Genomic DNA, 57,671 nt, shown 5'->3' on the forward strand with positions numbered 1-57,671 from the left:
CAGAGACCATTACCTATTTCGATGGACTGGGAAGACCCAAGCAGATTGTCAGTGTAAAAGCGACTACCACGGGAAAAGACCTGGTTACCCCTATTACCTATGACGGGTTTGGAAGACAGGATAAGGATATCCTTCCTGTTCCTGCAACTACACTCAATTCAGCCATTCATACCGGGATTGTGAATGAAACTGCTGCTAATTCTTATTACGGTGTCACCAATGCCTACACAGAAAAGGAAATTGAAAAATCTCCCTTAGACAGGGTAAAGCAGTTGGCTCAGCCGGGTGATCCCTGGAAGATGAGCAGCGGACACACCCAGAAATTTAAATATGAGGTGAACCTCGGGACAGAGGTTAAGAAGTTTATTACGAGTACAACCACAGGTACAGTAGGGGCGGATAACAAAACTGTTTCTTCTGTGTCCCTAACGCCGGGCAGTATTTTTTATAATGCTGGCACTTTATACAAGAATACTGTAACGGATGAAGATGGAACTCCTGTCATAGAGTTTCAGAATGGACGCGGTGAGACTGTACTGGTGCGTAGAACAGACGGATCGCAGAACATCGACACCTATTATGTTTATAACGAATACGGGCAAAAGGCATTTGTAATACCTGCTTTGGCCTTGCAAAAGATTGAACAAAATAATAATGTGGTTACCACAGATATTTTGAACACCTATTGCTACCAGTACCGATATGATGGATTAGACAGACAGGTGGAAAAAAGGTTGCCGGGAAGAGACGATTGGGAATCTGTGGTGTATGATGCTGCTGACCGTCCGGTGCTTACTCAGGATGTTAACCTGAAAAATAAGGGACAATGGCTGTTGACCAAATATGACGCTTTTGGCCGTGTTGCCTATACAGGGCTTATTACTGGAGGGGACAGAGCCAGTATGCAAGGCCAGATCGCTAGTCTTGTTATCAGTGAAGAGCCAACTGCCAATGGATTTGCCAAAGATGGCATTGTATTGTATTATACCAATAATTTCCTTCCGGGTTTTACTAAACTGCTTACCGTCAATTACTATGATTCTTATCCAAGGGATGCAAAGGAGTTTCCACCTGCGAAAATCCTCGATCAGTTTGTAGTCAACGAAGACAAAACGCTTAATGGAGGTGTCAATACCCAGGGTCTACCTACAGCTTCTTATATAAAGAATATTGAAGATGATAACTGGACCAAAACTTATTTCTATTACAATACCAAAGGTGGAAAGGTAGCTGAGAAAAGCTGGAATCATTTAGGAGGATATACCAAAAAGGAATTTAAACTTGATTTCTCCGGTGCTGTGGATGAAAGTTATACCTATCACAAAAAAGGAAGTGCAGATGCGGAAGTGGTTATCAAAGAAAGATTTGTATACGACGACCAAAAAAGACTTCTGAAGCTCTATCATAAGGTGAACAGTCTAACAGAAGAACTTATGGTAGAAAACATCTACAATGACCTGGGACAGCTTACTAATAAAAAGACAGGTAATACCACGGGTACCCCTTTGCAGTCTATAGACCAGACCTACAATATCAGGGGATGGCTTACCAAAGTGAATGATCCTACGAATTTAAACGGGAAGCTTTTTGCCTATGAAATTAAATACCATAACCCTGTATATTCTACAGTTTCTACCGGGAAATACAATGGGAATATTGCAGAAATAGATTGGCAGGCTGCTGATGGAGGAACGCTTAGAAGATATAATTATCAGTACGATGGATTAGAACGATTAAAAAACGGGATCTATTCTGAACCCAATGCAACGGTTCCAAAGAATAATTATTACAATGAGGCTCTTACTTATGAGGTTAATGGTAATATCCAGAGCCTGAAAAGAAATATGCTGCTCCAGAATTTAGGAGCTCAGGTGATGGATGATCTTTCTTATGTCTACTCTGGAAACAGGCTTACTTCTGTCACAGAAACTTCTGGAAATTATAATGGTTATCCTGATTCTTCCGGTAACCCCATCTCCTATGATGCTAATGGAAACATGACAGATCATGTGGATAAAGGCATTTTGCAGATTGATTACAATTATCTGAATCTGCCTGATTATGTCAAGTTTGATAAAACCTATGTACCGCGAAACCTGAATCCAGGAGTGTTGGACTATAATGTAAATACGAAGTACTTATACAACGCAGCTGGAGCAAAATTGAGAAAAGTGTATACCTATGCATCAGGCAGAGGACAGATGGAAACCATTGACAAAACTGATTATCTGGATGGATTTCAATATACCAATGATGTTTTAAATTTTGTACCTACCTCAGAGGGGTATTATGATTTCGTTCAAAATAAGTATATTTACAATTATACAGATCATCAGGGAAACATCAGATTGGCGTATTATAAAGATGCTTCCGGAAACCTGAAAGTAGACAGGACTACAAATTACTATCCGTTCGGATTGGAGTTTGGAGATTATTTAGGGACTTCTCTTTCCATATCTCCAAACTATAAGTATTCATCCCAAGGACAGGAGAAACAACAGGAAACAGGATGGAGTTCTTACCGATGGAGAAATTATGATGCTGCCATGGGTAGGTTCTTCAATGTTGATCCATTAAGTGAAAAATATGCTTACCAATCACATTATAATTTCTCTGAAAACAGAGTTGTTGATGGAAGAGAATTAGAGGGATTAGAGTGGCAAAGTACTAAAAGAGAACAGGACCTACCTGGAGACCCGATAGAGTTTGCAGAATTCATAGGTGGAGGAATTAATAGCATAAGAGCAGCCTTCTCAAACAATGTTGTAAGAACAGCTAATGTAATTACCAATGATGCCATACGAAATAAATATGTAGTTGATGAAGATGGTGGTTTAACTCTTTTGACTGGTGTTCCTAAAGAATCCTTTAAAGAAAAAGTTGTAAACGGTTCTTTTGATTTAGCCACTTTAGGAATGGCAGCTTTTGGTGGACCTGAAGGAGCATTAACAGCACAAGGAGGTAAGGCTCCGGCTTTAAAAGCAATACAAGAAGCTAAAGCTGCTGCAAAGCAATTAACAGGAAAAGCTAAGGCCGCTGCTGAAGGAAGAGTGATTGCTAAACGAGGATCATTTAGGAAAAAAACTTTGAAAGATGCTTGGGATAACGCAAAAGATGGCACATTACCAAATACAAAAATGTGTCCGACATGTAAAAAGAATGTTAAGGGAAATCCACACAAAGGAGAAAAAAGAAGTGGTCCTGATGGTTGGGATGCAAGCCATTATCCTTCGTGGGTAAATAGAAATCATGATGGAATGACAAGAAAGGAACAATTAGATAATTATAATACAGGAGTAGAAGTAGAATGTTTCGGCTGTAACCGATCCGCAAAAGATAACGATTCAAGATTTCACAGATGAAAATAGTAAAGCACCTAGAAAAATATATTGGTGAAATATCCAATGCCATAAATATTACAGATAAGAGATATGAAGTTACAATATCAGTATATGAGAATATTCCCTTTGAAGAATTAAGAACATATTCAACTTTAGGGCTTAATCGCTACTTTGTTGGTTATTATTTTGAATTTATTCTCGTATGTGAAAATAAGTTTAGTAAAGATGAAATAGCTTCTTTCTTAACGAGTTTTTCTGAATACGTAATAGAACAAAATATAAATGTTCAGAGAGGTGATGTTATATCATTTGATTTTACGATGACTTCGGAGACTAAAATGAATTCATTATATTTTACTTTACCTTTTTATTTTGATGAACATTTACAACAGCTTGATTTGGAGGACAGATCAGTCATTTTTCCACTGATAATTCCAGTCTATAATGAAGAAGCTCAGTTGATAAAAGAAAAGGGATGGAATAGTTTTGAAGAATTTCTGGAAGAAAATGAAATTGATAATCTTTGGGATTTGAATAGGGAAGTTTATGTATGGTAAGATTTGTAAAAGATTATGTAAGACTATCTCAATGACCCGATGTGGCAACTTATAAAATTTAGGGTATTGTATTATAATACCCTAAATTTTTATGCTGGCCATACCGATCAGGTAGGAAACATCAGACTAGCGTATTATAAAGATGCTTCCGGGAACCTGAAAGTAGACAGGACTACCCATTTTTATCCTTTCGGATTGGAGTTTGGAGGAGATTTAAGTACTGCTAATTCAATATCACCAAACTATAAATACTCTTCCCAGGGACAGGAAAAACAAACGGAAACAGGATGGAGTTCTTACCGCTGGAGGAATTATGATGCAGGGATGGCGAGGTTCTTTAATGTTGATCCATTAAGTGAAAAGTATGACTATCAGTCACATTATAATTTCTCAGAAAACAGAGTAGTTGATGCAAGAGAGCTCGAAGGCTTGGAAGCTAAAAAGGTAAATGAGGTTAGCCTTCCTGGTGATCCCGTAGAATTTGCCGAATTTATTGGTGGAGGGATTAATAGTATAAGAGCAGCTTTTTCTAATAGTGTTGTAAGAACAGCTAATGTAATAACTAATGATGCTGTACGAAATAAATATGTTGTTGATGAGGACGGTAGCTTAACTCTGTTAACTGGCGTTCCGAAAGAATCCTTTAAAGAAAAAGTAGTAAATGGTTCTTTTGACTTGGCTACTTTAGGGATGGCAGCTCTTGGTGGGCCTGAAGGTGTGCTTACAATGCAAGGAGGAAAGGCTCCAGCCATAAAAGCTGTTGAAGAAGTTAAAAATTTACAAAAAGCAGGAAGAACCGGTAAACAGGCAAGACTAATAGAGCTAGCAGAAGAACCTAAGCTAGGGAAAGCTGATAAGGGTTGGTTAAAGTCTGATATAAATAAAGTTGCACAAGGAAAGAGAACTACAATCAGAAACCCTCCCGGAAAGGATTTGGCCCATGAAAGAGGACGAGAGGCTGCGAAAGGCTATTCTTATAAATATTCTCATTTACAAGATAGGAGTTTACATAGGAAACAGCACAAATATGAATAATGGAGGAAGAAAGAATAAAGAAAGACCTGTAGAAGGTGAAAAATAAAATTAATATTATGCATAGCAAAGAAATCGAAAACATTTTAAAATTAGAGCCTTTTAAAAGATATGAATATTTTATAAAGAAGGCCGCAGACTTTGAACAGCTTTGGACAATTATTGATCAGGATGGAGATTATGTTATTTCAGAAATTGATGAATTTAGTCTTATCTCGTTTTGGCCATCTGAAGAGTTTGTTACATTGTATTTGGAAGAAGGTTGGCAAGATTGTAAACCTTTAAAATTGACTATAGATGATTTGAAAGAAAATGTATTCGATATTATTAATTCTGAAAATTATTTAATAAATGTGTTCCCTATAAATGGAAGATCAGGATTTGTAGTAAGTCTCGAAGAATTTAATCGAGATTTGCAGGAAGAGCTAGATAAAATAGAATAATCCCAGTTTTTTTACCCACATTAGAATAGAAACAGCCCTTGCTGAAATGCAGGGGTTTATTGATATGGATCATAAATGCATATGATAAAATACAAAGGAATTGAAATACATATTGTAGATAGTCTTTACTTGGAAACAAAAGGATTAGATTCTTATATAAGTAAAGAAATCAGAGTTGCTATTGTTAATAATCAACCTGAAAATTATATTGACGTTATTAAATACATTATAGATTATATTGTAGATAGTAAACCGACCATATCTGAAAACCAAAATATTGGTTATTATTCATGGCTTTTACAATTTAGATTGGATGAAGATAACTGCTATGATATATATGAAGCAAACTCTGATGGTAGTAGTTTTAATAAAGGTTGTGATACGGCAATTTCAGTTGTCAGGCAGCAAGGGGAAATATGCTGGCAACAAAATCTTATTCCTCTCTTTCCAAACTTCAGTCAGTCCGTAGTTATATCAGATGGTGTTTATGAAGGGAAAGACATCGAAGGAATTAGATATGACTCACCTCAAGATGAGAGTGGATGGTACCTTATCACGGATGACTATAATGACGATATTAAGTCATTAAAAATGGTGCATTTTTATCATGTTGCTTTTGCTCGTCCTGATATTTTAAAGTATTTAGCCATACCATTTGGATACAGATTTATCATGAAAGAAGGAAATATTGGAATATATAAGGATGAGGAGGAGTAACTCCCAATTAGAATGATATCATTAAAAGAGAGTAAAGGATATGCAGATATATGGTTTGATGAAAGCCTATTAATAGAAGATTAAGAATAGAAGAGCATAATATGTGTTAATGAAATTATAGCATGGGTTTATTATCCGTGCTATTTTATTAAATAAATATATTTACCACTGTGCAGATCAGGTAGGAAACATCATATTAGCGTTTTACAAAGATGTTCCGGTAGCCTGAAAATAGACAGAACTAACCATTTTTATCCTTTGGGATTAGAGTTTGGTGGAGAGTTGAGTACTGCTGTTTCAATAACACCTAACTATAAATGCTCTACCCAAGGGACAGGAAAAACAAACGGAAACAGGATGGAGTTCTTACAGATAGAGGAACTATGATGCTGCGATCGGAAGGTTCTTTAATGTTGACCCTTTAAGTGAAAAGTACTCTTACCAGTCTCATTATAATTTTGCTGAAAATAGAGTTGTTGATGCTAGAGAATTGGAAGGCTTAGAAGCAGTATTAATAAATGATACCACAATCGAATGGAGAATAAAGATTGATAATAAGTTAGGAACTGATTATAATAAAACACTTTTGCAAGATGCTTCGGCTATTTTAAGCCAAAATGGAATGACGGTGAATATTATTGAAGATGCTGAGGCGAAATTTACGATTGAACTGGCTAAGCCTGTAGCAAAGTTTACTGCAGATGGAATGATTTCTATAACCAATGGATACAATATACCTGATGGAAATATTTATGATGGTCAAGTTACATCAAAAGACAGTCCAAGAACATTAGCACACGAACTTAGACACAAAGCAAGTTTGCCACATATATTCGCTGAAACAAGTAAGGTTGAAAATACTAAAGAGAACCAAAAAAATTGATGAATTCTGATGATAATAATAAGGTTGAATTACGAGATACATCAGGAACAAATCTAACTCCATCTCAAACAAAAGATATAAAGGATCACATTAGAATTACTAATGAAAATAGAGAAAGAAAAGAAAAAGAGCAACAAAGATTAAATCAAACCCCTAATTAGAATGAAAATTAATAAAAAAATATTTTTCGTTACAAGTTTTTTAATATTGAATCTTGTTTCGTGTCAGACTAAAAAAATAATTACTTATGCTAAATATGAAAATTTAGATACAGAAAAAAAGAAAGAAGTTGATAAAAGTCTCAAAGATATATTAGAGTATTTAGCAAAAAAAGAGAATGAGATTGTCTTATTATTTCAGTATAATTGTTTTTATAATAAAAAATTAGAAATTAATAAAAAATATAGTTTGGATTTTCCTAAGGATTCAAATAATGATCATTATGGTCAAAAATTTAAATTGGTTAAAAAAGAAGAAGGAGCTATCAAAATAAAAGTATCTGATGGCAAAGAATTTTTAATCAATCAAAAAAAAGGGTTTGATTATATAGGTGTTTGTTACTATGAAAAAGAAGATAAACTATATGTAGAATACTTTGATTATCCTCGAATTTTAGCTATTGAGTAATTATAATTTTTCTGAAAACAGGGTTGTAATTATTATAACAAGAATGATGGATTTATGGGAACTTCAATTGGAGGTGAAGATATTGAAGCAAAAGATCCGTCAAAATCGAGAACAAGCACCATTGATAGATCGAAAACAATTACCACGTCACCAATAAATAATTTAAAATGAAATATTATACTTTTATATTGCTAGTTTCTCTTTCTTGTTGTGAGCAAAGAATATCTAACAAAAGTGAAAATAACATTACTGATAAAGAGATTGCAATTTCTGTAGCTGAAAAAAAATGGGAAGAGGTTTATGGAAAATCTACAATAAATAAACAAAAACCGTTCGTTGCAGAAAGGAAAAATGATAGTATTTGGACTGTGCATGGAAACTTTCCTAAACCACCAGTAATAGGAGGTGTTGCTTATGCAGAAGTAAATGTAAAAACTAAAGAAGTGATTAAATATACACACGGAGAGTAAATAGATTGTATTTTATAATTTGCTGGTTGTTTTCATATACAGACTGAGAGTAGCCAGCTCAAACAACAAGCAATCTAAATGGTTGCTTGTTTTATGCCTCAAAAGAAAATAATATTTACAACTATACAGAAGAATCAGATTAAAATACTAAATATCAATAATTGTGCTGACTTTGTTATAAATACTGTAATAGCAGGAGGTGTCAAATTACCAAAAACTACAAGTTCATATGGTGGATTCAAAGGACATAATCCGGGTGGTTTAGGAGAAGATATAAGAGAACAAAATAATAATATTCGCAAGGGAAAAACCCCTGAAGGTAATTCAAAAACACCAAAAAATAAAAATAATGAGAGCGATAACAATAGAGTTAAAAGTATTGGTTTGTAGTTTAGTAGTTATTTTTTTCTGCTTTTGCTGTTCGAAACCAAAGCAACAGTATAGTAACCCGGTTTTTGCAACTTTTTTTAATGAATTAAGTAATGAGAGTGCAGAAAAATTTTATGACTCTTACTATAAAGATAAACCAAAAGAGTATAAGGAGGGATATATTCAAGTATTAAAGGAATTTAATAAATATAATTGTGAATTTACTATTACAGATTATAACTCTTATAAAAGTAAAAAGCCTAATTTAGATGGTATAACTGAAGGTGTTTATATTCTAGAAAACAAAAATCTAAAAGTTCCATTTTTTATTAAAATTGAAAATAATAAAGTAAAATATTTACTTTCAATAAGCAAAGGAAAAGAGGATATTATTGGTTGGCTTTAAAAGTATGTTTGAAACTATTAGTAGATAGAAACAATTACCATGCCCCTGCTAGCGCATGCATAGATAAAATTAAAAACCACTGCAAAAGCAGTGGTTTTATTCTTTTCCTATGAGCTTTATACCCAAGCTTCTTATCTGTCATGCAATTTTTCATCCATTTAATATCCGGCAAAATATTCCTGTGATACCTGTTAAAATGTCGGGAACTAGTTTATAAACTGTCTCCAGCCACTTCAGAAATGCCTTCAACTACTATAGCAGGCCTCTTGATACACATCATTAATTTGTTATAACCATTTTGTAAACTATCTTCATACACTTTAAAATGGCCTTCAAACACTATTATAAGTATCTCGAGACACTTGATCAAGTGCCGGGATTCATTCTGTAAACTGTCTCGAGCCCCTTCGGAACAGCCTCGAACTACTTCCTTAACGGTCTCCAGACCGTTCTATGAGTACCTTTACCCACTTATCAAAGTGGCTGGAGACCGTTAAGGAACACCCTCTAGCCCCTTATATAACTGGGTGTACCCCCTTACTCAAGGGGGTAGAGGGGGTTAGTGAAGGGGGGAGAAGGATATTAAAGTACTGATAATCTCATTTTCCACTACGGGTTTTAGTAATTAAAACAAATCGTATCAGAATATTTTAATTTCCTAACTTTGTAGTTCTCAATAACAAACAAAACTATGTCAATCACCAACGAAGATCAGATGATCGGAATGCAAAAAGTAAGTGAAGCCGTTGCCTATACTTTGAAAAAAATGACGGAGTATGCTGAACCCGGCATGACTACAAAAGATCTTGATGAATACGGAGCTAAAATACTGGAAGATTTCGGGGCAAAGTCAGCGCCTTATCTGACCTATGGATTTCCAGGCTGGACATGCATTAGCGTGGATAATGAATTCTGCCACGGTATTCCTACCAATCAGAGGATTTTGAAAGAAGGCGATCTGATCAATATTGATGTTTCTGCCGAACTGGACGGGTATTGGGCTGATAACGGAGGCTCTTTTGTGATCGGTAAAGATATTAACGGACATCAAAAGTTGGTGGAAGCATCTAAAGATATTTTGAGAAAAGCCCTTGATAATATAAAAGGCGGAGTAAAAATCGCAGACATAGGGCATTTAATGGAAACAGAAGCAAAGAAAAGAGGCCTTAAAGTCATTAAGAACCTTGGTGGTCACGGAGTAGGCAGAAGTTTACATGAACAGCCTGATGAACTGTTGAACTACAAAAACCGTTATGACACCAGACGGTTTAAGAAAAACTCTGTGGTGGCTATTGAAACATTTATTTCCACCGATTCCAATCTTGCAGTAGAATTAAAAGACGGATGGACCATGGTGGGCAATAAAGGCGGTTATATGGCTCAGCACGAACATACGATTGTTATCACCGATGGAAAACCAATCATTTTAACCGAAATGAACGAAATCCTGAATTAAGTACAGATTATTCTTGTGTGATTTGTAAATTACAAAGACACCAATTTCGATAAAAGTATTTTTTTAGGCGCAGGATTTTATCATAATTTCCTTGCTGAAAATCTTTGATTTTCTTGCGCCTTAAAATATATACATTAGTAAAAAACTTAGCGCCCTTGCGTTAAAAACAAACTAATAGTGTCATTAAAATCCCAAAGCTTCATCCAATCAACGTGTTGATTTCTTCCTTACTCCCTTAAATTCAGAATCAATAATTGAAAACTTTGCGTTTACCATAAAACCTAGTATTAAGAAGCATAAAAATCTTTCAGAACACTTTCATAATCTGCTATAAAACCACTCTCCATAGTCCCTTCAATACGATACGTCTCCACATCTGTTATTCCCGTATAACTTTTGAAAACATCTTTGAGATAATCAGAAATATAATCAGGAGTTTCCTCAATACTTCTTCCGCCGGAAGCAATTGAGAGATATATTTTTTTACCTTTAAACTGTCCCACACGATTCCAATGTTCGTCAAAAACATAAGTAATCCCCACCCGGATCAGCTGATCCAGCCATGCCTTCAAAGGAGTGGAGATTCCCAGATTAAAAACAGGAGTTCCAATGATAATAATATCTGCCTCACGCACTTCCTCCACAATGGTATTGGCATAGGAGAGAAGCTGTTGACTTTGTTCATCATATAATCTTGGATGTTTATAAAACTCATGGATAGACATCTCATCAGCATGAGGCGGAGTTTCTTTAACCAGATCCCGGACTGTTATCTTATTGATATTGCCCTGTTGTAAAAGCTTTTCTAAAATGAAAGCACTAAGCTTGTTACTATAAGAAAGTTCTCCTCTCGCACTGGAAATAATGTGCAAAATATTCTTCATACTTTTATTTTTGTTATCATGACGATCAGATTTTCATAATGGGGACAGGTTATTTACTTTTTTTATCAGGTTAAAATTTTAAAAGCAGTATTCAGGAGATTTTGCGATTGAAAAAGCTGGTTTTAAATTGTTAAACAATAAATACTTTGCTATATTTATAGAATCAAACCATCTCGCAAAACTTATCTGCTATGAAAAAAGTTCTTTTAATCCTTCTGGGAATCATTGTCATTTTGGCCGCTGTTGTATTGATTAAAACTTATACCTATCCGTTTAAGAAAAATAATTTAGGCGTAGGTGAGGGGTGGAAGCCTGTAAAAAATGATTCTGCAGTGATGAGACTGTCGGGAGGAATAAAAGTTCCAACCGTTTCTACAGGAAGTTTAGGGGAATTCAATTATGCCCCGTTTGATCAGTTCAAAACTTATTTAAAAACATCTTATCCATTAGTCTATCAGAATACGGAAAATCTTGAAGTAAACCAGTATGGGTTGGTGTTCAGGCTTAAAGGAAGCAATCCGGCCTTGGAACCTATTTTATTCCTTTCCCATATGGATGTTGTGCCGCCGGGGGATGCCGATATAAAGAATAATGAAGAAAACATATTCCGTCCGGATGATAAACCAGCCGAACCTGTTGCAAAAGTTGCAGAAGACTGGGATTTTGCCCCTTTTTCCGGAGCTGTAGCCAATGGAAGAATCTATGGCAGAGGAGCGATTGACATGAAAGGAATGCTCTTTTCCTTAATGGAATCCATGAATTCTATGATTAAAAATAAGCAGATTCCACAACGTGATATTTATCTTGCTTTTGGTTTTGATGAAGAAGTGGGCGGTCAAAAAGGAGCGATCCAGATTGCAGATTATTTTAAGAAAAAAGGATTGAAATTCGATGCTGTTTACGATGAAGGCGGATTGATCATGAGAAAAGGAAACGTTGCAGGAATTGACACTGATGTTGCAGTCGTGGGATGTGCTGAAAAAGGATTTCTTTCCGCAAAAATAAAAGTAAAGGGACTGGGCGGGCACTCTTCTATGCCTCCAATGGAAAGTGCTATCGGGAAAGCTGCAGTTATTATGCAGCGTCTGGAAGATGACCAGATGAAACCCGTGATCACCCCATTAATCAAAGAATTTTTTAATAATATAGGAGGAGAAATGCCTTTTACAACAAGAATGGCACTGGCCAATCAATGGCTTTTAAAACCTGTTTTGATTTCACAACTTACCAAAAACAATACAACCAACGCATTGGTAAGAACTACTACAGCTCTCACAATGATGAAAGGAAGTGATGGTACCAATGTGCTTTCTCCCGAAGTGGAATTTGTGGTTAATTTCAGATTACTTCCCGGAAATTCAGTGAAGGATGTGCGGGATCATATTGCTAAATCAACTGAAGGTTTTGATGTTGAGGTAGAAGAAATTGACAATACAAGAGAGGCCTCCGCGATTTCTCCAACCAATACGAAAGCTTTTAAAATGATAGAAACCGGAGTCAAAGAAATTCATCCCGGAGCTATAGTCACTCCATACCTTACTATGGCAGGAACAGATGCCGGAAAATATGAGATCGTGAGTAAAAATGTCTACCGATTCATGCCGATCAAGATCAACAGTGCAGAACAGCAAAGTATCCACAGCACCAATGAATATCTAAGCATTGAAAACTACCTGAAAATGATCCATTACTTTGAGTATGTGATGAAAAATTATGATAAGTAGATGTAAAAAGTGAATGGTCAATTCGCTTTGCTTGTGGATTTTTAAGTTTCGGGATCTGGGTTGTGAATGCTCAAATTGCTATTTTTTAAATCTATAGGAAGCCTATTAAATTTAAACGCAGTGTTCGCAAAGTTTTTATAATATTATATAATTTTTCGATCGCAGAGGCGTTTCACTCAGTAGTAGGTTGTAATCTCAGCTTAATAAAATGCCTTTGCTATCCCAATAAGCTTTATCTATTAATAAACCTTGCGAATCTTAGCATTAAAATCATATTCACTATTGACTTTGCGAAATAAAAATTGACCTTTGACTAAAAATTTTTTACAAAAAATATATTACGTCAAGTTTTGTCGCATTACGGATATAGCTTTGTCATATCAAAATTACAGAGCTATGGAATTGCCATTTTACTTAAACTTTAACGACTTTGAACGTAATTATTACGATAACCTTGAAAAATGGTTTGAAGAATATCATAATACCAGCGAAACAGATTATCTGAATGCTCTTGCGGAGCTTTATGGTCCGTATGTCTATTACAATTTTGGAGATGACATGTTAAAGCCGGATGCTTCCATTGAAGTGAAAGACTGTTTTTTTCCTTATCATGAAAAAATCGGGATATCGTTCTGCATTGATTGTGAAAATGGAGCCTTACCAGCCAATGGAATGAATCAGGTTTTTGAATTTAAAAATATTTCCATGATGGAATATGCTCAGCATATTCTGGATAAGATTAACAAGTTTTGTTCAAAAAATGCTCAGACTCTTGATGGTACCAAAAATATTCAGGACTATATTAATAACTATACCATTATTACATCAATGGAAGGAGTAGGGTATTGTATCAGCTACAACCGCCATCAGAAAGCAATTCCTTTTTTAAAAGCTTACCTTCCTTACTATGGTCAGACAGTTAATATGGCAGTATATAGAGACTTCCTTTTCTCTGTTGTGCAGATTGCAGAGTTCATAGATCAGAAACTGAAAACAGTACATGCTTTTAAACAAACTATTTATGCACGTTCAAAAGCTGAAGCCAAATTCAATGTACAATTGAGCCGCCAGTTCCTGACGTTGTGCAACTAAAATTTTACACCAAACATTCATACTTAATTATATTGCAGAGAAACTTATGTTTCAACAAAAATCCCGGTCAGTGATGACTGGGATTTTGTATGTGATGTTATAAAATTATTCTTTTACTATCTCTTTCTGTAAGGAATATTCCAGATCAGGTCTGCCGCCAGATAATGAACTCCTCCATGATGAATACTTCGGCTGTCTCTGATCAGATCATCCATATATCCTACATCTACTGTAAAAGGCGAATTAGGAATTGTAAACATATAGTAAGCTGCAATCCGCATTTCACGATATCCGAATGAACTCCATTGCGGATCAGGTTCATTGAGGTGGCTGATGGAAAACAGGGCTTCTGCACTCAATGCCAGCTTTTGATTGTTTTTAGGAGATAAATTATAGGTTAATTGGCTCTTGATACGGGTTCTGAACTGAAAATCTTCTTCTACTTGATGAAAACCTGCATCAAAAAATTTCCTAAATTCCTGCCGCACCGTATTTTTTAATTTCCATTTTTTTCCAAGGTCAAAAGTATAGGCATATCTTCCGTAAATTCTGAATTCCTGCTCTGTATTTTCTTTATCATAAGGAACTGTGCTTTCGTACTGAGGCTGCCGGCGGTAGCTGATTGCATAGCTGTACTGCTGATGAGGTGCAAAAGAATGATACACTTCATGATTTAAAACAATAATAGCCTGTTTTGAAAATAAATTATGATCATCCGGACTGCTTTTTCTCCCGATGGCAATATAGCTCAATGCCTGCTTCTTTCCCAGAGAATCCAGCTGTCTTTTGACTCCGAATGCACCCCAAAATGCATTATTGGCATCTCCCAATCCAGGAGGGCTAATTTGTGCTTTTAAGGTTGAACCTATACAGCTCAATAAAAATAATCCTGCAAAAAATCTCTTTATGCTCAACATCATGGATAACTGCTTTATTGTTAAATTTAAATGACTGCGAAACCATGAGAAGGCTAAAAATACCATTGATACGCAGAGAGAATACTTCGAGATCCCAAAATTAGAGGCTTTGTTCATAGAATGTTTATTCAAAAACTTTTAATACTGTTTAAAAACAAGACAAAATAAAGAGATGATTTAGGATAGATTTAGGAATAAATTCTTTTTTAAGGCCGTAGGGTAAATTTTAATTGTGGATAAAATGTTAATAACTTGTGGAAAAGTGAATTTATGTATAATTCTAAAATATAATTTTCTGATATCGGTACAACAGTAAATTGCCACAATATGTAAAATACTGTGGCAATCTGGTTTTATGGACTGGTTTATTTATATTTTAATTTTGCCCTGTCTTACACATGGCATCCCACGTTGTCCAAAAGTGGGCATTAATAGCGCCGATAGGTGGGTTGGTGCTGTCGGCAACAATACCTACCATCGAAGCACAGTTAGAATTACAGCCTATTTCATTATGGCTTCCGTTTTGAGGAGGGATCTGACGCCATGTGCCGGTAGATCCGCTCAGTAATTCTACCTTAATCTCAAAAATCCCGGAAAGATTGGGAGTCTGAATCTGCTTGGTAGGATTTTCACTGGAAATCATATCACTCCAGTTTCCCTGTGAAAATGTTACGCGCCAGGTAGATATCATTCTGGCGGTATCGTTTTGAGGTGAAAGGTACACCCAGAACTGTGCCCCGTTTCCAAGTACTAATTGACCTGAAGAATTTGCATTTACACTTGTTGATGTCATATTGATTTGGTTTTTAGTTGATTAGATTGTATTTCAAAGTAACGAAGAACCAGACATATGCGATGCAGTACAAATTACCAATTATTGTATTGAGTATAAATACTTATGAGAAATGAAGAATAAAATACTCTAAGAATAGTAATAACAAAAAATCCTGTGCTAACTTAGCACAGGATTTTTACTTTGCAGAGAGGAAGGGATTCGAACCCTCGATACAGTTACCCGTATACTACCTTTCCAGGGTAGCTCCTTCAACCACTCGGACACCTCTCTTTTTGAGATTGCAAAAATAGCGTATTTTCTGGAATATCCAAATTATTCTTGCAAATTAATCTGTAATTTCTCCACAAAGGCTTCTGGTGAAATTATCTGCAAAGCTTCCGGTGTAGCTTGGGTTATCTATAAGGTGCATGGCTTTCGTAATGGCTGTTTCTGCAGTCATATCCCTTCCGCTGATTGCTCCGATTCGGGAGAAAATATTACTGTTCTCATACTTTCCGAATGAGATACCTCCTGAAATACACTGACTTACCACTACGATTTCCGTTCCGTTATTTCTAATTTCCTGAAGTGTTTCCTGAGTTTTTGCACTGCTGAAAATAGTTCCGGAACCAAACACCTGAAGAATAAGAACCTTCATTTTTGGGATTTCTCTGAAATGGCTTAGGTGCATTCCAGGGAAAATTCTCCAGAATAAAATATCTTCAGAAATATGTTCATCAACATGGAATTCTACTTTCGGGTCACAACGGAAGAGGTTGTCCTTAAGAATATTCAAATGAACTCCGGATTGTCCCAGAATAGGATAATTCGGACTTGCATAGGCATCAAAATACTCTGCAGAATATTTCAATGTTCTGTTTCCTCTTAATAGTTTGTACTCAAAATAAATGGCAACCTCCTGAATCACCGCTTCATCATTTTCATAAAGGCTGGCATAATAAAGGCTGGTCAGAAGATTTTCCTTGGCATCTGTTCTCAAATCACCAATTGGAAGCTGAGAACCGGTCATGATTACAGGCTTTCTTAGTCCTTTTAGCATGAAACTTAACGCGGATGCTGTATAAGACATGGTATCTGTCCCGTGAAGAATCAGGAAACCATCATAGTCATTATAATTTTTGTGAATATAATTAGCAATCACTCTCCATTCTTCAGGTCCCATATCCGAAGAATCCAGCGGTTTGGCAAAAGGATGAACAAAAACTTCACATTCCATGAGCTTCATTTCAGGCATCTTTTCAAATATATTTCCAAAATCAAAGGCACGGAGACTTCCGGTTTCATAATCTTTTTCCATTCCGATGGTTCCACCGGTATAGATGAGCAGGACTTTTCGCTTCATGTACTAATTTTAATTAAGAATTGGAGCCCGATGAGGGTTCATAGGTCAAAATTACGTTAATTTGCAAAGATTTGAAAATGAATGAAACGCTTAGAGTAAAATTTTATAAAAATAAAATGACTATTGTAGTGGTTACATTGGGCTATTGAAATAATAACTAGATGCAGATGAGTGATTTATCGCAAACTTTTGAATATTTAAAACAGTTTTTAACGGAAGAAAGACTGGCAAAAATTGAACATTTCTCGCAGGAAAGTTCAGACTTTGTACTTCCGGTTGTAGAGGATGTCTATCAGTTTAGAAATGCAGCAGCAATTGTACGCTCTGTAGAGGCTTGCGGCTTTCATAAAGTGGTGGCTTTGCAGGAAGAATACAGTTTTGAACCCAATCTTCGTGTTACAAAAGGAGCGGATACCTGGGTTGAGGTTGAAAAACTTCCCCGAAATATGGAGTCCTTTCAGAGTATTAAAGACAGAGGATATAAAATTGTAGTGGTTTCATTGGAAAATAATGCTAAAATGTTACCCGAATATGAAATCACTGAGCCAATTGCTTTGGTTTTCGGAACTGAAATGGAAGGGGTTTCTCAGGAGATTTTGGACTTTGCGGATGAGACGCTGGCAATTCCGATGTATGGTTTTACAAGGAGCTTCAATGTTTCTGTAGCAGCTTCAATCTGCATGTATGAATTGAAACAAAAGTTGATCAAATCTGATATTGATTATAAATTAGACGAAGAAAAACTTCTAAGAATGAAAATTCTCTGGACAGTAAATTCAATAAGAAGCGGACAGCAGATTTTTGAAAAATATCTGAGAGAAAATAATATTGACTGGAAATAAGTCATTCAGAAATAAAAAAGAGAAGGTTCATAGGCCTTCTCTTTTGTTATCTATATCATGTTATAATAATTCCATGCGGCTACAAAAACACCTGCTGTTTCTGTTCTGAGCCTTTGATTTCCAAGGGATACAGCTCTTATCTTATTTTCTGCCAGAAATGTAATTTCCTTTTCAGAAAAATCACCTTCAGGGCCTATTAAAAATGTAAGCTGTTTCAGTTGGGGAATTTTTTTAAGATCAATTCTTTCTAAATTCTCATGGCAGTGGGCTACAAAGGCATGTTCCGGATCAATGTTTTTCAGAAAGTCCGTCAGTTTTACAGCGTCATTGATAACCGGAAAATGAAATCTAAGGCTCTGTTTTGATGCAGCAATTGCCTGTTTCCTGATTTTATCAATATTGATGTTTTTACGCTCTGTTTTCTCGGTTACAATAATACTGATCTCCGAAATGCCCATTTCCACAGCTTTCTCCACAAAAAACTCAATCCTGTCAATATTCTTGGTTGGAGCAATGGCAATATGAAGTTTAGGAGAGAATTCCGGTAGATTTTCTTTGATCTCAGAAACGTCAATGCCTGCTTTTTTTCCCTCTATAATAAGTTTTCCCGAAGCTAGTTTCCCTTTTCCATCTGTCACATAAATCTCTTCACCATCTCTCATACGAAGTACTTTCACAATATGCTGCTGTTCTTCGTCGTTGATGATAACTTTCTGAGCCGTTATTTCGCCGTAAAATAGTTTCATATATCCTGAGTTAAGAATGCAACTCCTGTTTTAATAGTTGTATAGATGTCTGTATCACATTCACGGTAAGAACACATGTATATTTCTTCAATCCAGATATTGTTAATGAAAATCAGATTTAAATACTCCTGTTTTCTCAAATTATTTTTGATCGATAAATAGTCTCCTTCCTTTGGGGTATATGGAAAACTAAAAAGATGCTCAGAATTTATTTTTTTGATAATTTCCTCTTTTATATCCTGAATATATCCTGTCTCAGAACTTGATGGAAAGTAATCTATGACATTTTCTGTAGCTTCATTTTTTCCTGTAACTGTTTCTAATACCCAGTAATATTTTGAGTTCTTTTTAGAATGGGTTCCCAGTATTTTTTCTTCTAAGAGTATTTTCATAAATCATATTTTGCCGTTGCCGAGGTTCTCAAATCTGTAAATTCACCTCTCTCAAACTTCAGTTTCGCTACCATGGCGATCATCGCTGCATTATCTGTTGTATATTCAAACTTAGGAATGTAAATACTCCAGCCCAGCTTTTCTTTGTTGTCTTCCATTGCTTTTCTCAGAGCAGAATTGGCAGATACCCCTCCTGCAATAGCAACTTTATTGACGTTGAGATCCAGGGCTGCTTTTTCAAGCTTATTCATCAGAATTTCAATAATGGATTTCTGCACAGATGCACATAAATCATTTAGATTTTCCTTGATGAATTCTGGATTTTTTCTGACTTCCTTCTGAATGAAATACAATACCGAAGTTTTAATACCGCTGAAAGAATAATCATAATTCTCAAGCTTTGGCTTGTTGAATTTAAATGCATCAGGGTTCCCTTCCTTAGCCAATCTGTCAATGATAGGTCCCGCGGGGTAGTCAAGGTCAAAAATCTTTCCGATTTTATCAAAAGCTTCTCCTGCGGCATCATCAATAGTTTTTCCGATAATTTCCATGTCGAAATAGTCTTTTACCAGTACAATCATGGTATGTCCCCCACTTACCGTAAGACATAGGAATGGAAAGGTAGGCGGCACAGGATTTGCATCTTCGATGAAATGGGCCAGAATGTGGGCTTGAAGGTGATTCACTTCAATCAAAGGAACGTTCAGGCTCATAGCCAAAGACTTAGCAAATGATGTTCCTACAAGAAGAGATCCTAAAAGTCCAGGTCCGCGTGTAAATCCTATAGCAGAGATATCATTTTGTTGTATATTTGCTTTGGAAAAAGATTTTTCAACAACGGGGATAATATTTTGCTGATGGGCCCGTGAAGCTAATTCAGGGACAACACCACCATATTCTTTGTGGATGGCCTGGTTCGCGGCAATGTTTGAAAGAATAGAATTTCCCTTGATGATAGCTGCTGAGGTGTCGTCGCAGGACGATTCAATACCTAAAATTATAGAGTCGCTCATAATAATGGCAAAGTTAGAGAATAATAACGAGAATGAGAATAAAAAATCAGTAGCTGAAAACCTAGGGGATCAGGTACAGAAAACTGTCGAAAATGTAGAAGAAAAAGTTCGGGAGACAGTAAAAGAAGCATCTGAGCTGGCTTCAGATGCCATACATCATCCTGTGGAAACGGCTGAAGAGTTCGGGAAACAGGCAATGAAAGATGTTACCAGCTATACATGGTGGGCAAAACTTCTTTTAATTCTCTTTTGGCTTGGCTTATTTCTGATAGGAGGGATATTGGTTGTTATCAATCTTCCGGTGACAAAACAATGGGCGGCGGATCAGGCTCTTCAAATAGTAAATAAAGACTTTAAATCCGGGTTTTCTACAGAAAGTGTGGATGTTAATTACTTTGGAGATGTAACCATAAAAGGATTAAAAGTAAAAGATTATAAAGGATTCGATTTTATTAAAGCCCGTGAATTCCGTGCAGATTCAGACTGGATATCTCTGGCTGTGAATGCTATTTCAGGAAAAAGCAATTCTTTAAGCTTCAATTCCCTTACCCTCGTTAATGCCGAAGTAAGAGTAATTACCTATAAAGGAGACAGTATATCCAATTTTGTCAGATTTACAGAACTCTTTGATGATGGTAAGAAAAGAAATCCGAATAAACCACCTTTTCAGCTGAATTCCAGGGTACAGATTATTGATTCTAAAGTATCTATTGTCAATGAAAATTCTCCCGGAGAACAGGGGAAATGGCTTACAGCAACACAATTCAACTTAAAAGCACCTAACGTAAAAGTCAACGGACCGAATGTTTCGGCTTTGATTAATAATATGTCCTTTGTGACCTCAAGATGGGGGAAATCTCATATTGTGGATACTTTTTCAACAGAACTGTCTCTAACGAAGCAGTTTTTGTCATTAAAAGATCTTACGCTGAATACGGATCATACCCTACTTCAGGGAGATATTAAATTTAATCTTCATGACGGATCATGGTCAGATTTTGCTGACAAAGTGCGATGGGATATGAATATTCAGCAGGGAAGCCAGGTAAGTGGTTATGATATCAGTTATTTTGTGACGAACTGGGATAATATAAAACCGTTCAATCTTTCAGGGACGATGACGGGGCCTTTAAATAAATTTCATCTGGAGAATTTCCTTATCAGAAACCCTGATGTTAATATTGCAACTAAAACAATGAAAGTTGACAATCTGCTAAAGGGACATTTTGCCATTGAAACAAAAGAGCTTTCTGCAGATTTTACTTACAAGGATTTAAAAGCGATGATGCCTTCCTTTATCTCCAAAAAGATGAAGAACTTTGCTGATGATTTCGGGAAATTAAAATACAACGGGACAGCGAGGGTAAATCCGGATCAGATCTATGTGGACAGCGGGAATTTAATGACAGGAATAGGGCAGGCTAAAATTTCCAAACTTACCTTATCAGGTTACAGTACCGCAATGCCTAAATATTCCGGTTATCTTGATGTAAAAGATCTTAATACATCTGTTATTACAAAGAATAAGACAGTAGGCTTAATCTCCGGTAAATTTGATCTTAACGGGCAAAGTTTTGATGTCAATACCATGCGTCTGACGACTAAATCTCAGATTGCAAGCGTTGAAATTATGAATAAAACGATCAATAATCTGTATTTGGATGGATTATTGGATCATAAGAAATACAACGGACTTATTACCGTTAATGATGAGCAGGCAAAAGCTACAATCAAAGGGTTAATAGATTTCAGTACTTCAAGAGTGGCTATGGATGTCAACGCAGATGTCACTTACCTGAATATGAACTATTTCACCAATAAACCTGGCAGTCAGGTGGTAAGTGGTCAGGTTGAAGGAAAAATGGCCATGTCTTCCATTAATGATCTTACTCTGGATGTTAATGCGAATAATTTGAATTTTGCTACAGCAACTCAAAAATATAATATTCCTAATGCTAAATTAAAAACCTTTGTAGAAGCAGGGGGCCGTGTGATTGATGTAGATGCTCCGGGAGCTGCTACAGGGAAGATATCAGGAAGATACAGCCTGGCAGATCTTGCAGGAATGGTAGAAAACGGAGTCGGGAAAATATTGGTGGGACCACCGCCAAGAAAATTGTACCGTGGACAGAATTTTGCTTTGAAATTTGATATTCAGCAAGGGTTGGTCAATTATTTCTTACCAGATCTGAGATTACCTCAGGGAGCAGTCGTAGATGGGGAATATAATGGAGATTCTAATAATCTTATTCTGAATCTTGATGCTGCTTCTTTGAAATATATAATGACGAAGGAGGAAGAAATTACAGATGCTGATAAAGCGCTGGCAGCTTCCAATCCTGATTATAAAGTTAATGACCGAAAAAATATTAACAGAGACAGTGCAATGGTGGATAGTGTTAAAGTAAGAATTAACACGGCTGACCTTAACCAACAATTGTATGCAAAGATCAATAGGGTAGTTTATAACAAAAATGTAATCAAAGATTTTGAGCTTAAAGGGAATAATGAAAATGGAAATACCCTTCATTTAGCTACCGTATTTAAGCATGGAAGCCCTGATGATGAAATTAATGAAAAGCTTAAAGAATATGCTATTAACGTAGACCAGTCTACCGATGCAGCTGGAGATTATGTATTCAGGTTTGAGCCTACCGAAGTGAAATTCAATGAAGTGACCTGGGCCATAGACACAAGTCCGGAACTCAATCACTCCATTACCTATAGAAGGAATACCGGAGACTTTGATATCCGAAACCTGAGGATTTATTCTGATAAAAGTGCTTTGTTTATTAAGGAAGCGCAATTTAAATCGGCAAAAGATTTTTATGTAGATGCTGATATCAATGATTTTGCTGTAGAAAAACTCTTGGAAATGCAGTCAGGAGGAAATACTATGGACATAAAAGGTCTGGCCAACGGAAGCGTTAAGATCAAAATGGATAAAAGTACCCTGCAGCCACTGGTAGATCTTAATATTGATGATATTAAGATGAATGGTAACGATATGGGAGATATCTCTATTTCTGCTACCAATGGCTTCTCACTGAACGTTTATGATATTGATGTGAAAGTTCACTCTGCAGGAGTGCTTGGAAATAACAGTCTTAATCTGACAGGAACTGTTAACAATAATACTTCTTCTCCGATTATTGATCTTACGGCAGAAATGCGTGATTTTGACCTTTCATTTACACAGCAGTTTGTACAGACTATTTTTGGAAACCTTCGTGGAAAAGCAACCGGGGATCTTAAAATCAATGGAAAACTTAATAATCTTGATTACAGCGGTGATATCGCTTTAAAAGATTTTGGATTAAAGCTTTTGTTTACCGGAGTAGATTATTCATTTGATGACACTGTGATTCAGCTGACCAAAGGACTGGCTATCCTCAACAATATTGAGGTACATGATGGAAGAACCAATTCAAAAGGAAATATCTCCGGGGCGATCCAGTTTGAGACCCTTTCTTCAATGGGGGTATCTCTCGTAATGAGGGCAGACAATCTGTTGATGCTTAATACGACCCAAAAAGATTTTGACCTTTTCTGGGGAAGAGTTTACGGACAGGGAGATCTTTACGTGGACGGACCTGTTTCAGGATTAAGTATTACAACTCCTAATATGAAGGCGCTTAACGGAAGTACCTTTACCTTTAATTCCAGTTCTACTTCCAATGTTGAAGAATTCAAGATGCTGAGGTTCCTGAAAGAAGGAAAAGATGGTCTGATTACGCTGGAAGAAAAGAAAAAAACAGGAGCCAATATGAACATTGATTTCAATCTGGCTGTAGATAAAGGAACTACCGTAAATGTACTGGTAGGAGATGATGTGGGAAATATTACAGTAAAAGGTTCTGCAGACCCGTTGAGGTTTCACATGAACAGACAGGGGAATATTGCCATGAGTGGTACCTATAAAGTAGATAACGGAACATTTGTCTCCAAGGCAATCCTTAATAAAACTTTCCAGATAGAAAGAAACAGTAGTATCAGATGGGATGGTGATGCCATGAAGCCTGCATTAGACATTAATGCCAACTATGTAAGAATGGTTTCTAATGCCGGGGAATATCTTAGTATGGGGAAATTACAGCCTATCAGTATTTTGCTGCAGGCCCATATTACCCAGTCGTTGGTAGACCCTAATATTGACCTTAACGTTACCGCTATGGATGTATCCAGCCAGGTAAGAGAAACACTTGCAGCAAAGATGAGTCAGGAAGGAGAGAAGGTTCTTCAGTTCGGATCTGTCCTGCTGTTGAGTACTTTCAACGTTTCCAACTCTGGCGGGGTGGATGTGAATGTAGGAAATGTTGCGGAGTCTTCCGGATATAATATGCTTCTGAAACAATTGGGATCTGTTCTTAATACGATGAGTAACGAATTCCAGATTGACCTTAATTATGTAAAAGGTGATCAGAATTCAAACTTTGGAGACAGAGCCAATGCCGGAGTAAGTGTAGCCCTTTCCCCAAGAGTCAATATAAAAACCGGTTTGGGAATTCCACTATCGAAAACAGATGGTGCCCAAAACAATTATTTGTCTACAGAAGGCTCAGTAGAATATGATTTATCTAAAAAGAACGACGGTACATTAGTTATACGTGCTTATTCCAAGCCTACGAACATCGGAATGGTGAGTACAAACGGTTCTGCAAATCAAGCTTATGGAGGAGGAGTTGTGTGGAGTAAAAGCTTCAATTCTTTGTTTAAAAAGAAGAAAAAAGACAAAAAAACTTCAGATGCAAAAGGTGAAATAAAAACAGATTCTACAAAATCGACTGGTAAATAATTAGAATATTTTAATGATTTTTATCATCTGTGTTAATTATTGTTAATATTTGATATATATTTTTTAGTTAAATTATTTTTTGTAAATTTGCAAAAAATACATAGATTTTTTAAAGAAATTGTAATTTAACTAATATGAACTATCAACTGGACGAAATAGACAAGAAAATTCTTGATTTCTTAGTAGAAAACACAAGAATGCCTTTTACTGAAATTGCAAAGCAGATGGATGTTTCTGCTGGAACAATTCACGTAAGAGTGAAAAAGATGGAAGATGCAGGTATTATTTTGGGATCATCTCTTAATATCGATTATGGTAAGCTGGATTATCACTTTACAGCTTTCATAGGGATCCTTTTGACAAAATCAAACCGTACTCAGGAAGTACTGAAAGAATTGTCAACTTTACCTAACGTAATTGAAGCTAGCGTTATTTCAGGAAAATATAATATTTTCTGTAAAGTAAGAGCTAAGAATACGGACGATGCTAAAAGAATTATTTATCAGATAGATGACATTCAGGACGTAATGAGAACTGAAAGTATGATTTCTATGGAAGAATTCTTAAGTGACAAAAACAGACTGATCAACGCTATCTCTGTGTAAGTCAAATTTTAAACGAATAATTATAAAAGAACTTATGAAATCTCTCATAAGTTCTTTATTTTTGTAGGTATGGAAGAATACAGTTATTTTGACGAAGACCCAAAGAAAGGATGGGGGTTTGTACTGGCATTTGCAGCCTTAATGTTGTTTACCATAATGGGGCTTGGAATAGATGTGGATGAATATCTGCAACATGAATATCTGGAGATCCCAAGGTGGTATTTCTATGTTATTTTTTCAATTGATGTATTGATGATGATCGGGCTGGTACTGATGTTCTTCTACAGAAAAATAGGAATCTTCATGTTTCCGGCTTTACTGGTGATGCACTTCTTTATGCACAATTATTACCTGTCTACATTTTTGTATACAGATGTTACCAACCTTTTTCTGTTTACAGGATTCGGAATGCTTGCCATTATCCCGAAATGGAAGTTTTTTAAATAGATATATAATCCTACACAATAAGATAACAAACGGCTTTTAAATAAAATTTAAAAGCCGTTTTCAATTAACAAGAAGAGTAAAAACACTATCTGAGTTCTATCGAATTATAAATTTTTTGCTTCAAAGGATTTTTTGTCCAGTCTTCCCAATTTCCAGTATAGGGATCTATTGTACAAAACGGTGAAATGAATGAATTTCACATTAGAAATCACACGATAATTCTTCCGTTTTGAAAGAAATGTGTATGTCCGAAAGGATGTTTTCGTAAAAAAGTACCGTTTTTCAGCCTGAAAATAGGAGGCTAACTTTATGATATCTTACAAAAAAGCATTGATTTCAGGCAAACTAATCCAAATAGATATTTAGTGAGTCATAAAAATGAAGCTTTTCAACTCGATGTTGAAAAGCTTATACAGTTTAATATAAAGGTAAAATCTCCTTATCGTTACTCAGAAAAGACTCCCTGAAAAAAAGATTCTAAAGCCGTATTTTCATCCAGTCCGAACTTCTTTTTCAAACGGTACTTGGTCATCCTCACGCTTTTTGGTTCTACATTCAGAAGGTTGGCTATTTGTTTGGTATCCATCCCAAGATAGATATAAGCACAGTATTTCAAATCCAGAGCAGTAAGCTTTTGTTTAGCCCTTTCATTGATGTTTTTAAAGAAATCCGGATGCAGTTCCTGAATGGTGAATCTGATCTTTTCAAAATCATTATCAACACGGTTTTCTCCTTTTACAACCTGATGAATATTAATATCCGTATCCGACAGTTGAGTCTGAAGCTGTTGAAGAACTTCATTTTTATGCTGAATATGAAGGTGGCTGGCTAATACCTCACTTTGAAGTTTTTGCTGCTGGAGGGTAAGAAGTTCCTGTTCAGCTCTTAACCTTGCCTGCTCTTCCTCCTGAAGTTTGATCTGCATTTCTGCTTCATGTTTTTCCGTATCAAGCTTATTTTCTCTTTCTATAGAATAACGGAGCTTAAAATGATAAGAACGGAACATAAAAAATGCACCGATGAGTCCGATAATTCCTAACCCGATATAGAGAAGTTTTTCTTTTTTCAGACTGGCGGTTTTCTCGGTAAGAGATCTCAGTTCGGATTCTTTTTTCTGAGACTGATACTGAGCTTCCAGTCTTTTTGCGGTTTCAGCCTGTCCTTCATCAAAAAGAAGATTGCTGTATTCCGTTACTTTTGACTCATATTCAAACGCCTTCTGATAATTTTTTTGTTTGGCATACAGCTGGGCGAGGTCTTTTACCACATTAATCATTACATGATAATAAACTGGTTGCTGAGTAAGAAGAATCTGCTCAGCTTTCAACAGATATTGTTCTGATAAAGCATCATTCTGATCCCGTGAAGCCAGATTGCTCAACACTCCAAGCGCTCCCGCCTGCATACCCTGATTAAGAGTTGTGTGTTGGGTGAGGTTCAGTATTTCATTGGCGTTATTTTGTATTTCAGAACGAATTTCAGGAGTCATAACAGGATAACTCAAATAATAATTAATAAGATTTAATAATGCCATAGCATGTACATGTGCTGAAACATGTCCGGGAAATTGATGATATAGGCCAACAGCTTTCTTACACATCTCTATGACCGGTTTCAGATCTTTTAAGTTTCCGCTTTTTTCATACTGAAAAGAATAACAGACAGCCAGAGCGGAATAGGTAGAGCTGAGCAGGTTTTTGTTTCCTGATTTTTCGGCAAGCTCAATAGATTTTTTTGCATATTTGGTAGCATTTTCAGCATCATTCCATTCCGTATAAATTCCGTAAAGAAGATAATTGAGTTTTGCATTTAACATGATTTCAGAAGGCTGTTTTTCAATAAGTGGAAGAACTTTCTGAATCAGTTTGATTGTATTTTCAGGATCGCCAATAGCATTTGTGTAATAGATATTCAGATAGCTGGCATATAGAGCAGCTATTTTGTTATTGCTTTTTTGAACAATTTTATTCGCTGCATCAATAATGGGGGGAACTTTATCATACTCAGACTGATTAAGCTTAATAATTCCTTTTTGAGTAAGAGCTTTTACTTCTTCAGCAAAATCTTTTTCTTTTTGAGCAAGATTAAGTTGTTGCTGAACATATTTTTCAGCTGTGGAATATTGATCACTTACTCTGTAATATTCAGTAAGCTCATTGTAAATTCTGAATTTTTCTGCAGAAGAAATATGACCTCCGTTCAATTGGTTTTTAAGGTCTTCAATAAATATATTCTGTGCAGGGTATAAGGTGCAGATAAAAAGTATAAAAAATAAAAGTGAGTACTTCAGTTTCATAGGGTGAAAGTACAAAAATTGTAGACACCTGTCAATTTCCTGTCTTAAAAAACATAATTGGAATTTGTTTGTAATTTAATGATATTCAATGTTTTATTTGTGTTTGTAGACGTTTTGTAGTCATCTGTAACTGGAGTTGAAGATGTTTTGTAGTTGCAGAAAAGAAAGCTGTAATATTTTTCTGTTGCAATTTTGGAGCAGAAAAAATCAAATAATATTAATTTAAAATTTTAAAGTTATGGACAACAAAACATTATCAATTGTCTCTTACATTACCCTTATCGGATGGTTAATTTCCTTTGTAATCGGAAAAGAAAAATCGAACAGTCTTTTAAAATACCATCTGAAACAGTCTCTGGGACTGCTTATTTTTTCAATTGTTTTGTCTGTCATTCTCAATATTATACTGATGGCTACCAAAATTGGAATTCTGGGAATATTTGGTTTCATTCCTTTGGTATTGATGATTATCGGAATTATTAATGCAGCTAATGATGTTGAAAAGCCTTTACCATTGATCGGAAAGATGTTTGAAGATAAGTTTTCGTTCATTGGATAATATCTGAAGTTTTTGGATATGGAAGATTTTAAACATATAAAGAGAGAAAGTTCGGGGTATGGGGTAAAGCAATATATTGCATTTCAATATATTATAGGGGTTGCCTGGATTTGTATTTCGATACTGCTCATCATTAATACCAGCTATTTGAAGACAGGAATTGTTTTGCTAATCTTTTCAATACTGCTCACAATTGTCTCTTTTATTCCGCCAAAAGTTAATTTTGATCCTGAAAATCAGCTTCTTATTGTAACGCACAATGGATTGAACCGAAAGAAATTCATTTACAGACTGGAGGATTTTGCAGGCTTTGAATTACAGACATTTAGGCTGGGATTTATTCCTCTAGGATGTTATCTGTATGCGAATTTTAAAAATGTATCACACTTTAAACGTCCTGTAATATCACAGTCTTTTAGCAAAAGAAAAATGCAGGAGATCACGAATGAGCTGGAAGATATTAATAAAAAGACAATTAAAAACGCGATTACAATTTAGTAAAGAATTATGAAAGATCAATAAACAGTCAAATTTAATATTATGAAAAAAATAGTAGGAATTATTCTGATTATTATAGGTTTCTGCCTGGTAGTGGTTGTTAAAATAGGACCATCCAGAGAAACTTCCTGGTTGTTTAAATATGGAGAATTGGTTCCTATGCTAATGGGGGCAGCTATTTTGATTCCGGGACTGGTCATGTATAATAAAAACAGATAGCCATAATCACGAAATTGAACAGCCTTCTAAAGAATATAATGTGCTGATTTAATTGGATAAAGGTAATTTTACGGCCCATTTTAAAAAAGAAAAGAAGTATGGATTTTGAAATTTTAAAACAGCAGATAGAAAATGCTGCAAAGAAGGCTTTTTTAGAAGTGTATGAAAAGCATGGAGCAGAAGGAGTTTACAGTTTTGCATTGTACAGTGATGAAGGTGCAATGACGGTATGCCCTGCTGCTAATACAGTGAAAGCAATGGAAATGGCAGATGAAGAGGATGCTTTTTATTATAAGTTTGAACCGGCAGAATGGACTTATGAAATGGAAGGTGCAGATAAAGAATTTGATGATATCTGTACTCAATTGAGAGCAGAACTTAATAAACATGATGACGATGATCAATGGTTTGAAGGTTTTCAGAGTAAGTTATTTTCTACCTGTATTGAAGTGCTGGAAAAACTTAAAAATGAGAATTTTTTCACAAAAATTACAGGGAAAGATATTTTTCTGATTTTCATGGTTTCAGACTATGAGTTTGAGGAGGATGAACTGAAAGATCTTATCGTGAGACTTAATGATAACGAATATAAAAGTGAATATCTTAACTGGATGGCTGCCTGGGGCAATTAAAAACATGACGAATTAAAAAAACACTTTAAATATATACATATGAAGCCGATCACAATTGCCTCAGAAGCCTCTTATAAATCACCGTCACTCAATCACAAACTAAAGTAAAAACGATTACATTAATTATGAACAATTACAAATTTTATAAACAAGAAGGAAACCAATATATTTTTAAAAACCAGCCGGTATTTATAACAGTGCTTTGTATTATCTTCCTCGTTGTAGCAGGATTACTTTTTAACAGCGTAAGGACTCTTAGCTATGTTATCATTGCTGTGGTAGCCCTTATTCTGGTTAATTTTTTCACTAAGAAATTCATCATTGATATGGATCGAATGACGATTACAGGAAAACATACCATTTTTGTCCCGGCCAGAACCTATCCGATAGAGAATTTCAGAAATTTCCATGTGCTGGCGACAAAATACATGGGTTTTATTACCACCAACGTGATGCTGTCTGCTTATTTTGAAGTTGATGGTAAAGAAAAGCAGCTTACCATAGGTCAGGCTCTTACACAAAGAGGAATACAAAACATGGTGAATGAAACAGAAGATATAATGAACATTAATAATCCTGAGAATGGATATCAGAGACCGCTATAAGTTTGAAGAAAACGGAAGTGAAATAAGCTTTATGCCTAATTATAATTTCCTGCGTACTTTGGTATGGTGGCTGGCATTGGGTATCATTGCTCTTCCTGCGATCATCTATTATTTTAGGGATAAAATGTCCGGAGACCAGTTCAAAATTGCATTGGGATTGTGGGCAATTTACATGATTTACTTCCTGTTTGATCTTCTTTTCAGAATTCCTGTGAAATATATTTTTGATAAATCAGAGAAGTGTATTTACAGAAAATTATTACTATCCAAAAAGCTCATGAACTTTGATGAAATGACTTATTTTGTAAATGATGAAAGAGGTGGATATTATTACTCAATCGGGAAAAAGAGAAATCAGTTTGTGAAAAACTACAGGATCAGTAATTATTTTTCAGGTTCAAAAGCTTCCCACAGAAGAGAAGATGAATATGTGAAAGAAATTTTATGTCCCGTTTTAATCGCAGTTGGAATTCCCATAAATCAGCAATCAGAACAATAATGAAGGATAAAAACTAATACAATGAAGAATGGATGTGTATCCATTCCCCTCCTTTGGAGGGGTGGCGAAAATTCAAAGAATTTTTGACGGGGTGGTATACAATAACAAAAACCCCGGCTGTTTCAAAGAAACAGCCGGGGTTTTATCTATAGAATAGCTTATCTTAAGCTAAAATTCTTTTTACAGCTTCTTTTACTGCAGCAGCATCAATTTTATACTTCTTCATCAGTTCAGCAGGGGTTGCAGACTCTCCGAAAGTATCGTTTACCGCTACAAACTCCTGTCTTGTAGGTCTTTTTCTGGCAAGCATACCTGCAACAGATTCACCTAAACCACCAAGGTAGTTGTGTTCCTCAGCCGTTACAATCTTACCTGTTTTTTCAACGGATTTTAGAATGATCTCTTCATCAAGAGGTTTAATAGTGTGAATGTTGATTACCTCACAAGAAATACCTTCTTTCTCAAGCTCATCAGCAGCTACAAGAGATTCCCATACAAGGTGTCCTGTTGCAACAATTGTTACATCAGTACCTTCCTGAAGCATAATTCCTTTTCCAATCTCGAAAGGCATGTCTTCCGGAATGAAAACAGGTACTACCGGTCTTCCGAATCTTAAATATACAGGACCTTCAAAATCTGCAATCGCAAGGGTAGCAGCTTTAGTCTGGTTATAATCACAAGTATTGATAACCGTCATTCCAGGAAGCATTTTCATCATACCGATGTCTTCAAGAACCTGGTGAGTAGCTCCATCTTCTCCTAAAGTAAGACCTGCGTGAGATGCACAGATTTTTACATTTTTGTTAGAATAAGCGATAGACTGACGGATCTGGTCATATACTCTTGAAGTAGAAAAGTTAGCAAAAGTTCCTGTAAATGGAATTTTCCCTGTAATGCTAAGACCTGCAGCAATTCCCATCATGTTCGCTTCTGCAATTCCTATCTGGAAGAATCTTTCAGGAGCTTTCTCAATGAATTTCTCCATTTTCAAAGAACCGATAAGATCTGCGCAAAGTGCTACTACATTAGGATTTTTGTCCGCTAGTTCTGCTAATCCTGCTCCGAATCCTGAACGAGTGTCCTTTTTTTCTGTATATGTATATTTCATTTTTACTAAAGTTTTTGATCATTGATAGATGATAGCAGATTAACAATATTTTAAAGTTCTACGGGCATCATTTATCAATAATAATTTATCATTTATAATTAATAATCAGCCGGAGCTTCTAGGTACAATTGCTTGAATGCTGCGTCTAGTTGCTCATCATTAGGAGCTTTACCATGCCATGCATGAGATCCCATCATATAGTCAACCCCGTAACCCATTTCAGTGTGTAAAAGGATTGCTACCGGCTTCCCTTTTCCAGTTTCTGTTTTTGCTTTCTCAAGGATTGCAATCACAGCTTCAAGATCATTACCGTTCTTTTCTTCCAAAACAATCCATCCGAATGCTTCAAGTTTAGCATGAAGATTTCCTAAGCTTAATACATCATCTGTATCTCCGTCAATCTGACGACCATTGTAGTCGATAGTAGAAATGATATTATCCACTTTTTTAGCAGAAGCATACATCAATGCTTCCCAAATCTGACCTTCCTGAAGTTCACCATCTCCGTGAAGAGAGTAAACAAGAGACTGATCACCATCTAATTTTTTACCTTGAGCTACACCAAGAGCTACAGAAAGTCCTTGTCCAAGAGAACCTGAAGCGATTCTGATTCCCGGAAGTCCCTCATGAGTAGTAGGGTGCCCCTGTAATCTTGAATCTAATTTTCTGAAAGTACTCAGTTCTTCAACAGGGAAGAAACCGAATCTTGCCAGTGTAGAGTAGAATACCGGAGAAATGTGTCCGTTTGATAGATAAAAATGATCTTCATTTTTGCCTTCCATTGTGAAAGGAAGTTTATAGTTCATTACCTTTCCATAAAGGGCTGTGAAGTATTCTGTACAACCTAAACTTCCGCCCGGGTGGCCTGAATTTACAGCGTGAACCATTCTTAAAATGTCTCTTCTGATCTGCGTAGTAAGAGATTTTAGCTCTTCAATACTTTTACTCATTATGTCTGATTTATTTGCACGCGAATTTACAATTTTTTACCGGCTTATGGAAATGCAAAAATCCGGATCTAAAAACCCGGATTTTGACTGATTTGAATATTTTCCCGCTTTTAACAGCCTTCATTGAGGTAAACGGATATTTCTGTAACAATATTATTAACAAATTTAAAGCTTAATTGTGTTCCGGCCTGACTGTCTTCAATATTAAAATATCCGGAATCTTTGATAGGTTTGCTATTGTCGTCCCAATCCGGACGTACACTGAAGTTGGGGTAATTTCTGTAAGCATTGATAAGGTCATCTCTGGTACTTCCAACGCCGATTCCGCTTTTGGTCTTAAACTTTTTACTCTTTGTTGTCATGTAAGTAACGGAAGGAACACTCGGATTGGCTTCGTTGATGTAATTATCAAAAAGATCAATCTGGATGATTTCGCCATTATACCTGATGAGGTTTTTTTTCTCACTATTAGAGTTTGTAAGTTTTGTTCCTGCAATTTTTTCGGCTTCAACCTTGGGCATAAAGACTTTAAACGGTCCGATTCTTAATGTTGATACTTCAAAATTTTCCTGAGCATTCATGTATGTAAATGTTAAAGAAAAGATGATGATTGAGATAATTTTTTTCATAGTTTTTTAGTTTATGTTGCTTTTTATTTTATTTAATTTTTGAATGTATTTATTTAATTCAGATCAAAGATAATTAAAATACAAAAGTCTATAAAATTAGTTATTTTAATAAAGGAAATTTACCTATTGTGTTGAATGCTTTGTGGTAGCTTGATTGTTGCTTTTTTACTACTAAATGTCATTTTTTTTTGAATTTTAATATATAATATTTGAATAAATTTAATTAATTTTATAATTCAAATAATATTGAATTATAAACCTTGAACTGATTATTTTTTAGTTATTGGTCTTATTATTTGAATTAATAAAAATTAGAAACCATTATATATGAAAATTAAACAATTATTTTATCTGGGGATATTTGTCATATCTATTTCCTCAGGGAAAGCACAGGACTTTTTTACAGTAATCAGTGAGAGGTCCATCAAAGCAGATCCTAAAAACAGAACCGTACAGCCGGAAAAATCATTAACCTACACATTGGATGTGGCCGGAATGAAAAGCTATTTTAATTCAGTTCCTGAACTAAAAGACAATGACCGTAAAGACAATGCTCCAATTATTGTATTGCCAATGCCTGACGGTACGAAAGCAAAATTCAGAATCTGGAAATCTTCGGTAATGGCTCCTGGATTAGCCAGTCAGTTTCCTCAGATTGTTACTTTTACAGGACAGGGAATTGATGATAAATACGCTACTATAAAACTGGATTTTACCGAGTTGGGATTCCATGCGCAGATCAAATCTGTAGTAGCGGGAGATACTTATATTGATCCTTATGCAAAATTGGATATTAACAATTATATCATTTATAAGAAAAGTGACTTAATTGATAAAACCCCAAGATCATGCGGAGTAAAAGATGAAGATGATACTCCACTAGGAAAAAAAAACGCTCAAAAAACCACAGCTCCAAGCGTAGGAACTCAAATTAGAGTTTTCAGGCTGGCTGTAGCTTGTACAGGAGAATATGCTGTTGCAGCCACTGGCTCAGCTACGCCTACTGTTGCGCAGGCCCTTTCTGCAATTGTAACTTCTGTAAACAGAGTAAATGGAGTATATGAGCAAGAAGTTGCTTCAAGGCTCGTATTAGTGGATAATGAAGCCAATGTAGTCTTTACAAATGCAACGACAGATCCATTTACCGGAAATAATAATGCCAATACATTAATCAATGAAAGCCAGACCCAAATTGATCTACTGATAGGAAATGCTAATTATGACATTGGCCATACTTTCAGTACAGGCGGTGGCGGATTAGCCGGATTAGGAGTAATCTGTAATGCTACCAATAAAGGAAGAGGGATCACCGGTTCCCCTAACCCGGTTGGAGACCCTTATGATATTGATTATGTAGCTCATGAAGTAGGACATCAGTTTGGAGGTCCACATACTTTCAATGCAACTACAGGAAGCTGTGGAGGAGGAAACCGTAGCGCTGCCAATGCTGTAGAACCCGGAAGCGGAATTACCATTATGGCGTATGCCGGAATTTGTGGAACTACAAATAACTTAGCTCCTAACAGTATTCCTACTTTCCATACCAAATCATACCAGTCTATCACAACGAAAGTTCAGTCAACTACATGTCAGGTTACACTTCCAACCAATAATTTCGCTCCTACTGTAAATGCAGGAGGTGATTATACCATCCCTAAGAGTACTCCGTTCAGATTAGAAGGATCTGCTTCAGACATAGATAACAATCCGCTTACTTACAGCTGGGAACAGAACGATGTGGGACCAGCAAGTGACTGGAATGCCCCAACAGGTAATGCTGCTATATTCAGATCATACGTCCCTGTAACTGTTCCTTACAGATATTTCCCGAAACTTACAGACGTAATCAGTGGTACTGTATCCAAAGGAGAGGTGAGACCATCTTATGCCAGAACCATGGAGTTCAGGCTGACAGTAAGAGACAATAATGCGGGATGTGCAGGAGTTTCCAATGATGATGCTATTATTACTGTTGATGGAAATTCAGGGCCTTTCAATGTAACTGCACCTACTACAGCGGTAAACTGGGCGGGTAATTCTACTCAGACCATAACATGGGATGTAGCGAACACAACTGCTTTCCCTGTAAATTGTGCTACTGTAAACATTTTCCTTTCTACAGACGGAGGTCTTACGTATCCTACACTTATCCTAGGTTCCACGGCGAATGATGGATCTGAGACCGTTACCATTCCTAATGTAACGACTACGCAGGCCAGAATCATGGTAGCAGCAGAGACGAATGTATTTTACAATATCAACCCTATTAACTTTACGATCACTCAAACATTAGGCGTTAATGAAACAGCTACAAATAAAGATGTATTCGTAGTATACCCTAATCCGAGTAAAGGACTTCTGAATATTAAATTTACCAATTCAAATGAAGTGTATGATATGACCGTATATGATGTAAGCGGAAAATTAGTATTCACTCAGGCTAATAATAAATTGAGTCATGATAAAACAGGTACTTTTGATTTGTCTCAATTGGTGAAAGGTGATTATCTGATTAAAGTTAAATCTAAAAATATGGAGAAAACAATCAAGTGGATTAAAGAATAAGAATCCACTTACTACAATAAAAAATGCTGTCTTCAATTGAGGACAGCATTTTTATTTTTTTATAGAGATTAAACGACTCTTAAATAGTTTTTGTTTTTTACCAGCCACAGACCAATAAAGGTCAGCAGTCCGTTAAGAACAATCAGCTCTACACCAATTTTGTAATCGGTATAAGTTGTAACAGCCAGGTTGATCAGATAGGTAAGCACAGGTGCTAAAATAGTCACTGCAAGAATGGAATATTTTCTGGAAATCTGAAACTTCGTGAAAATTCCAAAAGCAAAAAGGCCTAAAAGCGGTCCGTAAGTATATCCTGCAATTTCCATGATCAGATAAACAATAGATTTGTCATTCAATGCTTTGAAAACCATGATCAGGATAAAGAAAACCACTGTGAAAATCAAATGTACTTTCATACGAAGACGTTTCTTCTCTTTTTCAGTTTTGGTTTTATCTTCATTAAGGTTTAATAAATCTACACAATACGAACTTGTTACAGCCGTTAAAGCACCATCCGCAGAAGGGAATAACGCTGAAATTAATCCGATAATGAAAATAACGGAAATTGTCATTGGGAAATATCCCTGAAGTGATAAAGCTGGGAAAAGATCGTCTCCCATTATATTTTTAATATTTCCTGCAGAATCTTTAAATCCGAAAATATTCGTTACTGTTTCAGAGTTCAGAGTTCCGTATTCTGCTCCATGCTGTAATGCAAAAAGATAAAGTAATCCTCCCAGGAATAAAAAGGCAAGGTTTACGATAAGAAGCGTTCCTGCAAAGGTCAGCATGTTTTTCTTTGAATTCTTAAGATTATCTACAGAGATATTTTTCTGCATCATTTCCTGATCCAGCCCCGTCATCGCAATCGTAATAAAAATTCCGCCTAAAATTGTTTTCAGGAAAAATGTTTTGGAATTAGGATCAAAATTGATGAAATGAGTATAATTTTTCTGTTCTAGAATGGTGTACGCTTCCCCAAATGATAAATTCAGGTTTGATAAGATATAAACGATACAGGCTACAAGGCTGATAATCATAAAAGAAGTCTGCAGCGTATCCGTAATAACAATCGTCTTTACCCCTCCTTCAAAAGTGTACAGAAGTACCATCAGCAAAAGAACAAGAGAAGTTACCCAAAATGGAACTCCCAATCCTTCAAGTAAGAATATCTGTAAAACATTGACTACCAAATATAATCTTGCCGTAGCACCAATTGCCCTTGAAATAATAAAAAAGATAGAGCCTATTTTATGAGCTTCCACATTGAATCTTTTTCCCAGATAAGTATAAATAGAAGTCAGGTTCATTTTATAATATAACGGGAGTAATATCGCTGCAACGATAAAATACCCGATAAAAAACCCAATGACCATCATATAGTACTCAAAACCTCCGTAAATATATTCGGAGCCTGTCATTTTTCCTACAGTTCCCGGAACGGAAATAAAAGTAACTCCGCTTAAGCTGGTTCCTATCATCCCGAATGCAACGAGCCACCATTTACTCTTTTTGTTACCAATAAAAAATGACTGGTTATCGGAATTCCGGCTGGTGAAATAAGAAATCACCAAAAGGCCGATAAAATAAATGAAAACAAATAGCAAAAGGATAGTTCCTGAATTCATGCTTGATTTTTAAATTTTAGCAAATATATAAAAAAGATCAGTCGTGAATCATGAATTTACAAAGCAGTCAATTTTATAAATGTTTGAATATTGTTTTGAATTCAAATTAAAAAGTAAAATACAAAACCCAATATTCATAGATAGCCGAATCTTCTGCTGAGTGAAGCGCCTTTGCGAACATTTTAAACAGGACTTGGAATAAAAAAATTGCGTATTCTGCGTTTAAAAAAAAACCTTCCAGAAATATTCTGAAAGGTTTGTATTGTAAGGGTGGAAAACAGTGGCTAATTCACTAAAACATCCTGAAGTTCCTCACTTTTCTGGAAACTTGCCTTAGCGAAAGGGCAGAGGGGAATGATCTTTTTCCCATTTTTTCTGGCAAAATCTACTGCTGCCAGAAGCATTTCCTTACCTACACCTTTTCCGTTGTAGGCTTCTTCCACCTCGGTGTGGTCTATAATAAATCTTTCTTCTCCCGCCCAGGTATACGTCATCATTCCTGCGCGACTTCCATCTATGAAAGCTTCAAAACTTCCGTGTTTTTCGTCGTTGTTTTGTTTTACTTCGATCATGTTATGAGAATTTAGTTAATATTTCTATATCGTTGGTTAATATTTTATGAACAGGGCATGCATCAGCAATGGTGTGCAGTCTTTTCAGCTGCTCATCATCCAGAATACCTTCAAAGCTGATGTCTCTTTTGAAAACCGCTCTTTTTGTTAATGGAAAGTTTTCAAGCTCTACTTCTACATTGATGTTTTCTACATCCCATTCTTTTCTTTCAATATACATTCTCAATGTAGCCGCCGTGCAGCTTGCCAGTGACGTTGCCAGAATTTCCATGGGGTTAAGACCCTTGTTCTGCCCGCCTTTATCAATCGGTTCATCCGTAATGATTTTGTTTTCGCCGGCTGTTACTTCTGTATAATATTTTGTTTTTCCTAAACTTGCTTTTACCGTTACCGCCATTATTTTTCTGTATTGAATTTATAACTTAATGCACCTGAAGGGCATTGGTCTATCTGTGTTTTAAGTTCTTCCGGGCTTGCATTTTCTGCTTTTATCCAAGGTCTTTCTTTAGGATTGTAGACTTTGGGAAGTAATTTTACGCATACAGCCGAGTGGATACACTTTTGAGGCTGCCAGATGACGGTGATGTTACCGTTTGGATATTCGTGTGTTTCCATATCAATTTTCTTTTAATGATTTTTCGATTCTTCTGTCCGGAATCAGCCATATAAGAGCCACTAGATAATAAAAACCTATGGCAATATAAGGATAAAAAAATGAAGTAGCGATTCCAAGGACATAAAAAATAATAGAGATGTATTCCTTATATTTCGAGTGAATAGCCTCTTTCAGCTTTGAATCTTCTCCCTCACACCGGATAATGACATGTTCCATAATGGTATAGGCAATTGCCGCCATAATAAGCCCGATCCCATACACTGCAACAGGATTTTTTGCAAAACCTGTAGTTCCGATCCATTCCGTAGCAATAGGCATCAGAGAGAGCCAGAACAGCAAGTGAAGATTGGCCCAAAGAATACTGCCATTTACTTTTTTTACCGTCTGAAACAAATGATGATGATTGTTCCAGTAGATTCCTACATAAATAAAACTGAAAATATAAGCCAGAAATTTAGGAAGAAGAGGTTTGAGACTGGCCCAGCTATTTCCCTCAGGTACTTTCAGTTCAAGTACCATAATGGTGATAATAATAGCGAGAACACCATCACTGAATGCCTCTAGTCTTCCTTTAGTCATTTGTTTTAACCTGGTTTTTAAAGTTTTGTATTTTAGCTTTCAGATCATTCAGCATATCCGGATTGATCACTCCGCTTTCCATATCAAAATTTTCATAGAACTTAGGCAATGAAAAAGTATCCTTGATATCTGCTGCAAACTGTGGGAAAAATGTCTTTGCCGTATTCATCACATTTCCCCCGCCATATCCTCCTGGAGAAGTACTCATCAGAAGCATGGGTTTGTTCTGAAATACTTTTACATTAATCCTTGAAGACCAGTCAAAAACATTTTTAAAAGCTGAACTGTAAGAACGGTTGTGTTCTGCAAGAGAGCAAATGATCACATCACACTCTTCAATAGCTTTTAAAAACTGATGGGCCTCATCCGGAAAACCTTTCTTTTCAAGATCCACAGAGAAAACGGGCATGGTGAAATCGTTGAGGTCAATCAGATTGATTTCTTCATCCTGAAAATCTTTCAGAACAAATTTTACAAGTTCTCTGTTGATAGAAGTGGAAGACGTACTTCCTGCAAATGCTAATATTTTCATGGCTGATACTCTGAACTGAATTTATTTTCTGTTTAAAATAGCCTTGGGAAGCGGAACATATTCATTTTCATCTCCCGGAACTAAAGGAAAAGCATCATGATTCTGATCATTCCAGTTTACTTTTGCCTGATCAATTAATTCCTTATCAGAGTTAACGAAATTCCAGAATATAAAACGTTCTTCATCAAATGGCTCACCACCGAAAAGATAAACCGTTCCGTTTTCGCTCATATCAAACTCACAAAGCTTTGTGTCTTTAGCAATCATCAGCTGTTTTGAGCCATAAGAATTTCCTTCTGTGGTAACCGTTCCATCCAGAACATACATTGCTGCTTCTCCATAAAGATCTTTCCCGATACTTATTTTCTTAGCATCTTTTGTTTTTATTTCGATGAAAAATAATTTACTGTGTACAGGAACCGGAGATGTTCTTCCAAATGCTTCACCGGCAATTAATTTATACTGAATGCCATCTTCTTCCCAAACCGGAATCTCGTCAGCTTCAATATGATGAAATGTAGGCTCAGACTGTTCAAGGTGCTTTGGAAGCCCAACCCAGATCTGGAATCCGTGAAGTCTTTTATCAGTATGTCTTAAATATTCAGGGGTTCTTTCTGAATGTACAACTCCTTTTCCGGCAGTCATCCAGTTGACAGCACCCGGTTTTATTTCAAGAGCGCTTCCGATACTGTCTCTATGGAAAATAGAACCTTCCAACAGATAGGTTAAGGTGGATAACCCGATATGCGGATGAGGTGGAACATCAAGGTTTTGATAATCTTTTAATTCTGAAGGTCCCATATGATCTATAAAAACGAAAGGCCCAACAGCTCTTTTTTCACGGAAAGGAAGAAGTCTTCCTACCAGAAAATTTCCGATGTCTGCTGCTTTTTCTTCAATGATAAGTCCGATATTTGACATGATGATGTGATACTTTTTTTAAATGTTAATTAAATAAATAGAGTGGCTTTACAGCAAATTTAAAGTTTGTCATATCCTTCAAATTTCTCATCCACGATACGTTTCCATTCAGGATGTTTCTTGATAAAAGCGAAAACGTAAGGACAGAAAGGAAGAAGCTTTTTTCCGCTTTCTTCAATATAATTCAGTGTTTTTTCTACTACGGCAGCTGCGGCACCTGTTCCTGCCAGTTCAGGTTCAGCTTCAGTATGTACCAAAGCAATCTGGTGCGTTGTTTCACGATAATCAATGAATGCGTAATGTCCGTTGAATTCTATTTCAAATCTTTTTTCTGCTTTTACAAGAGGTATATTTTCAAATTCTGGTTTCATAATATTTTACATTAAGGGTGTCTGTTTTTCTTCAATAAACAGAATTAAAAGACAAACCTTCCAGATTGTCAAAACCTGGAAGGTTTGCCATTATATAAAGTTAATAAAAAAGGAATTATCTAAGATTAAGATAAATTTAATTCTTTTAATCTTCAAGATATCCGAATTTCCCGGTATTAAAATCCTCAAAAGCCTGCATGATTTCCTCTCTGGAATTCATTACAAAAGGACCGTGAGGGTAGATAGGTTCGTTGATCGGTTCTCCGCTGATGATCAAAACAACAGCATCTTCTTTTGCCTCAATAGTGAAAGTTTCACCTTCATTTTTAAATAATGCAAAATGATCAGTTTTCACCGTTTCCTCACCATTGATGATAACGCTTCCTTCAATAACCAAAGCTGCAGTATTGAAATGAGCCGGAAAATTAAAATCGGCTTTTCCTCCTGCTTTAAGCTTGGCATTCATCATATGAACCGGAGTGAAAGTATTTGCAGGACCTTTATGACCGCTATACTCGCCGGCAATGACTTCTACAAAACCATTTTCACCCAGATCTACTCTTTCCATTGCAGAGTTTTCAATTGCCTGGTATTTCGGACAGCTCATTTTATCTTTTGCCGGAAGATTCACCCAAAGCTGAACCATCTGAAAAATTCCTCCTTCTTTTGCCCATGCTGTTTCATGGTATTCTTTGTGAAGAACTCCTTTTGCTGCGGTCATCCATTGAACATCTCCTTCTCCGATAACACCGCCGCCGCCAGCGCTGTCATGGTGTTCTACTTTTCCGCTATACGCTATCGTTACTGTTTCAAAACCTCTGTGCGGATGAACTCCCACACCTCTTGGTCTGTCGGAACCATTGAAATGAAATTTTGAATTGTAATCAAGCATAATAAACGGGTCCATTCTTTTCATATCTAGCCTGGATACTCCCGGAATAAAATTGTGAACCCTGAATCCATCGCCTACAAAGTGCGCAGGTCTTGGAGATACTACGATTTCTATTTTTTTAGTTGCCATCACATTGTTGATTATGTAAACAAAATTACCATAGTTATATGCGAAAAGCATTGATCTGTGTTAAGTTCGTAGGATGGGCAGAAAGACAAAATGTAAAGACTGAAATTTTAAATTTACTATTGTTGTTTTATTCTTTAATCTTCCTTCGACTTCATATTCTTTCCATCCGAAATATGCAGTCTTCTGAAAACAAATCCTGATAAAATAGTCAATATTCCTACCGTGAGAAATGTGAATCGGAAGGCATTGTGGATTTCACCATTAATAAGATCCGTATTTTCAAACAGCTTTAAAACAATCAGCCCGAAGGCAATTCCAAAACCGATAGCCAGCTGTTGATTTACCGAAATTAAAGAGTTTCCGCTGCTGGTCTGGAAATTCCGAAGGTCGGCAATAGATATTGTGTTCATAGAAGTGAACTGTATAGAGTTGAAAAAACCTAATACCGCGATAATGGGAATAAACCAATATAAGGAAGTGTGTATATCAGGTATGGCCAGCAGGCAGATCAGTGTTCCTATGATGAATGTATTGATCATCAAAGTCTGCCGATAGCCATATTTATCCAGAATTTTAATCACAGATGATTTTCCGAAAATAGCTGTTAAAGCCATGGGAGCAATGATCCAGCCCGAAGTCACTGCTGATTGTTTATAGGCAATCTGAATCATCAGGGGAAGCAATAACGGAACAGAACTGATTCCTAATCTGGTGGCAAGGTTTCCCACAATACCTACCCGAAAAGTTCTCACCTGAAAAAGGTTTAACGGGAAGATAGGATTTCCTTCTCTTTTTGCATGTTTGTAATAATAATACAGGAACAGGAAGCCCATAATAAATACAAGCAAAACAGGAGTTATATTCTGCATATCCCCAAAAAGTTCCAGCGAAACGGAAAGCAGGAGAGAGGCTGCTGCAAAAATTAAAAAGCCTTTTAAATCAAAATCAACATCATCCGATTTATAATTGGGCATGAATTTTATTCCTAAAAGAATTCCTAAAACACCAATCGGGATATTAATCAGAAATATCCAGTGCCATGAAAGATAATCTACCATATAACCACCTACTAATGGACCGAGTACAGGACCAATAAGTGCCGGAATAATAGCAAAATTCATCGCTTTGAGCAACTCACTTTTATCAAACGTTTTGATCAGTGCCAGTTTTCCGACAGGAGTCATTAAACTTCCTCCGACTCCCTGAATGACCCTTGAAATAACGAGATGAGTAAGGTTTTGAGATAAAGAACAAAACAGAGAGCCAAGGCTGAACAATACCAACGAGAAAATAAATACTTTTTTGGTTCCAAATCTGTCTGCCAGGAATCCACTGGCCGGCATAAAAACAGCTAATGTCAGAACGTAACTGATGATGGCGTTCTGCATATTAAGTGGGGACTCATGCAGATCTTTTGCAATAGAAGGCAGGGAAGTGTTCAGGATGGTTGAGTCCAGCATCTGCATAAAAATAGCGGTAGCCAGAATCAGAGGTAGTATTTTCTTTATGGATGTCTGTGGTGTGCTTGCTTCTGTCATTTCGTATAGGCTGAACCGTTAGAAAACGTTCAGACTTATTTTATTTGAAGAACCTGCTTGCTTTAAGCAGTTTGATCTTTAGATAAAGAAATCCATATAAAATTAAAAAAGTCCTGCGAGATTTCACAGGACTTTTTGATTTATTTTCTAGGTTTTTCTACTCCTTTCCATTCATCACCGGCTTTTCTATACTGGCTTAAAGTGAACGTTTTGAAATCCTTTGTTTTGTATTCGATGTTATCGGTATTCTGCTCAAATGGCATGATGTAATAATATTCGATATCTGTCTTATCAGATTTGTTTCCTTTTTTTACACTAGGAACATATTTTGAAAACTTATAGCTTGGAAGATATTGTTTCAGTCTTGCGTAGAAAGCTTTGTCTTCTTTTTCGCTAGGGATGATATCTACAATATTCAGGTCATCTTTTTTCTTATCAATCCAAAGGTAATATGTCTTTTCTTCTCCCATATTTCTGTTGAAAGAGTTGAAGGCAAATAATTCTTTCGGTACAAGTTCTTTAATTTTTTCAGGATCAACCTTTGTGTAATACTGACCTTTTGAAGGATCTACATACGTTTCAAGGTTGTACATTAAAACAGAATTGTTTTCAAATTTTTTATTTTTAAAATATTGATTTAAAGATAATTCTGCAGTTGCTCTAAGTTCTTTACCTCTTGCATCCAGTTTTTTTGTCGGATTCTGAGGATTTACATATTTTACAAATTCATATAAAACAACAGGCTTTATATCTTTAAGGTGAGGATAAGTTTTAAGCTGTTCAGCCTTTACAAGCCAGTAGAATTGTTGATAGTAGTCATCTTTATCTTGGTCTTTCACACTCTTGTAAGCCAAAGCAAGCTTCTTTGAATTCAGATATTTGCCGTATTTTCCTTGTCCAAAAGCAAAACTTATGGCTAATAAGGCAAATAAAACAGTAAGGTTTCTTCTCATTTTTTTATAATTGATATTTTCGTTTTCCAAATATAATTATTTATTAGATATTATTTTGGATTGTGAGTTAAATTATGCTATATTGTTATTGTTAATTCAAGAAAAAATCCTGTATTGCTACAGGATTGATAAATTATAACTGAGGAAGTTAGGTGTTTGAATGAAAAAAATATAAATGTCAATAGCGAATAATTATGGTAAATAACTGAAAAACAAACGCAATGAACGCAAGGTTTATATTTAATCTTATATATTTTGTTCGCAAAGGCACTTCGTTCAGCTAGTGTGTCAGTTTGTTAATTGCTGAGTGAAACGCCCTTGCGATCATTTTTAAATATTAGAAATCCTTACCGTACTCTGCGTTAAAATATCCCGAAACCCGAAACCCGAAACCCGAAACCTCGAATCACGAAACAGATTCACAAGCGCAGCAGATTGACCATTAACTATTCACTAATCACACCCTCTAGTACGAAGTCTCATGTACCTTCACTGCTCTTCCGCTCGGATCATTCATTTTTTTGAATGCTTCATCCCATTCTAAAGCGATAGGAGTGGAGCATGCAACAGACGGAACAGAAGGTACGGTTGCGGCGGCCGTTTCACTTGGGAAATGCTCTTCAAAAATAGTTCTGTATCTGTATTCTTCTTTATTCTGAGGCGTGTTTAACGGAAATCTGAATCTCGCATTAGTCATCATTTCATCCGTTACTTCTTTTTCAGCAACCTCTTTTAAGGTATCGATCCAAGAATAGCCTACACCATCTGAGAACTGTTCTTTCTGTCTCCAGACAATAGAATCAGGAAGAATATCTTCAAAGGCTTTTCTCAATACCCATTTTTCGATTTTTCCTTCAGCTGTATTGATCATTTTATCTTGTGGGTTGAGAGTCATGGCTATATCCATAAATTCTTTATCAAGAAAAGGAACTCTGCCTTCAATTCCCCAGCTCATTAACGCTTTGTTGGCTCTTAAGCAGTCATACAGGTGAAGTTTACCTAATTTTCTTACTGTTTCATCATGGAATTCTTTTGCATTGGGAGCTTTATGGAAATATAAATATCCACCGAATAGTTCATCAGAGCCTTCTCCTGAAAGTACCATTTTTATTCCCATAGATTTGATTACTCTTGCCAGAAGATACATTGGGGTAGATGCTCTGATTGTTGTTACATCATAGGTTTCCAGATGGTAAATGACATCACGTACAGCATCCAGTCCTTCCTGAACGGTAAAGTTAACTTCATGATGAACAGATCCTATGTGTTTTGCAGCTGTTTGTGCAGCAGCCAGGTCTGGAGAGCCAACTAATCCTACCGCAAAACTATGAAGTCTTGGATACCAGGCTTCCTGTGTATCGCCACTTTCGATTCTCTGGCGGGCAAATTTTGCAGTGATCGCTGATATAACCGAAGAATCCAAACCTCCGGAAAGAAGCACTCCATAAGGAACGTCACTCATCAGTTGTCTGTGAACGGCATCCTCAAGGCCTTTTCTCAATTTTGCGATATCTGTTTCGTTTTCTTTTACATGATCAAAACTGTCCCAGTCTCTTGTATACCATTGCTGAAGTTCAACGCCGTCCGGACTGTAAACAAAATGTCCCGGTAAGAAGGTTTCTATTTTTTTACATACTCCTTCAAGGGCTTTTAATTCAGAAGCTACATAGTAGTTTCCGTTTTTGTCCCATCCTTGATAAAGAGGGCAGATTCCCATATGGTCACGGGCAATAAGGTAGACCTCATTTTCAGTGTCATATAATGCGAAAGCAAAAATTCCGTTCAGTTTTTCAACAAAATCTTTTCCGTACTTTCTGTAAAGAGCTAAAATTACCTCGCAGTCAGATTGGGTCTGAAACTCATAATCAGGAAATTCTTCTTTTAATTCTCTATGGTTGTAGATTTCACCGTTCACGGCTAATACTACTTTTCCGTCTTTTGTAAATAAAGGTTGTTTTCCAGAAGTAGGATCTACAATGGCAAGTCTTTCATGAGAGAAAATTACTTTTTCATCCTGAAAAACTCCGCTCCAATCCGGTCCTCTGTGACGGATTTTTTTTGACATTTCCAAAACCTGAGGTCTTAATACTTCAGTTTTCTGCTTGGCATCAAATAAACATACAATTCCACACATAATTTCTATTATTTATGTGACAAAAGTAGAGGGGATGTTTATAAATAACAATGAAAAATATTTAAAAATGAAAATTTTTAATCAATTAGTGCTTTCAAGTTAAAAATTTTAACTATTTCTTGAAATTGACATGCTTTTGATTAATTTTTTTCGTTGAGCTAAAATTGATGATTTTCTATACAAAATAAAAATGACATATTTATTAATCTATGGTAATTAATTATATGAATTTTAACCCTTACTTTGTGGCTCGAAATAATTTTTTTTCATCATTTGTGTTTTTACCTTCTTGCAATTCTCATGCAAGAAGGTTTTGTTTTTATTGCACTCCAAGCAGTGTTCCCGAAACATTCCACGAACTGAAACTTGTTCCTTCGGAAGCTCCCTGAGGAATTTTTACCTGAATCGTATGTTTTCCGGCTTTCAAATCTCCAAGAGGAATGAAGTTAGGATTTGTAACTGTTCCCGGACACCAGTTTGATCTGCTGAGGTCTGATGACGAAAGACCATCCTGGAAGTTTCCTGATGCCGGATTGTACAAACGGTAAGAACCACAGTCTGTTCTCCACGGCACAAATGAAAATACCGGCTTTCCATCAACAAAAATAGAATTGGCTTTAGGAACAAATTCATCTCCGTTTTCCCAACCTCCATGTCCTGTAGTGGTATATCTTAGCTGAGCATTTTTCAAATCTTTATCTAAAGTGAAATTAACAAGAAGCCCTTTATCCTGATTGAACATGGTAGAGTAGTCCTGTCCGGCCATTTCCATAATATTTAAAGTATTGAATAGCGGGATCACTGTATTGTTTTTATAAATCGCCTGATCACTCTTGTGAATGGTGATATCAAGGCTCACTTTATGTCCTCCTTTATCATAGTTGCCGATAAATGTACCTACCCAAAGTTCTTTTCCTGATAATGCAGGTTTAAGCTCTGTAATATCCTGTCGGTAAGGGCTGATGGTCTGCCAGTTTTTTCCTTTAAGTTGAATATGATTGAACTTCTGGATTCCAAAAGCGGTAAAGAATCTCATCATTTCCATGGCAGGGCTATAGTTGTCGGTAGTTGTTATCCCGTAATATTGCTTTCCGTTTCCATTTTCATAGACAGGAAGCGTTTTTGCACCTTTTTCCAATCCATCAAAAAAAGACTTTTCCTTATCCTGAGGAATGAAAAATACAGTTCCGGTTCTGTCATAGGCATCACCGTTTGATTGCTGTTTCAGTTCTACAAAAATATTTTCTCCTTCTGTAATCGCAGGAAATTTTACTTTTTTAAGAATGATCGTTCCGTTGGCATATCTTTTTATCTGGTCATCAGATTTTGAGGCATCAGAGAAATTGATGGTTTCATTTTCAAAAACATTCAACGTAGTAAATCTGCTTTTCCAAAGTAAATCTTTATATCCCAACTGATCTGTTGTCTGGATGTTTCCTTTGATAATATTATCAATTCCTGTATTTTTTATTTTTTTAATTGAACTGGCTGTAATTAAGGAGTTTTTATTTCTCTCCACTTCCAGAACCAATCCTAAATTCTGTCCTAAAACAGAAGGTCCGCCTTTTAGCTTCAGGTCATTTGTATACCAGATTTCAATGGTGTTTGAGTTCACCTTTGTGACTGCTTTTTTACAGTTATATCCTAAAATCTTTTTAGTTTCATTGGTTATTTCAAAATCCTGTTTTCCTACAGATTCAGCATCTGATGTTGAAATAATAGATTCAGGTTTTAAAAAAGCATACGAAACAATAGTGTTTGATGGCTTTTCTACCTTTGTGATTTCATATGGGAAGCTGTTTTTTTGTTCTTTGATTGTACTGTTGAGTATGAAACTTTCTTTCTCGTTAACCCAAACGATGGTGGAGGGCTGGTCAGCAGTTGTTTTTCCGTTGTACGAGCTTGTATACTGGATTTCATAGGTCTGTGCAGAAAACAGACAGTATAAGAAGATGGCTATAAAACTGAAAACAATTCTTGTATGCATAAATAAAATGAGTTTGATGCAAAGTTATTCTAAAGTTTCCACAGCATCAACACGGTTTAATCTATACAGTTAGTAGAGAATGTACTTTAAATGTTACAAAAAATGTTACACTTTTTTGAAAGATTTTTTTTGAACAATATTAGTATTTGAAATAATTTTATAAATGTTACGTTCAATCAAAAAACAATACCCTTGAAATATTTTATTCTGTATTTTCTATTTCTTGTATCATCAAACTTTGTAAAGGCTCATAAACCTAAAGTAAGAATTGAAACTTTTAGAAATGTAAAGACTTATTTTAACTCAGAATTTAACTTTAATCCGAAAACAATTGCGTCAGAAGAACTCAAGATCCGAGTTATCGGGCAACTTTCCAGAGTTATTGCTGAAAAACTCGGGTATTCTGATACGATTATGATTGAAAGAAAAACTTATTATTCTCATGATCCCCATCAAAAGTTTTTTATTCTGGAAAATAATAATTCTCAGTATAAGCTTGCAGTTTTAGATGATGGGACTGTATTGAAAAGTAATAATAAGGGATTGGCTGTAAGAATTTTGAGTGAAAATATAAATGTGGTTGATGTTTTAAAACTTGTTGAATACTCTATTTTGAATAGGAAAAAACTTAATAAAAAGCTTATTCCTACAACCTATTTTTTTGAACAAAACCAACAACTGTCTTTATTAGTTAATTCTGAGGAGTTTATTCAGAGATTATGTAAGTCTAAATCTAAACTAGTAAATGAGGTAATTGGTAATGAAATTGAACTATTGGACAATGGATTTTTAAGAACCAAAATTTCCTGGAAAAGTGGAAAATTTGTATTTGGAATCAATAATAAATATCCAGCCAGTGGCGATTATTATAAAAGCGAATTGAGTGATTATGAAATTGAAGATTTTAAATATTACGTAGATTCTGTTTATTCAAATTGTTTTTTGATTTTTCATAACTCAAAAGAGTTTACCTATTTCGATGGGGAAAATGAAAATACATCAGCTACAATAAAAGTTGAAAATGATTCATGGTATCCGTTTCAGCTCTCAAAAGATAGATTTGATGATAAAGTAATTTTATTCAATAATAATAGATATTTCTATGTGTATAATTTCAAAAAAAAACTACTCAAAAAAATAGAGTAGTTTTTATGTATTATTATTGGGTTTAGATTAAGAAATTCTCTCAATCAAAGCCATATAGAATCCGTCATAACCTTCGCTAGGCATTACTTTTTCATCCTTAATCATTTTGAATCCAGGATTATTTTTAATGAATTCGTCTACCTGCAGATTGTTTTCAGATGGAAGAATAGAACATGTAGCATACACCATTTTCCCTCCTTTTTTAAGCATTTTAGAGTAGTCCTGAAGAATTTGCTGCTGTTCTTTTTTAATTCTGTCAATAAAGTCCTGATCAATTTTCCACTTACTGTCCGGGTTTCTTTTTAAAACTCCAAGACCAGAACATGGGGCATCAATCAGAAGTCTGTCGGCTTTTTCATGGAGACGTTTGATAACTTTATTATCGGCAATCATACGGGTTTCAATATTGTGGGCTCCGGCTCTTTTGGCACGACGCTTCAATTCTGCAAGTTTCCACTCGAAAATATCCAGGGCAACAATCTGACCTTTGTTTTTCATTAGTGCTGCTAAGTGAAGTGTTTTTCCTCCCGCACCTGCACACGCATCTACCACTCTTTGTCCTTCCTGTACATCAAGGAAATAACCGATCTTTTGAGAAGAAGCATCCTGAACTTCAAATAATCCTTCTTTAAAAGCCGTGGTAAGAAAAACGTTTTTCTTTTCTTCTAACTGAACAGCATCAGGATAATTTTTAATAGGAAAAGAAACAATCCCTTCATCAGAAAGGTCAGAAATAAGTTCTTTTGTTGTTGTTCTTAAAGAGTTTGCTCTTAAAACTGTAGGTGCCTGTTCATTCAAAGCAATCATTTCTCTTTCCCATTTGGCTCCAAGCTCTTTTTCAAGAGTTTCAGCAAGCCATTCAGGAATAGAATGTTCTATTGCTTTTGTAGGAACTGTATTCTTTTTAAGTTTGGTAAGAATGTCGGCAATTTTGATTCCGTCAAATTCTTCAAACTTTTTATAATTGGTTTTACTCCAAAGTAAATAGGCGATGATAAGCTTGTAAATATTATTGGGTTTTACACCTTCTCCCATATAATATTCAAGACGTTTTTTCCAACGGATAATATTGTAAAAAATTTCAGAAACAACGGCTCTGTCCTGGCTTCCCCATTTTCTGTTTGCTTTCAAAAGTCTTTCAATAACTTTATCTGCATATTTGTTTTTCTCAAAAAATGTCTCCTGTAGGGCATCGTGAATTCCGATTGCCAAGTTTCTGTGAATAAGTTCCATAAGTTTGCTTCGCTGTTTGAATCTGCAAAAATACGACTTTTAATTGAGAGTTGAAGAGTTTGGGAATTAGAGGAGTTTAGGGTAAGGGAGAAATGTGATCTGATCTAGTATTATTGATGTAAAGTCAATCTGTTTATTGATTTTTTAGGAGTAGAAATAAATTTTAATGCTGAATTTGGCAAAGATCTTCCGAATATTTATATTTTTTATTTGTTGACAATAGCCTTTCATTTTAAAACGAATAAACCTATGTTTTTGCTTAATGAAAAATATTTGCTAACAAAATATACACTGTTTACTACTATACTTTATTTTTTTTGTGACAAGTTTATTTAATTTATATTAAATCACTATATTGTGTAATATTGGTATGTGCTTATGATCTACTACACTGAACTTTATCTCTTGACTTCAACCTCTAAAAAGCTCTACCTTTGTAGAAAATTAAAAATATGAGTGATACAGTACTTTGTCCGAAATGCAGCTCCGAGTTTACCTATCCGAGCGATAATATGATGGTATGTTCCCAGTGTTTCTATGAATGGGATCCAGCAGAAGCAGCTTCTGAAGCAGCAAATGAAGGAAAAATATTGGATTCAAACGGAAACGAACTTCAGGATGGAGATTCTGTGGTTGTGGTAAAAGATCTTCCTGTAAAAGGGGCACCGAAACCGGTAAAAGCTGGAACCAAAGTGAAAAATATCCGTTTAAGACCGGGAAGTGATCACAATATTGATTGCAAAATTGATGGTTTTGGGGCTATGGCTCTTAAGTCTGAATTTGTAAAGAAGGCGTAAGAAAATTTCGGTTTTTTATGGAATAAAAATAAGAAAAGGAAAAAATTGGACAGTGTAATCTTTCAAAAAGACTTAATTGCAAGATTGCTAATGTCCGTCTGGAAGGCAGAAAGAGAAATAACCAAAAATTTCCTTATACTTTGGAGATACAAATGTAAGAAAAAGTTTTATAACTGATTCTTATGTTTGTATTTTTTTGTTGGTAAGTATAAGTGAATGTACGCGTTATGTTCAGAATAGGAAAAGATACAACCGTACTTTTTATTAATTCAATAATCTGTTTTAACCCAATGAAATAAATAAAGAACCGGATATTTTTTCATCTGTGTAGACAACAAGTTCTTTTCCTTTTACGCTCAATTTATTCCAGTAATAGTTTCCTGCAAATCTACTTTCAAGGACTTCGGCCTCGAGACCGGTTTCAGTGATTTTGATTTCTTTAGGATAATAGGAGAATTTTGAAAGCTGGAAATCTTCAGCTTCGGTTTCGCTGAAAATATTCACTTCTCCGAATAATTTTGCAACATAAGAGTTGTAAGGATGTCTGTAAGTCTCTTCCGGACTGTCATTCTGAATCAATCTTCCATCCTGTAAAATGACGATCTGATCCAGCCATGGCATAACATCCTGAAGTTCATGAGTAGAGATGATTAAAGAAACTCCATGTTGTTTTACATATCTGAAAAGTCTTTCTCTAAGTTCAATTTTTCTTGGAAAATCCAGATTACTGAAAGGTTCATCTAGAATCAGGAGTTTTGGAAGAACAGACAGGGCTCTGGCGATAGCTACTCGTTGCTGCTGCCCGCCACTTAAATATTTGGGAAGTACATTGGCAAATTCCTGAAGACCTACTACCTCAAGAAGTTCCGTTACAGTTTCTTTTTTTTGTTTTAAATTGATATTTGAAATAAACTTTCCTACGTTTTCTGCAACTGTAGCATAAGGCATAAGGTCAAAATTTTGTGCTACAAATTTCATTTCCGGCTCTCCGGGAACAAGATTTCCTTTAGGTCCTAAAAGACGGGTTCCGTTAAAAATAATTTCTCCGCTTTCCCAATCTAGAAGCCCATAAATAAGGTTGAGAAGCGTAGATTTTCCGCATCCGCTTTCTCCGGCAAGAGCTATAATCCTGTTCTCTTCAAACCTTAGGTTAAGGTTCTGAAACAGGGGATTTTCTTTGGTATGAGAGAAAAATAAATTGTTTATTTCTAATAGCATATTACAAATGTAAGGTTTTTATGAAAACATAATTTTTTTTATTATATTAGCGGAACTAATAAAAATAAATCAAAAATGAGAAAAAAACTGTTTTCGATAGCTATTCCTGCTTTATTCGTTGCTGCTGTAATGGTTTCTTGTAAAAAAGATAAACCGCTTACCAGTGAGAGTAATGAGGTGACAACTACTAAAGAAGGTAGCCAGTTCACTTTGGATACGCTAAACAGTAAGGTTGAATGGAAGGGATATAAAGTTTTTAAATCTGAAAATACGAGCCATTTTGGAACAATCAGATTTGAAAGCGGAGATGTGACGGTGAAAGACGGAAAACTGGAAAGCGGAAAATTCGTTGCTGATATGAACTCTTTAACTTCTGTAGACTTGAAAGACAGCCCGGAAGATTTAGGGAAATTAAATGGCCACCTGAAGAGCGGTGACTTCTTTGAAGTTGAAAAATTTCCAACAGCTTCTTATGAAATTACAAAAGTTACTCCGGCTACAGAAGGTGATTATAATACTCTTTTGGATGGTAATTTAACAATTAAAGGAATTACAAAACCTGTTCAGTTTAAAGCCAATGTTTCTGTGAAAAACGGAGAGGTGAGTGTAGCTACTGAACCGAAAGATATCAAGAGAGAAGAGTTTGGGGTAAAGTTCCAGGCTCCTGCTGAAAACGGCGTGATTAAAGATGAGGTGACTCTTCAGATCAGCGTTAAAGCTTTAGAAAAGAAATAATTTTTTTATTTAAGTGAAATAAGTGATTGAAGTCTGCCTCCCGAAAAAGAGGCAGATTTTTTTATGACGGACTTAATATTCAACTTAAAAGTCGTATTTTTGCAAAACATTTTGAAAGGGTAAAACAATGATAGAAAAGATAGAAGAACTACTGGTCGAAGTAAACGGCTTCAATGCTACCTCTAAGGAAGATATCGAAAACTTCCGAATTAAGTACAACGGTAAAAAAGGGGTTCTGAATGATTTTTTTGAAAAATTTAAAGAAGTTCCTAACGACCAAAAGAAAGAATTCGGACAGAAGATTAATACTTTGAAGCAGGCTGTTGCTGTAAAATTGGAAGATTTGAAAAACTCTTCTGAATCTTCTATTGTCGTAGAAAAAGAAGATCTTACAAGACCTGCATTTCCATTGGAATTGGGGTCAAGACACCCGATTAATCTGGTAAAAAACAGAATTATTGAAATCTTCAAATCTATTGGTTTTGCAGTAGCAGATGGACCTGAGATTGAAGATGACTGGCATAACTTTACGGCGCTTAACCTTCCGGAATACCACCCGGCAAGAGATATGCAGGATACTTTCTTTATTGAACAGAATCCGGATATTCTTTTGAGAACTCATACCTCTTCCGTACAGACCCGCTTTATGGAAGAAAACCAGCCGCCAATCAGAATTTTATCTCCGGGAAGAGTGTTCAGAAATGAAGCAATCTCTTCGCGTTCTCACTGTATCTTCCACCAGATTGAAGGATTATATATTGACGAGAATGTAAGCTTTGCCGATTTAAAGCAAACTATCCAGTTCTTTACTACTGAACTTTTCGGAAAATCTAAGATCAGAATGAGACCTTCTTTCTTCCCGTTCACAGAGCCAAGTGCTGAAATTGATGTGTACTGGGGATTAAACTCTGAAACAGATTACAGAATTACGAAAGGAACAGGATGGCTGGAAATTATGGGATGTGGAATGGTAGACCCTGCCGTACTGAAAAATGTGAATATTGATTCTGAGAAATATTCAGGATATGCATTCGGAATGGGAATTGAAAGAATTACAATGCTTCTTTACCAGATGAGTGACATCAGAATGTTCTTTGAAAATGATATCAGAACACTGGAACAGTTCAAAACACTATAAAAAATCAAACCTCCGGAACTTCCGGAGGTTTTTGTTTTTAATTACTGACCTAAGAAACAAAACGTAATTAAAAACTGATCTTATTGAAAAATTTACACGTGTCTGTTTCTTATGTCTATACTTCAGTTTGAATCCGCTAGGTACCTCAAAGAAGTATTGACATGCTGCAGCTTTATAGCCGCCTCTATTATAAAGACAACCTGTGTTAACAATATATTACATCATAAATAAAAAAGCCTGTAAAACTTACAGGCTGTATATTTAATAATCAAGGATTGTTATTTACTGAACTTCAAAGGATATTTTACATTTTTGTAGTCATCAATACTGGCTTTTAATGAGCCTACTGCAAGTTCAGCTTTCAAAAGCATGGGTACGTGATTGGCATCATTGGAAACCCACATCGTTACGCCTTCTTTTTCTTTAAATACCCTTCCGCTTTTTACAGATGGAATAATTTTCAAACAATTGATGGTACCGAATTTTGTCTTTAAATTTTCTGTACCCGTTACTTTTAGCTGGAAAGGAAACATCTCATCATCAATCCATACATTCATATTGATTACTGTTCCCACCTTCAGTTCATCCGGACTTTTACTTCTTAAATAGTAAAAACATGAAAGCATATCCTGAACCCCTTTTACTGATTTTAAAACCTTAGAACCATTGGCCGGAGTCTTTTTATCAGTTAAAATTAATGTATTATTATCGTGATTAAAAACTGTTTCAAAATGCTGGCGATAGCTTCCTTCACGTACATTTCTGACATAGAAGCTTGGTAATCCTGTCTGCGTATTGATGAAGCTTTCATATAAATCTTCCACTTTGAAGAATGCTTTTACGGCGCCGGTAGTCTGGCCTGTACCTTTTACATACAGATGGGGTATCCCTTTATAATTGGTCTGTTTTGTGGTAAGGTTTGCTGTTCCTGCATTAAGGAAGCCGTAGTGTATTCTGAGAGTGATAGATTCGCCATCCGCGATATTATCAATCTGGGCCGAGCCGAAAAAGAATATAAATAATGCAAAAAGGATTGAAATTTTCTTCATAACAAGACATTTACAAAAACATTGCCAAATTTAAAATCTTAAATGATAGATATTTGACAAATCTCAGGTTTTTATTTAGAATCAATTAAATATGCTTCGCATTAAAATTAGTAAATTTGCAGTTACATGTATAATTAAATTATCTTAAATATTATGATAACCACTGATATATTGATCATAGGTGCGGGACCTACAGGACTTTTTGCAGTTTTTGAAGCTGGTTTATTAAAAATGAAGTGCCATATTATTGATGCGCTTCCTCAGCCGGGAGGGCAGTTGGCGGAGCTTTATCCTAAAAAACCTATCTTCGATATTCCAGGTTATCCTTCAGTGAATGCTGGAGAATTGGTGGATAATTTGATGGAACAGATCAAGCAGTTTCAGCCTGGATTTACGTTGGGAGAAACCGCTGTTTCTTACACTAAAGTAGATGATGAATGGTTTGAAGTGATCACTAACAAAGGAACTGTTCACAGATGTAAAGCAATTGCTATTGCCGGTGGTTTGGGTACTTTTGAACCAAGAAAACCTACAATGGATAATATTGCAGACTATGAAGAAAAAGGTCTTGAGTACTTCGTGAAAGAGCCTGAACATTTCAGAAACAAAAAAGTAGTGATTGCCGGGGGGGGGGACTCTGCTCTTGACTGGAGTGTTTTCTTGTCAAATGTTGCAAGCGAAGTTACATTGATTCACAGAAGAAATGAGTTCAGAGGAGCTTTGGATTCTGTAGAAAAGGTTCAGGATCTGAAAAACCAAGGGAAGATTAAACTAATCACTCCTGCTGAAGTTACAGCGATTAAAGGTGACGGAAAAGTAGAAGCAATTACAGTACAGGTTGACGGTGAAGAAGCTTATGATATTGAAACTGATTATTTTATTCCATTATTCGGATTGACTCCAAAGTTAGGTGAGATCGGAAACTGGGGATTAAATATCGAAAAAAATGCAATCGTTGTAAATAACGCTTTAGATTACCAAACCAATATTGACGGAATCTACGCTATCGGAGATATCAACACATATCCTGGAAAACTAAAGTTGATT

At 35.8% G+C, this 57,671-nt stretch carries 57 protein-coding genes and 1 tRNA gene (2 of these 58 only partly in view); 30 read left to right on the plus strand and 28 right to left on the minus strand.

Annotated features, from left to right (window positions below):
• From FW780_RS19125 to map, 12 genes are all read left to right on the plus strand, one after another.
• On the plus strand, nucleotides 1–3,362 hold the 3' portion of the coding sequence (locus FW780_RS19125) for a DUF6443 domain-containing protein (RefSeq protein ID WP_149835229.1). It extends 118 nt beyond the left edge of the window; the window shows 3,362 of its 3,480 coding nt (coding positions 119–3,480); its start codon lies off the left edge, out of view; its stop codon occupies nucleotides 3,360–3,362.
• Nucleotides 3,359–3,898 (plus strand): suppressor of fused domain protein, encoded by a 540-nt coding sequence (locus FW780_RS19130; RefSeq protein WP_149835230.1) that lies wholly within the window; start codon nucleotides 3,359–3,361, stop codon nucleotides 3,896–3,898. Before FW780_RS19125 ends, FW780_RS19130 begins: the two co-directional genes overlap by 4 nt.
• A 66-nt stretch (nucleotides 3,899–3,964) precedes the next feature.
• Nucleotides 3,965–4,933: a polymorphic toxin type 8 domain-containing protein gene (locus FW780_RS19135; protein ID WP_241676947.1), complete on the plus strand. Its 969-nt coding sequence runs from the start codon at nucleotides 3,965–3,967 to the stop codon at nucleotides 4,931–4,933.
• Between the two features lie 56 nt (nucleotides 4,934–4,989).
• Nucleotides 4,990–5,373 carry a DUF2750 domain-containing protein gene (locus FW780_RS19140; protein WP_149835232.1) on the plus strand — a complete coding sequence of 128 codons (384 nt, stop codon included), beginning with the start codon at nucleotides 4,990–4,992 and terminating at the stop codon, nucleotides 5,371–5,373.
• An 81-nt stretch (nucleotides 5,374–5,454) separates the two neighbouring features.
• Nucleotides 5,455–6,090 (plus strand): immunity protein Imm33 domain-containing protein, encoded by a 636-nt coding sequence (locus FW780_RS19145; RefSeq protein ID WP_149835233.1) that lies wholly within the window; start codon nucleotides 5,455–5,457, stop codon nucleotides 6,088–6,090.
• Between the two features lie 490 nt (nucleotides 6,091–6,580).
• Nucleotides 6,581–6,973: a hypothetical protein gene (locus tag FW780_RS22595; protein WP_149835234.1), complete on the plus strand. Its 393-nt coding sequence runs from the start codon at nucleotides 6,581–6,583 to the stop codon at nucleotides 6,971–6,973.
• The gene (locus FW780_RS22520) at nucleotides 6,973–7,134 is read left to right on the plus strand and encodes a hypothetical protein (RefSeq protein ID WP_167510759.1); all 162 of its coding nucleotides are present in this window, start codon (nucleotides 6,973–6,975) and stop codon (nucleotides 7,132–7,134) included. The genes FW780_RS22595 and FW780_RS22520 overlap by 1 nt, the downstream gene beginning before the upstream one ends.
• 1 nt (nucleotide 7,135) lies before the next feature.
• Nucleotides 7,136–7,600 (plus strand): hypothetical protein, encoded by a 465-nt coding sequence (locus FW780_RS19155; protein WP_149835235.1) that lies wholly within the window; start codon nucleotides 7,136–7,138, stop codon nucleotides 7,598–7,600.
• Nucleotides 7,601–7,767: 167 nt separating this feature from the next.
• Entirely contained in the window at nucleotides 7,768–8,070 is a 303-nt protein-coding gene (locus FW780_RS19160) for an NTF2 fold immunity protein (RefSeq protein ID WP_149835236.1), read from the plus strand.
• Between the two features lie 93 nt (nucleotides 8,071–8,163).
• Nucleotides 8,164–8,460, plus strand: a complete 297-nt coding sequence (locus tag FW780_RS19165) for a hypothetical protein (RefSeq protein WP_149835237.1) — start codon at nucleotides 8,164–8,166, stop codon at nucleotides 8,458–8,460.
• Nucleotides 8,420–8,845, plus strand: a complete 426-nt coding sequence (locus FW780_RS19170) for a hypothetical protein (RefSeq protein WP_149835238.1) — start codon at nucleotides 8,420–8,422, stop codon at nucleotides 8,843–8,845. Before FW780_RS19165 ends, FW780_RS19170 begins: the two co-directional genes overlap by 41 nt.
• A gap of 691 nt (nucleotides 8,846–9,536) precedes the next feature.
• A complete protein-coding gene (gene map / locus FW780_RS19175) occupies nucleotides 9,537–10,301 on the plus strand; it encodes a type I methionyl aminopeptidase (RefSeq protein ID WP_149835239.1) in 765 nt (254 codons plus the stop codon).
• Nucleotides 10,302–10,588: 287 nt separating this feature from the next.
• Here the strand turns inward: map and FW780_RS19180 are convergent, their stop codons facing one another.
• Nucleotides 10,589–11,185 (minus strand): FMN-dependent NADH-azoreductase, encoded by a 597-nt coding sequence (locus FW780_RS19180; RefSeq protein ID WP_149835240.1) that lies wholly within the window; start codon nucleotides 11,183–11,185, stop codon nucleotides 10,589–10,591.
• A 191-nt stretch (nucleotides 11,186–11,376) separates the two neighbouring features.
• Between FW780_RS19180 and FW780_RS19185 the strand changes: the two genes are divergently transcribed.
• Together FW780_RS19185 and FW780_RS19190 are read left to right on the plus strand one after the other, a co-directional pair.
• Complete coding sequence (locus tag FW780_RS19185; protein WP_149835241.1) at nucleotides 11,377–12,909, plus strand: M20/M25/M40 family metallo-hydrolase; 1,533 nt, start codon at nucleotides 11,377–11,379, stop codon at nucleotides 12,907–12,909.
• A 396-nt stretch (nucleotides 12,910–13,305) separates the two neighbouring features.
• Nucleotides 13,306–14,001: a hypothetical protein gene (locus FW780_RS19190; RefSeq protein ID WP_149835242.1), complete on the plus strand. Its 696-nt coding sequence runs from the start codon at nucleotides 13,306–13,308 to the stop codon at nucleotides 13,999–14,001.
• Between the two features lie 116 nt (nucleotides 14,002–14,117).
• On the opposite strand, the gene FW780_RS19195 is transcribed toward FW780_RS19190, so the two are convergent.
• The 4 genes from FW780_RS19195 to FW780_RS19210 form a co-directional block, all read right to left on the minus strand.
• Nucleotides 14,118–14,921 carry a DUF2490 domain-containing protein gene (locus FW780_RS19195; RefSeq protein WP_167510760.1) on the minus strand — a complete coding sequence of 268 codons (804 nt, stop codon included), beginning with the start codon at nucleotides 14,919–14,921 and terminating at the stop codon, nucleotides 14,118–14,120.
• 373 nt (nucleotides 14,922–15,294) lie between these two features.
• Complete coding sequence (locus tag FW780_RS19200) at nucleotides 15,295–15,711, minus strand: hypothetical protein (protein WP_149835244.1); 417 nt, start codon at nucleotides 15,709–15,711, stop codon at nucleotides 15,295–15,297.
• A 186-nt stretch (nucleotides 15,712–15,897) separates the two neighbouring features.
• Nucleotides 15,898–15,984 (minus strand) — tRNA-Ser (locus tag FW780_RS19205).
• Between the two features lie 55 nt (nucleotides 15,985–16,039).
• Nucleotides 16,040–17,056: an asparaginase gene (locus FW780_RS19210; RefSeq protein ID WP_149835245.1), complete on the minus strand. Its 1,017-nt coding sequence runs from the start codon at nucleotides 17,054–17,056 to the stop codon at nucleotides 16,040–16,042.
• 161 nt (nucleotides 17,057–17,217) lie between these two features.
• Between FW780_RS19210 and FW780_RS19215 the strand changes: the two genes are divergently transcribed.
• Nucleotides 17,218–17,898: a TrmH family RNA methyltransferase gene (locus FW780_RS19215; RefSeq protein ID WP_149835246.1), complete on the plus strand. Its 681-nt coding sequence runs from the start codon at nucleotides 17,218–17,220 to the stop codon at nucleotides 17,896–17,898.
• Between the two features lie 50 nt (nucleotides 17,899–17,948).
• Here the strand turns inward: FW780_RS19215 and FW780_RS19220 are convergent, their stop codons facing one another.
• Genes FW780_RS19220 through tsaD form a run of 3 tightly spaced genes read right to left on the minus strand, consistent with a single transcriptional unit; the run spans nucleotide 17,949 to nucleotide 20,049 of the window.
• Nucleotides 17,949–18,644, minus strand: a complete 696-nt coding sequence (locus FW780_RS19220; protein ID WP_149835247.1) for an RsmE family RNA methyltransferase — start codon at nucleotides 18,642–18,644, stop codon at nucleotides 17,949–17,951.
• Nucleotides 18,641–19,036 carry a hypothetical protein gene (locus FW780_RS19225; RefSeq protein ID WP_149835248.1) on the minus strand — a complete coding sequence of 132 codons (396 nt, stop codon included), beginning with the start codon at nucleotides 19,034–19,036 and terminating at the stop codon, nucleotides 18,641–18,643. Before FW780_RS19225 ends, FW780_RS19220 begins: the two co-directional genes overlap by 4 nt.
• The gene (tsaD, locus tag FW780_RS19230) at nucleotides 19,033–20,049 is read right to left on the minus strand and encodes a tRNA (adenosine(37)-N6)-threonylcarbamoyltransferase complex transferase subunit TsaD (protein WP_149835249.1); all 1,017 of its coding nucleotides are present in this window, start codon (nucleotides 20,047–20,049) and stop codon (nucleotides 19,033–19,035) included. Before tsaD ends, FW780_RS19225 begins: the two co-directional genes overlap by 4 nt.
• Nucleotides 20,050–20,053: 4 nt before the next feature.
• On the opposite strand from tsaD, the gene FW780_RS19235 reads away from it, so the two are divergent.
• From FW780_RS19235 to FW780_RS19245, 3 genes are all read left to right on the plus strand, one after another.
• Nucleotides 20,054–24,844: a translocation/assembly module TamB domain-containing protein gene (locus FW780_RS19235; RefSeq protein ID WP_149835250.1), complete on the plus strand. Its 4,791-nt coding sequence runs from the start codon at nucleotides 20,054–20,056 to the stop codon at nucleotides 24,842–24,844.
• A gap of 134 nt (nucleotides 24,845–24,978) precedes the next feature.
• The gene (locus tag FW780_RS19240) at nucleotides 24,979–25,449 is read left to right on the plus strand and encodes an Lrp/AsnC family transcriptional regulator (protein WP_034696982.1); all 471 of its coding nucleotides are present in this window, start codon (nucleotides 24,979–24,981) and stop codon (nucleotides 25,447–25,449) included.
• Nucleotides 25,450–25,518: 69 nt separating this feature from the next.
• A complete protein-coding gene (locus FW780_RS19245) occupies nucleotides 25,519–25,896 on the plus strand; it encodes a hypothetical protein (RefSeq protein WP_047373649.1) in 378 nt (125 codons plus the stop codon).
• A 445-nt stretch (nucleotides 25,897–26,341) separates the two neighbouring features.
• Here FW780_RS19245 and FW780_RS19250 read toward each other — a convergent pair whose 3' ends face one another.
• Nucleotides 26,342–28,192: a helix-turn-helix transcriptional regulator gene (locus FW780_RS19250; RefSeq protein ID WP_149835251.1), complete on the minus strand. Its 1,851-nt coding sequence runs from the start codon at nucleotides 28,190–28,192 to the stop codon at nucleotides 26,342–26,344.
• Between the two features lie 238 nt (nucleotides 28,193–28,430).
• On the opposite strand from FW780_RS19250, the gene FW780_RS19255 reads away from it, so the two are divergent.
• The 6 genes from FW780_RS19255 (at nucleotide 28,431) to FW780_RS19275 (ending at nucleotide 31,204) form a co-directional block, all read left to right on the plus strand.
• Nucleotides 28,431–28,751 carry a DUF4870 domain-containing protein gene (locus tag FW780_RS19255; RefSeq protein ID WP_149835252.1) on the plus strand — a complete coding sequence of 107 codons (321 nt, stop codon included), beginning with the start codon at nucleotides 28,431–28,433 and terminating at the stop codon, nucleotides 28,749–28,751.
• Nucleotides 28,752–28,769: 18 nt separating this feature from the next.
• Nucleotides 28,770–29,249, plus strand: coding sequence for a hypothetical protein (locus FW780_RS19260; protein ID WP_149835253.1), 480 nt, complete (start codon nucleotides 28,770–28,772; stop codon nucleotides 29,247–29,249).
• 42 nt (nucleotides 29,250–29,291) lie between these two features.
• Entirely contained in the window at nucleotides 29,292–29,468 is a 177-nt protein-coding gene (locus FW780_RS22525; RefSeq protein WP_167510761.1) for a hypothetical protein, read from the plus strand.
• Nucleotides 29,469–29,566: 98 nt separating this feature from the next.
• Nucleotides 29,567–30,100, plus strand: a complete 534-nt coding sequence (locus tag FW780_RS19265) for a DUF4303 domain-containing protein (protein WP_149835254.1) — start codon at nucleotides 29,567–29,569, stop codon at nucleotides 30,098–30,100.
• 125 nt (nucleotides 30,101–30,225) lie between these two features.
• Complete coding sequence (locus tag FW780_RS19270) at nucleotides 30,226–30,705, plus strand: hypothetical protein (RefSeq protein WP_149835255.1); 480 nt, start codon at nucleotides 30,226–30,228, stop codon at nucleotides 30,703–30,705.
• Nucleotides 30,683–31,204 carry a hypothetical protein gene (locus FW780_RS19275; RefSeq protein ID WP_241676948.1) on the plus strand — a complete coding sequence of 174 codons (522 nt, stop codon included), beginning with the start codon at nucleotides 30,683–30,685 and terminating at the stop codon, nucleotides 31,202–31,204. Before FW780_RS19270 ends, FW780_RS19275 begins: the two co-directional genes overlap by 23 nt.
• Nucleotides 31,205–31,367: 163 nt before the next feature.
• Here the strand turns inward: FW780_RS19275 and FW780_RS19280 are convergent, their stop codons facing one another.
• The 3 genes from FW780_RS19280 to FW780_RS19290 all read right to left on the minus strand — a co-directional run bounded on the left by FW780_RS19280 (nucleotide 31,368) and on the right by FW780_RS19290 (nucleotide 33,891).
• Nucleotides 31,368–32,312, minus strand: a complete 945-nt coding sequence (locus tag FW780_RS19280) for a transketolase family protein (RefSeq protein ID WP_034697001.1) — start codon at nucleotides 32,310–32,312, stop codon at nucleotides 31,368–31,370.
• Nucleotides 32,313–32,410: 98 nt separating this feature from the next.
• Nucleotides 32,411–33,265: a transketolase gene (locus FW780_RS19285; RefSeq protein WP_262714036.1), complete on the minus strand. Its 855-nt coding sequence runs from the start codon at nucleotides 33,263–33,265 to the stop codon at nucleotides 32,411–32,413.
• Nucleotides 33,266–33,372: 107 nt separating this feature from the next.
• Nucleotides 33,373–33,891 carry a hypothetical protein gene (locus FW780_RS19290; protein WP_149835257.1) on the minus strand — a complete coding sequence of 173 codons (519 nt, stop codon included), beginning with the start codon at nucleotides 33,889–33,891 and terminating at the stop codon, nucleotides 33,373–33,375.
• A gap of 327 nt (nucleotides 33,892–34,218) precedes the next feature.
• On the opposite strand from FW780_RS19290, the gene FW780_RS19295 reads away from it, so the two are divergent.
• Nucleotides 34,219–36,456, plus strand: a complete 2,238-nt coding sequence (locus FW780_RS19295; protein WP_149835258.1) for a reprolysin-like metallopeptidase — start codon at nucleotides 34,219–34,221, stop codon at nucleotides 36,454–36,456.
• Nucleotides 36,457–36,524: 68 nt separating this feature from the next.
• Here the strand turns inward: FW780_RS19295 and FW780_RS19300 are convergent, their stop codons facing one another.
• The 13 genes from FW780_RS19300 to FW780_RS19360 all read right to left on the minus strand — a co-directional run bounded on the left by FW780_RS19300 (nucleotide 36,525) and on the right by FW780_RS19360 (nucleotide 49,308).
• The gene (locus FW780_RS19300; protein ID WP_149835259.1) at nucleotides 36,525–38,084 is read right to left on the minus strand and encodes a sodium:solute symporter; all 1,560 of its coding nucleotides are present in this window, start codon (nucleotides 38,082–38,084) and stop codon (nucleotides 36,525–36,527) included.
• A 284-nt stretch (nucleotides 38,085–38,368) separates the two neighbouring features.
• Complete coding sequence (locus tag FW780_RS19305) at nucleotides 38,369–38,656, minus strand: GNAT family N-acetyltransferase (protein WP_172625744.1); 288 nt, start codon at nucleotides 38,654–38,656, stop codon at nucleotides 38,369–38,371.
• Between the two features lies 1 nt (nucleotide 38,657).
• Entirely contained in the window at nucleotides 38,658–39,053 is a 396-nt protein-coding gene (locus FW780_RS19310) for an OsmC family protein (protein WP_047382583.1), read from the minus strand.
• Entirely contained in the window at nucleotides 39,053–39,271 is a 219-nt protein-coding gene (locus tag FW780_RS19315) for a (4Fe-4S)-binding protein (protein WP_047424288.1), read from the minus strand. The genes FW780_RS19310 and FW780_RS19315 overlap by 1 nt, the downstream gene beginning before the upstream one ends.
• A 1-nt stretch (nucleotide 39,272) precedes the next feature.
• Complete coding sequence (locus FW780_RS19320; protein WP_149835260.1) at nucleotides 39,273–39,851, minus strand: TMEM175 family protein; 579 nt, start codon at nucleotides 39,849–39,851, stop codon at nucleotides 39,273–39,275.
• Nucleotides 39,844–40,383 (minus strand): NADPH-dependent FMN reductase, encoded by a 540-nt coding sequence (locus FW780_RS19325; protein ID WP_149835261.1) that lies wholly within the window; start codon nucleotides 40,381–40,383, stop codon nucleotides 39,844–39,846. The genes FW780_RS19320 and FW780_RS19325 overlap by 8 nt, the downstream gene beginning before the upstream one ends.
• Before the next feature lie 21 nt (nucleotides 40,384–40,404).
• The gene (locus FW780_RS19330) at nucleotides 40,405–41,304 is read right to left on the minus strand and encodes a pirin family protein (RefSeq protein WP_149835262.1); all 900 of its coding nucleotides are present in this window, start codon (nucleotides 41,302–41,304) and stop codon (nucleotides 40,405–40,407) included.
• Between the two features lie 59 nt (nucleotides 41,305–41,363).
• Nucleotides 41,364–41,675, minus strand: a complete 312-nt coding sequence (locus FW780_RS19335) for a GNAT family N-acetyltransferase (RefSeq protein WP_047373665.1) — start codon at nucleotides 41,673–41,675, stop codon at nucleotides 41,364–41,366.
• A 145-nt stretch (nucleotides 41,676–41,820) separates the two neighbouring features.
• Nucleotides 41,821–42,696 carry a pirin family protein gene (locus FW780_RS19340; protein ID WP_149835263.1) on the minus strand — a complete coding sequence of 292 codons (876 nt, stop codon included), beginning with the start codon at nucleotides 42,694–42,696 and terminating at the stop codon, nucleotides 41,821–41,823.
• A 134-nt stretch (nucleotides 42,697–42,830) separates the two neighbouring features.
• Nucleotides 42,831–44,234, minus strand: a complete 1,404-nt coding sequence (locus FW780_RS19345) for an MFS transporter (RefSeq protein ID WP_149835264.1) — start codon at nucleotides 44,232–44,234, stop codon at nucleotides 42,831–42,833.
• A 140-nt stretch (nucleotides 44,235–44,374) separates the two neighbouring features.
• Nucleotides 44,375–45,217, minus strand: a complete 843-nt coding sequence (locus FW780_RS19350) for a hypothetical protein (protein WP_228460191.1) — start codon at nucleotides 45,215–45,217, stop codon at nucleotides 44,375–44,377.
• Nucleotides 45,218–45,653: 436 nt separating this feature from the next.
• Entirely contained in the window at nucleotides 45,654–47,321 is a 1,668-nt protein-coding gene (gene asnB / locus FW780_RS19355) for an asparagine synthase B (protein ID WP_149835265.1), read from the minus strand.
• A 319-nt stretch (nucleotides 47,322–47,640) separates the two neighbouring features.
• On the minus strand, nucleotides 47,641–49,308 hold the full coding sequence (locus FW780_RS19360; RefSeq protein WP_149835266.1) for a GLPGLI family protein: 1,668 nt from the start codon (nucleotides 49,306–49,308) through the stop codon (nucleotides 47,641–47,643).
• Nucleotides 49,309–49,500: 192 nt separating this feature from the next.
• Here FW780_RS19360 and FW780_RS19365 point away from each other — a divergent pair, with 192 nt between their 5' ends.
• The gene (locus FW780_RS19365) at nucleotides 49,501–50,454 is read left to right on the plus strand and encodes a hypothetical protein (protein ID WP_149835267.1); all 954 of its coding nucleotides are present in this window, start codon (nucleotides 49,501–49,503) and stop codon (nucleotides 50,452–50,454) included.
• A 27-nt stretch (nucleotides 50,455–50,481) separates the two neighbouring features.
• Here the strand turns inward: FW780_RS19365 and FW780_RS19370 are convergent, their stop codons facing one another.
• A complete protein-coding gene (locus tag FW780_RS19370; RefSeq protein ID WP_149835268.1) occupies nucleotides 50,482–51,687 on the minus strand; it encodes an RsmB/NOP family class I SAM-dependent RNA methyltransferase in 1,206 nt (401 codons plus the stop codon).
• 452 nt (nucleotides 51,688–52,139) lie between these two features.
• Here FW780_RS19370 and FW780_RS19375 point away from each other — a divergent pair, with 452 nt between their 5' ends.
• The gene (locus tag FW780_RS19375) at nucleotides 52,140–52,484 is read left to right on the plus strand and encodes a zinc ribbon domain-containing protein YjdM (protein ID WP_047373671.1); all 345 of its coding nucleotides are present in this window, start codon (nucleotides 52,140–52,142) and stop codon (nucleotides 52,482–52,484) included.
• Between the two features lie 282 nt (nucleotides 52,485–52,766).
• Here FW780_RS19375 and FW780_RS19380 read toward each other — a convergent pair whose 3' ends face one another.
• A complete protein-coding gene (locus tag FW780_RS19380) occupies nucleotides 52,767–53,702 on the minus strand; it encodes a sulfate/molybdate ABC transporter ATP-binding protein (RefSeq protein WP_149835269.1) in 936 nt (311 codons plus the stop codon).
• 75 nt (nucleotides 53,703–53,777) lie between these two features.
• Between FW780_RS19380 and FW780_RS19385 the strand changes: the two genes are divergently transcribed.
• Nucleotides 53,778–54,437 carry a YceI family protein gene (locus FW780_RS19385; RefSeq protein WP_149835270.1) on the plus strand — a complete coding sequence of 220 codons (660 nt, stop codon included), beginning with the start codon at nucleotides 53,778–53,780 and terminating at the stop codon, nucleotides 54,435–54,437.
• 127 nt (nucleotides 54,438–54,564) lie between these two features.
• The gene (pheS, locus tag FW780_RS19390) at nucleotides 54,565–55,575 is read left to right on the plus strand and encodes a phenylalanine--tRNA ligase subunit alpha (protein ID WP_047373674.1); all 1,011 of its coding nucleotides are present in this window, start codon (nucleotides 54,565–54,567) and stop codon (nucleotides 55,573–55,575) included.
• Between the two features lie 278 nt (nucleotides 55,576–55,853).
• Here pheS and FW780_RS19395 read toward each other — a convergent pair whose 3' ends face one another.
• Complete coding sequence (locus tag FW780_RS19395; RefSeq protein WP_149835271.1) at nucleotides 55,854–56,624, minus strand: DUF3108 domain-containing protein; 771 nt, start codon at nucleotides 56,622–56,624, stop codon at nucleotides 55,854–55,856.
• A gap of 153 nt (nucleotides 56,625–56,777) precedes the next feature.
• Between FW780_RS19395 and FW780_RS19400 the strand changes: the two genes are divergently transcribed.
• Nucleotides 56,778–57,671, plus strand: the 5' portion of a protein-coding gene (locus FW780_RS19400; protein WP_047373677.1) for an NAD(P)/FAD-dependent oxidoreductase. Its footprint extends 162 nt past the window's final position; 894 of the gene's 1,056 nt are visible here — the first part of the coding sequence; it begins with the start codon at nucleotides 56,778–56,780; the stop codon falls past the right edge of the window.

The sequence above is a fragment of the Chryseobacterium sediminis genome (assembly GCF_008386505.1).
Classification (GTDB): domain Bacteria; phylum Bacteroidota; class Bacteroidia; order Flavobacteriales; family Weeksellaceae; genus Chryseobacterium; species Chryseobacterium sediminis.

Excerpts from the sequence above, each read along its gene's own strand:
- FW780_RS19375 (WP_047373671.1), top strand. The coding sequence starts at position 52,140 with ATGAGTGATACAGTACTTTGTCCGAAATGCAGCTCCGAGTTTACCTAT.
- FW780_RS19305 (WP_172625744.1), bottom strand. The coding sequence starts at position 38,656 with ATGATCGAAGTAAAACAAAACAACGACGAAAAACACGGAAGTTTTGAA.
- FW780_RS19235 (WP_149835250.1), top strand. The coding sequence starts at position 20,054 with ATGGCAAAGTTAGAGAATAATAACGAGAATGAGAATAAAAAATCAGTA.
- FW780_RS19250 (WP_149835251.1), bottom strand. The coding sequence starts at position 28,192 with ATGAAACTGAAGTACTCACTTTTATTTTTTATACTTTTTATCTGCACC.
- FW780_RS19200 (WP_149835244.1), bottom strand. The coding sequence starts at position 15,711 with ATGACATCAACAAGTGTAAATGCAAATTCTTCAGGTCAATTAGTACTT.
- FW780_RS22525 (WP_167510761.1), top strand. The coding sequence starts at position 29,292 with ATGAAAAAAATAGTAGGAATTATTCTGATTATTATAGGTTTCTGCCTG.
- FW780_RS19185 (WP_149835241.1), top strand. The coding sequence starts at position 11,377 with ATGAAAAAAGTTCTTTTAATCCTTCTGGGAATCATTGTCATTTTGGCC.
- FW780_RS19395 (WP_149835271.1), bottom strand. The coding sequence starts at position 56,624 with ATGAAGAAAATTTCAATCCTTTTTGCATTATTTATATTCTTTTTCGGC.
- FW780_RS19315 (WP_047424288.1), bottom strand. The coding sequence starts at position 39,271 with ATGGAAACACACGAATATCCAAACGGTAACATCACCGTCATCTGGCAG.
- FW780_RS19145 (WP_149835233.1), top strand. The coding sequence starts at position 5,455 with ATGATAAAATACAAAGGAATTGAAATACATATTGTAGATAGTCTTTAC.
- map (WP_149835239.1), top strand. The coding sequence starts at position 9,537 with ATGTCAATCACCAACGAAGATCAGATGATCGGAATGCAAAAAGTAAGT.
- FW780_RS19340 (WP_149835263.1), bottom strand. The coding sequence starts at position 42,696 with ATGGCAACTAAAAAAATAGAAATCGTAGTATCTCCAAGACCTGCGCAC.
- tsaD (WP_149835249.1), bottom strand. The coding sequence starts at position 20,049 with ATGAGCGACTCTATAATTTTAGGTATTGAATCGTCCTGCGACGACACC.
- asnB (WP_149835265.1), bottom strand. The coding sequence starts at position 47,321 with ATGTGTGGAATTGTATGTTTATTTGATGCCAAGCAGAAAACTGAAGTA.
- FW780_RS19245 (WP_047373649.1), top strand. The coding sequence starts at position 25,519 with ATGGAAGAATACAGTTATTTTGACGAAGACCCAAAGAAAGGATGGGGG.
- FW780_RS19330 (WP_149835262.1), bottom strand. The coding sequence starts at position 41,304 with ATGTCAAATATCGGACTTATCATTGAAGAAAAAGCAGCAGACATCGGA.
- FW780_RS19320 (WP_149835260.1), bottom strand. The coding sequence starts at position 39,851 with ATGACTAAAGGAAGACTAGAGGCATTCAGTGATGGTGTTCTCGCTATT.
- FW780_RS19300 (WP_149835259.1), bottom strand. The coding sequence starts at position 38,084 with ATGAATTCAGGAACTATCCTTTTGCTATTTGTTTTCATTTATTTTATC.
- FW780_RS19325 (WP_149835261.1), bottom strand. The coding sequence starts at position 40,383 with ATGAAAATATTAGCATTTGCAGGAAGTACGTCTTCCACTTCTATCAAC.
- FW780_RS19275 (WP_241676948.1), top strand. The coding sequence starts at position 30,683 with ATGGATATCAGAGACCGCTATAAGTTTGAAGAAAACGGAAGTGAAATA.
- FW780_RS19290 (WP_149835257.1), bottom strand. The coding sequence starts at position 33,891 with ATGAAAAAAATTATCTCAATCATCATCTTTTCTTTAACATTTACATAC.
- FW780_RS19385 (WP_149835270.1), top strand. The coding sequence starts at position 53,778 with ATGAGAAAAAAACTGTTTTCGATAGCTATTCCTGCTTTATTCGTTGCT.
- FW780_RS19170 (WP_149835238.1), top strand. The coding sequence starts at position 8,420 with ATGAGAGCGATAACAATAGAGTTAAAAGTATTGGTTTGTAGTTTAGTA.
- FW780_RS19160 (WP_149835236.1), top strand. The coding sequence starts at position 7,768 with ATGAAATATTATACTTTTATATTGCTAGTTTCTCTTTCTTGTTGTGAG.
- FW780_RS19345 (WP_149835264.1), bottom strand. The coding sequence starts at position 44,234 with ATGACAGAAGCAAGCACACCACAGACATCCATAAAGAAAATACTACCT.
- FW780_RS19155 (WP_149835235.1), top strand. The coding sequence starts at position 7,136 with ATGAAAATTAATAAAAAAATATTTTTCGTTACAAGTTTTTTAATATTG.
- FW780_RS19195 (WP_167510760.1), bottom strand. The coding sequence starts at position 14,921 with ATGATGTTGAGCATAAAGAGATTTTTTGCAGGATTATTTTTATTGAGC.
- FW780_RS19140 (WP_149835232.1), top strand. The coding sequence starts at position 4,990 with ATGCATAGCAAAGAAATCGAAAACATTTTAAAATTAGAGCCTTTTAAA.
- FW780_RS19360 (WP_149835266.1), bottom strand. The coding sequence starts at position 49,308 with ATGCATACAAGAATTGTTTTCAGTTTTATAGCCATCTTCTTATACTGT.
- FW780_RS19255 (WP_149835252.1), top strand. The coding sequence starts at position 28,431 with ATGGACAACAAAACATTATCAATTGTCTCTTACATTACCCTTATCGGA.
- FW780_RS19370 (WP_149835268.1), bottom strand. The coding sequence starts at position 51,687 with ATGGAACTTATTCACAGAAACTTGGCAATCGGAATTCACGATGCCCTA.
- FW780_RS19335 (WP_047373665.1), bottom strand. The coding sequence starts at position 41,675 with ATGAAACCAGAATTTGAAAATATACCTCTTGTAAAAGCAGAAAAAAGA.
- FW780_RS19130 (WP_149835230.1), top strand. The coding sequence starts at position 3,359 with ATGAAAATAGTAAAGCACCTAGAAAAATATATTGGTGAAATATCCAAT.
- FW780_RS19225 (WP_149835248.1), bottom strand. The coding sequence starts at position 19,036 with ATGAAAATACTCTTAGAAGAAAAAATACTGGGAACCCATTCTAAAAAG.
- FW780_RS19295 (WP_149835258.1), top strand. The coding sequence starts at position 34,219 with ATGAAAATTAAACAATTATTTTATCTGGGGATATTTGTCATATCTATT.
- FW780_RS19265 (WP_149835254.1), top strand. The coding sequence starts at position 29,567 with ATGGATTTTGAAATTTTAAAACAGCAGATAGAAAATGCTGCAAAGAAG.
- FW780_RS19165 (WP_149835237.1), top strand. The coding sequence starts at position 8,164 with ATGCCTCAAAAGAAAATAATATTTACAACTATACAGAAGAATCAGATT.
- FW780_RS19215 (WP_149835246.1), top strand. The coding sequence starts at position 17,218 with ATGCAGATGAGTGATTTATCGCAAACTTTTGAATATTTAAAACAGTTT.
- pheS (WP_047373674.1), top strand. The coding sequence starts at position 54,565 with ATGATAGAAAAGATAGAAGAACTACTGGTCGAAGTAAACGGCTTCAAT.
- FW780_RS19280 (WP_034697001.1), bottom strand. The coding sequence starts at position 32,312 with ATGAAATATACATATACAGAAAAAAAGGACACTCGTTCAGGATTCGGA.
- FW780_RS19260 (WP_149835253.1), top strand. The coding sequence starts at position 28,770 with ATGGAAGATTTTAAACATATAAAGAGAGAAAGTTCGGGGTATGGGGTA.
- FW780_RS19240 (WP_034696982.1), top strand. The coding sequence starts at position 24,979 with ATGAACTATCAACTGGACGAAATAGACAAGAAAATTCTTGATTTCTTA.
- FW780_RS19270 (WP_149835255.1), top strand. The coding sequence starts at position 30,226 with ATGAACAATTACAAATTTTATAAACAAGAAGGAAACCAATATATTTTT.
- FW780_RS19380 (WP_149835269.1), bottom strand. The coding sequence starts at position 53,702 with ATGCTATTAGAAATAAACAATTTATTTTTCTCTCATACCAAAGAAAAT.
- FW780_RS22520 (WP_167510759.1), top strand. The coding sequence starts at position 6,973 with ATGAATTCTGATGATAATAATAAGGTTGAATTACGAGATACATCAGGA.
- FW780_RS19210 (WP_149835245.1), bottom strand. The coding sequence starts at position 17,056 with ATGAAGCGAAAAGTCCTGCTCATCTATACCGGTGGAACCATCGGAATG.
- FW780_RS19220 (WP_149835247.1), bottom strand. The coding sequence starts at position 18,644 with ATGAAACTATTTTACGGCGAAATAACGGCTCAGAAAGTTATCATCAAC.
- FW780_RS19190 (WP_149835242.1), top strand. The coding sequence starts at position 13,306 with ATGGAATTGCCATTTTACTTAAACTTTAACGACTTTGAACGTAATTAT.
- FW780_RS19180 (WP_149835240.1), bottom strand. The coding sequence starts at position 11,185 with ATGAAGAATATTTTGCACATTATTTCCAGTGCGAGAGGAGAACTTTCT.
- FW780_RS19310 (WP_047382583.1), bottom strand. The coding sequence starts at position 39,053 with ATGGCGGTAACGGTAAAAGCAAGTTTAGGAAAAACAAAATATTATACA.